General features: G+C 41.7%; 57 protein-coding genes and 3 pseudogenes (1 of these 60 running past the window's edge). 9 read left to right on the plus strand and 51 right to left on the minus strand.

Annotated elements, in window-relative coordinates:
- From I3X05_RS09280 to I3X05_RS09300, 4 genes are all read right to left on the minus strand, one after another.
- A protein-coding gene (locus I3X05_RS09280) for an ASCH domain-containing protein (RefSeq protein ID WP_193158099.1) crosses the window boundary here: on the minus strand, positions 1-16 show its 5' end (the start). It extends 371 nt beyond the left edge of the window; only the first 16 of its 387 coding nucleotides appear in the window; the start codon lies at positions 14-16; the stop codon falls past the left edge of the window.
- Between the two features lie 143 nt (positions 17-159).
- On the minus strand, positions 160-675 hold the full coding sequence (locus tag I3X05_RS09285) for a lipocalin family protein (protein WP_193158239.1): 516 nt from the start codon (positions 673-675) through the stop codon (positions 160-162).
- 1,136 nt (positions 676-1,811) lie between these two features.
- Positions 1,812-2,153: an SH3 domain-containing protein gene (locus I3X05_RS09290; RefSeq protein WP_029190007.1), complete on the minus strand. Its 342-nt coding sequence runs from the start codon at positions 2,151-2,153 to the stop codon at positions 1,812-1,814.
- A 140-nt stretch (positions 2,154-2,293) separates the two neighbouring features.
- A complete protein-coding gene (locus I3X05_RS09300; RefSeq protein ID WP_337970644.1) occupies positions 2,294-2,968 on the minus strand; it encodes a hypothetical protein in 675 nt (224 codons plus the stop codon).
- Between the two features lie 661 nt (positions 2,969-3,629).
- Between I3X05_RS09300 and I3X05_RS09305 the strand changes: the two genes are divergently transcribed.
- The gene (locus I3X05_RS09305; protein WP_061051371.1) at positions 3,630-3,875 is read left to right on the plus strand and encodes a type II toxin-antitoxin system CcdA family antitoxin; all 246 of its coding nucleotides are present in this window, start codon (positions 3,630-3,632) and stop codon (positions 3,873-3,875) included.
- Positions 3,875-4,192, plus strand: a complete 318-nt coding sequence (locus I3X05_RS09310; RefSeq protein ID WP_020838906.1) for a CcdB family protein — start codon at positions 3,875-3,877, stop codon at positions 4,190-4,192. Before I3X05_RS09305 ends, I3X05_RS09310 begins: the two co-directional genes overlap by 1 nt.
- A gap of 158 nt (positions 4,193-4,350) precedes the next feature.
- Here the strand turns inward: I3X05_RS09310 and I3X05_RS09315 are convergent, their stop codons facing one another.
- The 11 genes from I3X05_RS09315 to I3X05_RS09385 form a co-directional block, all read right to left on the minus strand.
- Complete coding sequence (locus tag I3X05_RS09315) at positions 4,351-5,391, minus strand: ISL3 family transposase (RefSeq protein WP_337971171.1); 1,041 nt, start codon at positions 5,389-5,391, stop codon at positions 4,351-4,353.
- 215 nt (positions 5,392-5,606) lie between these two features.
- A complete protein-coding gene (locus tag I3X05_RS09320; RefSeq protein ID WP_337970645.1) occupies positions 5,607-5,879 on the minus strand; it encodes a hypothetical protein in 273 nt (90 codons plus the stop codon).
- 652 nt (positions 5,880-6,531) lie between these two features.
- Positions 6,532-6,822: a hypothetical protein gene (locus I3X05_RS09325; RefSeq protein WP_337970646.1), complete on the minus strand. Its 291-nt coding sequence runs from the start codon at positions 6,820-6,822 to the stop codon at positions 6,532-6,534.
- Between the two features lie 199 nt (positions 6,823-7,021).
- Positions 7,022-7,312 carry a hypothetical protein gene (locus tag I3X05_RS09330; RefSeq protein WP_193188569.1) on the minus strand — a complete coding sequence of 97 codons (291 nt, stop codon included), beginning with the start codon at positions 7,310-7,312 and terminating at the stop codon, positions 7,022-7,024.
- A 146-nt stretch (positions 7,313-7,458) separates the two neighbouring features.
- On the minus strand, positions 7,459-7,818 hold the full coding sequence (locus I3X05_RS09335; protein WP_337970610.1) for a VOC family protein: 360 nt from the start codon (positions 7,816-7,818) through the stop codon (positions 7,459-7,461).
- Between the two features lie 454 nt (positions 7,819-8,272).
- Positions 8,273-8,464 carry a hypothetical protein gene (locus I3X05_RS23785; protein ID WP_425304482.1) on the minus strand — a complete coding sequence of 64 codons (192 nt, stop codon included), beginning with the start codon at positions 8,462-8,464 and terminating at the stop codon, positions 8,273-8,275.
- A 28-nt stretch (positions 8,465-8,492) separates the two neighbouring features.
- The gene (locus I3X05_RS09345; RefSeq protein WP_425304483.1) at positions 8,493-8,966 is read right to left on the minus strand and encodes a hypothetical protein; all 474 of its coding nucleotides are present in this window, start codon (positions 8,964-8,966) and stop codon (positions 8,493-8,495) included.
- A gap of 48 nt (positions 8,967-9,014) precedes the next feature.
- Entirely contained in the window at positions 9,015-9,368 is a 354-nt protein-coding gene (locus tag I3X05_RS09355) for a DUF3592 domain-containing protein (protein WP_425304484.1), read from the minus strand.
- A gap of 1,320 nt (positions 9,369-10,688) precedes the next feature.
- Positions 10,689-11,123, minus strand: coding sequence for a GNAT family N-acetyltransferase (locus I3X05_RS09360; RefSeq protein ID WP_045569241.1), 435 nt, complete (start codon positions 11,121-11,123; stop codon positions 10,689-10,691).
- Between the two features lie 176 nt (positions 11,124-11,299).
- Positions 11,300-11,650 (minus strand): hypothetical protein, encoded by a 351-nt coding sequence (locus I3X05_RS09370; RefSeq protein ID WP_011150389.1) that lies wholly within the window; start codon positions 11,648-11,650, stop codon positions 11,300-11,302.
- A 2,650-nt stretch (positions 11,651-14,300) separates the two neighbouring features.
- Positions 14,301-14,564, minus strand: coding sequence for a hypothetical protein (locus I3X05_RS09385; protein ID WP_176312665.1), 264 nt, complete (start codon positions 14,562-14,564; stop codon positions 14,301-14,303).
- Positions 14,565-15,052: 488 nt separating this feature from the next.
- Here I3X05_RS09385 and I3X05_RS09390 point away from each other — a divergent pair.
- Positions 15,053-16,233, plus strand: a protein-coding gene (locus tag I3X05_RS09390) for an IS3 family transposase (protein ID WP_193158292.1) whose coding sequence is annotated in 2 segments (ribosomal slippage) — positions 15,053-15,320 and positions 15,320-16,233 — 1,182 coding nt in all. Because the reading frame shifts where the segments join, the coding sequence is not laid out codon by codon here.
- Positions 16,234-17,896: 1,663 nt separating this feature from the next.
- Here I3X05_RS09390 and I3X05_RS09400 read toward each other — a convergent pair.
- The 13 genes from I3X05_RS09400 to I3X05_RS09460 form a co-directional block, all read right to left on the minus strand.
- Positions 17,897-18,370: a GrpB family protein gene (locus I3X05_RS09400; protein ID WP_088729540.1), complete on the minus strand. Its 474-nt coding sequence runs from the start codon at positions 18,368-18,370 to the stop codon at positions 17,897-17,899.
- Positions 18,371-19,462: 1,092 nt separating this feature from the next.
- Positions 19,463-20,107, minus strand: coding sequence for a hypothetical protein (locus tag I3X05_RS09405; protein ID WP_337970649.1), 645 nt, complete (start codon positions 20,105-20,107; stop codon positions 19,463-19,465).
- A 120-nt stretch (positions 20,108-20,227) separates the two neighbouring features.
- Positions 20,228-20,731 carry an ISAs1 family transposase gene (locus I3X05_RS09410; RefSeq protein WP_337970650.1) on the minus strand — a complete coding sequence of 168 codons (504 nt, stop codon included), beginning with the start codon at positions 20,729-20,731 and terminating at the stop codon, positions 20,228-20,230.
- A complete protein-coding gene (locus tag I3X05_RS09415; protein WP_337971171.1) occupies positions 20,728-21,768 on the minus strand; it encodes an ISL3 family transposase in 1,041 nt (346 codons plus the stop codon). The genes I3X05_RS09410 and I3X05_RS09415 overlap by 4 nt, the downstream gene beginning before the upstream one ends.
- Before the next feature lie 202 nt (positions 21,769-21,970).
- Entirely contained in the window at positions 21,971-22,645 is a 675-nt protein-coding gene (locus I3X05_RS09420) for an ISAs1 family transposase (RefSeq protein WP_337970651.1), read from the minus strand.
- A 777-nt stretch (positions 22,646-23,422) separates the two neighbouring features.
- The gene (locus I3X05_RS09425; RefSeq protein WP_017045395.1) at positions 23,423-23,839 is read right to left on the minus strand and encodes a VOC family protein; all 417 of its coding nucleotides are present in this window, start codon (positions 23,837-23,839) and stop codon (positions 23,423-23,425) included.
- A 150-nt stretch (positions 23,840-23,989) separates the two neighbouring features.
- A complete protein-coding gene (locus I3X05_RS09430; RefSeq protein WP_193188449.1) occupies positions 23,990-24,460 on the minus strand; it encodes a GNAT family N-acetyltransferase in 471 nt (156 codons plus the stop codon).
- A gap of 147 nt (positions 24,461-24,607) precedes the next feature.
- Positions 24,608-25,075, minus strand: coding sequence for a GNAT family N-acetyltransferase (locus I3X05_RS09435; RefSeq protein WP_017049027.1), 468 nt, complete (start codon positions 25,073-25,075; stop codon positions 24,608-24,610).
- Positions 25,076-25,687: 612 nt separating this feature from the next.
- Positions 25,688-26,167, minus strand: a complete 480-nt coding sequence (locus tag I3X05_RS09440) for a GNAT family N-acetyltransferase (RefSeq protein ID WP_337970652.1) — start codon at positions 26,165-26,167, stop codon at positions 25,688-25,690.
- A gap of 150 nt (positions 26,168-26,317) precedes the next feature.
- Positions 26,318-26,785 (minus strand): NUDIX domain-containing protein, encoded by a 468-nt coding sequence (locus I3X05_RS09445; protein WP_337970653.1) that lies wholly within the window; start codon positions 26,783-26,785, stop codon positions 26,318-26,320.
- A gap of 618 nt (positions 26,786-27,403) precedes the next feature.
- Complete coding sequence (locus I3X05_RS09450) at positions 27,404-27,655, minus strand: TIGR03643 family protein (protein ID WP_001890111.1); 252 nt, start codon at positions 27,653-27,655, stop codon at positions 27,404-27,406.
- Between the two features lie 202 nt (positions 27,656-27,857).
- On the minus strand, positions 27,858-28,325 hold the full coding sequence (locus tag I3X05_RS09455) for a hypothetical protein (protein ID WP_193168295.1): 468 nt from the start codon (positions 28,323-28,325) through the stop codon (positions 27,858-27,860).
- Positions 28,322-28,558 (minus strand): ECs_2282 family putative zinc-binding protein, encoded by a 237-nt coding sequence (locus tag I3X05_RS09460; RefSeq protein ID WP_193168294.1) that lies wholly within the window; start codon positions 28,556-28,558, stop codon positions 28,322-28,324. Before I3X05_RS09460 ends, I3X05_RS09455 begins: the two co-directional genes overlap by 4 nt.
- Positions 28,559-29,276: 718 nt before the next feature.
- Between I3X05_RS09460 and I3X05_RS09465 the strand changes: the two genes are divergently transcribed.
- Complete coding sequence (locus tag I3X05_RS09465) at positions 29,277-29,525, plus strand: type II toxin-antitoxin system Phd/YefM family antitoxin (RefSeq protein WP_000126952.1); 249 nt, start codon at positions 29,277-29,279, stop codon at positions 29,523-29,525.
- On the plus strand, positions 29,515-29,805 hold the full coding sequence (locus tag I3X05_RS09470; RefSeq protein WP_000221349.1) for a type II toxin-antitoxin system RelE family toxin: 291 nt from the start codon (positions 29,515-29,517) through the stop codon (positions 29,803-29,805). The genes I3X05_RS09465 and I3X05_RS09470 overlap by 11 nt, the downstream gene beginning before the upstream one ends.
- Before the next feature lie 167 nt (positions 29,806-29,972).
- Here the strand turns inward: I3X05_RS09470 and I3X05_RS09475 are convergent, their stop codons facing one another.
- The 6 genes and pseudogenes from I3X05_RS09475 to I3X05_RS09500 form a co-directional block, all read right to left on the minus strand.
- Complete coding sequence (locus I3X05_RS09475) at positions 29,973-30,368, minus strand: DUF3465 domain-containing protein (protein ID WP_337970654.1); 396 nt, start codon at positions 30,366-30,368, stop codon at positions 29,973-29,975.
- A 661-nt stretch (positions 30,369-31,029) separates the two neighbouring features.
- Positions 31,030-31,440, minus strand: coding sequence for a GNAT family N-acetyltransferase (locus I3X05_RS09480; RefSeq protein WP_337970655.1), 411 nt, complete (start codon positions 31,438-31,440; stop codon positions 31,030-31,032).
- Positions 31,430-32,554 carry an ISAs1 family transposase gene (locus tag I3X05_RS09485; RefSeq protein WP_045571304.1) on the minus strand — a complete coding sequence of 375 codons (1,125 nt, stop codon included), beginning with the start codon at positions 32,552-32,554 and terminating at the stop codon, positions 31,430-31,432. Before I3X05_RS09485 ends, I3X05_RS09480 begins: the two co-directional genes overlap by 11 nt.
- A gap of 174 nt (positions 32,555-32,728) precedes the next feature.
- Complete coding sequence (locus I3X05_RS09490) at positions 32,729-33,238, minus strand: ISAs1 family transposase (RefSeq protein ID WP_337970656.1); 510 nt, start codon at positions 33,236-33,238, stop codon at positions 32,729-32,731.
- A complete protein-coding gene (locus I3X05_RS09495) occupies positions 33,210-33,851 on the minus strand; it encodes an ISAs1 family transposase (protein ID WP_337970657.1) in 642 nt (213 codons plus the stop codon). Before I3X05_RS09495 ends, I3X05_RS09490 begins: the two co-directional genes overlap by 29 nt.
- A 126-nt stretch (positions 33,852-33,977) precedes the next feature.
- Positions 33,978-34,061 (minus strand): annotated as a pseudogene (locus tag I3X05_RS09500) (GNAT family N-acetyltransferase); the annotation flags it as partial.
- 1,496 nt (positions 34,062-35,557) lie between these two features.
- On the opposite strand from I3X05_RS09500, the gene I3X05_RS09505 reads away from it, so the two are divergent.
- Positions 35,558-36,559 carry an ISL3 family transposase gene (locus tag I3X05_RS09505; RefSeq protein WP_337971166.1) on the plus strand — a complete coding sequence of 334 codons (1,002 nt, stop codon included), beginning with the start codon at positions 35,558-35,560 and terminating at the stop codon, positions 36,557-36,559.
- Here I3X05_RS09505 and I3X05_RS09510 read toward each other — a convergent pair.
- The 17 genes and pseudogenes from I3X05_RS09510 to I3X05_RS09635 form a co-directional block, all read right to left on the minus strand.
- A complete protein-coding gene (locus I3X05_RS09510) occupies positions 36,529-37,122 on the minus strand; it encodes a hypothetical protein (RefSeq protein WP_337970658.1) in 594 nt (197 codons plus the stop codon). The two genes, I3X05_RS09505 and I3X05_RS09510, sit on opposite strands and share 31 nt — an antisense overlap.
- A 1,092-nt stretch (positions 37,123-38,214) precedes the next feature.
- The gene (locus I3X05_RS09525) at positions 38,215-38,679 is read right to left on the minus strand and encodes an ASCH domain-containing protein (RefSeq protein WP_045568625.1); all 465 of its coding nucleotides are present in this window, start codon (positions 38,677-38,679) and stop codon (positions 38,215-38,217) included.
- Between the two features lie 155 nt (positions 38,680-38,834).
- Positions 38,835-39,518 carry a DUF4238 domain-containing protein gene (locus I3X05_RS09530; RefSeq protein ID WP_045572547.1) on the minus strand — a complete coding sequence of 228 codons (684 nt, stop codon included), beginning with the start codon at positions 39,516-39,518 and terminating at the stop codon, positions 38,835-38,837.
- A 1,690-nt stretch (positions 39,519-41,208) separates the two neighbouring features.
- Positions 41,209-41,511: a type II toxin-antitoxin system RelE/ParE family toxin gene (locus I3X05_RS09540; protein ID WP_193158278.1), complete on the minus strand. Its 303-nt coding sequence runs from the start codon at positions 41,509-41,511 to the stop codon at positions 41,209-41,211.
- Entirely contained in the window at positions 41,499-41,756 is a 258-nt protein-coding gene (locus tag I3X05_RS09545) for a type II toxin-antitoxin system Phd/YefM family antitoxin (protein WP_045569027.1), read from the minus strand. The genes I3X05_RS09540 and I3X05_RS09545 overlap by 13 nt, the downstream gene beginning before the upstream one ends.
- A 1,675-nt stretch (positions 41,757-43,431) precedes the next feature.
- Positions 43,432-43,767, minus strand: a complete 336-nt coding sequence (locus I3X05_RS09560) for a hypothetical protein (RefSeq protein ID WP_045568624.1) — start codon at positions 43,765-43,767, stop codon at positions 43,432-43,434.
- Between the two features lie 597 nt (positions 43,768-44,364).
- Positions 44,365-44,799, minus strand: a complete 435-nt coding sequence (locus tag I3X05_RS09570; RefSeq protein WP_045569241.1) for a GNAT family N-acetyltransferase — start codon at positions 44,797-44,799, stop codon at positions 44,365-44,367.
- A gap of 608 nt (positions 44,800-45,407) precedes the next feature.
- Positions 45,408-45,842, minus strand: a complete 435-nt coding sequence (locus I3X05_RS09575; protein WP_045570717.1) for a hypothetical protein — start codon at positions 45,840-45,842, stop codon at positions 45,408-45,410.
- An 86-nt stretch (positions 45,843-45,928) separates the two neighbouring features.
- On the minus strand, positions 45,929-47,053 hold the full coding sequence (locus tag I3X05_RS09580) for an ISAs1 family transposase (protein ID WP_045571304.1): 1,125 nt from the start codon (positions 47,051-47,053) through the stop codon (positions 45,929-45,931).
- Between the two features lie 707 nt (positions 47,054-47,760).
- On the minus strand, positions 47,761-48,285 hold the full coding sequence (locus I3X05_RS09585; protein WP_045570718.1) for a GNAT family N-acetyltransferase: 525 nt from the start codon (positions 48,283-48,285) through the stop codon (positions 47,761-47,763).
- Between the two features lie 1,648 nt (positions 48,286-49,933).
- Positions 49,934-50,254, minus strand: a complete 321-nt coding sequence (locus tag I3X05_RS09595) for a DUF2834 domain-containing protein (RefSeq protein ID WP_029797024.1) — start codon at positions 50,252-50,254, stop codon at positions 49,934-49,936.
- Between the two features lie 152 nt (positions 50,255-50,406).
- Positions 50,407-50,907 carry a hypothetical protein gene (locus I3X05_RS09605; RefSeq protein ID WP_045570719.1) on the minus strand — a complete coding sequence of 167 codons (501 nt, stop codon included), beginning with the start codon at positions 50,905-50,907 and terminating at the stop codon, positions 50,407-50,409.
- Between the two features lie 1,135 nt (positions 50,908-52,042).
- The gene (locus tag I3X05_RS09610; protein WP_193158233.1) at positions 52,043-52,849 is read right to left on the minus strand and encodes a Shedu anti-phage system protein SduA domain-containing protein; all 807 of its coding nucleotides are present in this window, start codon (positions 52,847-52,849) and stop codon (positions 52,043-52,045) included.
- A gap of 286 nt (positions 52,850-53,135) precedes the next feature.
- Positions 53,136-53,320 (minus strand): annotated as a pseudogene (locus I3X05_RS09615) (hypothetical protein).
- 176 nt (positions 53,321-53,496) lie between these two features.
- A complete protein-coding gene (locus tag I3X05_RS09620; protein WP_045571655.1) occupies positions 53,497-53,700 on the minus strand; it encodes a hypothetical protein in 204 nt (67 codons plus the stop codon).
- Positions 53,701-54,402: 702 nt separating this feature from the next.
- The gene (locus I3X05_RS09630; RefSeq protein WP_000071008.1) at positions 54,403-54,717 is read right to left on the minus strand and encodes a helix-turn-helix domain-containing protein; all 315 of its coding nucleotides are present in this window, start codon (positions 54,715-54,717) and stop codon (positions 54,403-54,405) included.
- Positions 54,704-55,036 (minus strand): type II toxin-antitoxin system RelE family toxin, encoded by a 333-nt coding sequence (locus I3X05_RS09635; protein WP_000843587.1) that lies wholly within the window; start codon positions 55,034-55,036, stop codon positions 54,704-54,706. Before I3X05_RS09635 ends, I3X05_RS09630 begins: the two co-directional genes overlap by 14 nt.
- Before the next feature lie 234 nt (positions 55,037-55,270).
- Here I3X05_RS09635 and I3X05_RS09640 point away from each other — a divergent pair, with 234 nt between their 5' ends.
- The 3 genes and pseudogenes from I3X05_RS09640 to I3X05_RS09650 all read left to right on the plus strand — a co-directional run bounded on the left by I3X05_RS09640 (position 55,271) and on the right by I3X05_RS09650 (position 56,878).
- Positions 55,271-55,519: a type II toxin-antitoxin system Phd/YefM family antitoxin gene (locus tag I3X05_RS09640; RefSeq protein WP_000126952.1), complete on the plus strand. Its 249-nt coding sequence runs from the start codon at positions 55,271-55,273 to the stop codon at positions 55,517-55,519.
- A pseudogene (locus tag I3X05_RS09645) lies at positions 55,509-55,616 on the plus strand (type II toxin-antitoxin system RelE family toxin); the annotation flags it as partial. The gene I3X05_RS09640 and the pseudogene I3X05_RS09645, both read left to right, overlap by 11 nt.
- A 260-nt stretch (positions 55,617-55,876) precedes the next feature.
- The gene (locus I3X05_RS09650) at positions 55,877-56,878 is read left to right on the plus strand and encodes an ISL3 family transposase (RefSeq protein ID WP_337971166.1); all 1,002 of its coding nucleotides are present in this window, start codon (positions 55,877-55,879) and stop codon (positions 56,876-56,878) included.
- Positions 56,879-57,671 lie beyond the last annotated feature (793 nt).

A 57,671-nucleotide genomic window follows, 5' to 3' on the forward strand; every position in this document is an offset into this window, starting at 1 on the left:
CAGATAGAGCTTTCACATTTTTCTCCAAAGAACATAACGCCCGCTTAAGGGGCAGACAACGCTACTACTAACTTTCCGCATAACACCGTAATCACAAAAACCAACGCATAGTAAAAATGCCGCGCGTTGGCTGTCCCTCTTGAAGCGTTTGTTAGGTATTTATTGCTGCTGAACGTAAATGAGCTGATTTGTATCAAAACCACGCTCTTTCGACATTTGAACGAACTTCTCCAGAATGTCTGGTTCGACTCTAGGCGTTCTTGAAAGTAACCACAGATATTCTGTATTCGGCCCTGACACGAAGGCATAACTGTAGTTTTCACGCTCTAACTCAAACACCACGTAAGAGCCATAAAACGGACCAAAAAATGAAACCTTCAGATAACCGTCTGTTGGACTATTTACAAAGTAAGCTTTGCCTTCAGCCTCTTTCCACTCACCTTTCTCTTCGGAATAACCACGATTAAGAACCGAAACGCCGCCATCATTTCGAACACGATATTCCGCAGTAACCTGACTTAAACTTCTTTCAAAGGAATGATCAAGTCGAGCCACCTCGTACCATTTACCTAAATAATTGTTCAGTTCAAAATCCGACACAGGCTTTACTGATTCGGGCATACCCAAGCAGCCGTTTAATAAAACAGTACAAATAATCAACAAGATTGATCTCATGATGCCTCCAAATACCTAACGCCAAATTAAGCTGCTACCAACGCACAATGCCACTTTCAGCAATGCACCGTAATCACTAAACCATTTTGGAACTAATTCAGCCACGCGTTGGTAGTCAGGCTTGAATTTTTTGTTAGGTGTTACTGTTTCGCATTCATTAACTTGGCAAAGAACCACTAATTTAACGCATTACGATAAACGAAACCCAAGCCTTTTACTCAATTTGGCAGCCAAATGCGAGTAACTTAAAACAAGTATTCTGCTGATTTGATTGAGAAAACCAAAGCGCCTTTGCGCCAGTGAAACTTTCAACGAACCGATGCAAAAATTGAATGAAGCAACCCACGAACATTGGCATGAGAAAAAGTGAAAGAAACGTGATGATTGGGACAGACCAAGCTGATTTGCTGACATCCGAAAACGAATGGTTGGAGAAATCCCCAACTCTTTTTCCCAAAAATTATGCTTTTCTCTTCGTAAACCTAACGCCGCATTAAGTGGTGAGCGACGCTAAGCACCTATGCCTCGACAAACCACTTAAAACGCAAAAACTGAATTTACACTAAAACCGCCAAGCGTTGCGAATCCGTCTTAAATGCTTTGTTATGCAAATTCAATAAGATAAAACAGAAGTTACACCAAATTTGATTAAGAAAACAATCAAAATATTGGTTAAGTGAATCAAGAATCAACCAAAGCCTGAACCGTGATAAATAAGCCGCCAAAACAAAGTCCACCTTTCAACGACAAACCAAGCTTTTGAATGAGACAAAATCACGGAGCAAGACTTTCAGCAAATGCGAAATGATCGACTAACTTGCCATTTCCACACTTTGCACCCGCTAAACTGACAACGCCCAAACGCTAAAACTGATTGAGGCAAAACAAGAAACTTGCCTGTTTTACGGGTTGAGTTAACCAAGAATTTGAGGGTAAAAATGCTCATTTGCCGACAATACAAAACGAATGGCCGGAGAAATCCCAAAAGATTGAACCCCTAAATTTACCTGAGTTGCATAACGCCCAATTAAGGGGTGAGCAACGCTACCACCCAACCTAAGGCATTGTACCGTAGCCACTAAAGTTGAAGTAGAAGCAAAAATGCCAAGCGTTGGGAATCCCTCTTAAATTGTTTGTTATGTACGTTGTACCGAGCGCACTGGTACCCAACCAATTTCACCCGTTGACCTCGAAACTCGATACCACTCATTGAGTTCGAATAGCACTGACAGTTTTTCACCAATAACAGTATTGAGTTCAGCATTGTCATAATCTTTAAGCAAGATTCCTTCAGAGCCACCTTCAATCTTTTCGATATACTGAACTGGAGCCCAACCCTGCTCCCCTTCACTACTGGTTATAAAGATCCAGTTGGGAAACTCGTCGTCTATTGTGCCTAGAGCTACTTTATCGCCTTGTTTCAAATAAAACGGATTGGGATATTCTGAGACGTGCTTTTCAGTAGTAACTACTTCCATATTTTCTCCAAAGTACATAACGCTGCGTTAAGGGGTGAATGCCGCCTAAACCAAGTTTCCGCAGGCCACTTTCACCACCAAAAGTCACTGCAAACCAAAAATGCCACGCGGCATGAATCCCGCTTAAACGCCTTGTTAGGCTAAAGTTCTATGGGCGCGAACTCTTCTGTAATAGCTTTGCACATTTTGTTTACGACATCATCAGACACATCGTTTGAATCTCGGAGCCTATTGACGTGTTCATCCAAAGAAGCAAGAAACTCTGAGTTGGTCATAAGACAATTAAATTCGTTGATGTACTTTTCAAAACGCTCAAAAACTGATTTTTGAAACAATACTGTATATTCATCAACCATGTCTCCTTTTGCTTCATGGCCAGTGAAAGGATCAATTAACTTTGGTACATAAACAATGTTCCAAGGGGCTGTGAAAGCATATACGTTTTTGGTCCTGCCAAATACGTGCGATATTTGATAGTTTCTTAATGGCTGATATTGTTTACTTGTTGTTTTTGAAAAGCCCGTTAACTGTCTGATTAGTTTGGTCGGTTCGGCATTATTCGTTGAATCTTGCACCACATTATGATTTTGGAGCACTTCCGAATAAAGGTTTTGAAATAAATGCGTACCGCTGGCATTCCGACCGAACCCTCGGATGTATACAGTCTGATTTGTTTCGATGCGCTTTTTAAGATCAGTCCAGCACTGACTTGCTTGACTCTCTCCCGCATAAATTGTTTCGCTAATCCCAAATTCGAAAAAGTCATCCTTTGTCAGCCCCATACGATCTAAAAACGCTACATATGAATCACGCATGATTATCTCCTTTAGCCTAACGCCAAATTAAGCTGCTACCAACGCACAATGTCACTTTAAGCAATGCACCGTAATCACAAAACTATTTTGGAACCAATAAAGCCGCGCGTTGGTAGTCAGGCTTGAATTTTTTGTTAGGTGTTACTATTTCGCATTCATTAACTTGGCAAAGAACGACTAATTTAACGCATTACGATAAACGAAACCTAAACCTTTTACTCAATTTGGCAGCCAAATGCGAGTAACTTAAAACAAGTATTCTGCTGATTTGATTGATAAAACCAAAGCGCCTTTGCGCCAGTGGAACATTCAACCAGCCTACGCCATTTTCCAATGAAGCAACCCACGAACATTGGCATGGGAAAGAGTTAAAGAAACGTGGTGATTTGGGCAAACCAAGCCGATTTGCTGACATCCGTAAACAAATGGCTAGAGAAACCCCCAAATCTTTTCCCCAACAATTATGCTTTTCTCTTCGTAAACCTAACGCCCAATTAAGGTGTGAGCCACGCTACCATTGCACTCAACTTGGACGCCGTAAACACTAAACTAAACCCAAACCAAAAATGCCAAGCGTGGGGAATCACTCTTAAATTGTTTGTTATATGCCTTTCGTGCGCCTATACTTAATGCGCACTAAAAATACGCATAGGTAATTATCATGAGAAACTCATATAGTACGCAAGCACCCAAAAAGGCTGCAAACTTAAGCTTAAACAGCGAACTACTCGCTGAAGCTAAGCGACTAAACATAAACCTCTCTGCAACAATGGAAAAAGCTCTTGAAAAAGAAGTTAAACAACGCCGTAAAACTGAGTGGTTAGAGCAAAATGCAGATGCTATTAGCGCTTGCAATGAACTAACAGAAAATCACGGCCTGTTTTCCGATTCTTACCGAGTATTCTAATGTCACAATTTTCACTATACCAAAATAACGATAAAAGCACTGCTACCGCTTACCCATACTTTGTTGATGTTCAAAGTGAAATGCTTGATACGCTGAATACCCGACTGGTGATTCCCTTAACACCAGTTGAAATGTTAGAGAAGAAAGCCCCTACCCACCTGTGCCCAGTGATCCACATTGATGAAGGCGACTTCGTAATCCTAACTCATCAAATGGCGAGTGTTCCAACTAAAATCCTGCGTGATCCTGTGAATGAGTTGAGCACTTTTAGAAATGAGATTATTGCTGCTATCGACTTTCTGATTACTGGCATATAACGCCCAATTAAGGGGTGAGCAACGCTACCACCCAAACCTAAAGCATTGTGCCATAAACACTAAACTTGCAGTAGAAGCAAAAATACCAAGCGTTGGGAATCCCTCTTAAATTGTTTGTTATGTGCCGCGGTTAGTGTTTTTCACAATCCTTTTTGGGTTCATCCGGAAAATCGATACTTCGCCTCATGACTGGCTTTGATTTTTAACTCAAAAAATTCCCAATCACGATACCCATAGGCGACTTTGTTCAGCGTCTTTATTCGGTTGTTCACACCCTCTACTCGACCACTATTCATCCTTTCATCATAAAATGCCAATATCCCATCCTTATGCTTCCTCAGGGTCTTAGTAAACTTCTCTAGCATCACAATGCCTGAGTGGTTCGCTTCATCTATCCAGCTTTCTAGCCATCTCTCACCCTCTATCTTTGATGGCTGCGACCACAGCATTCTTAACTTCTCTTTTAAATAATAAACCACCGCTAAGGGCTGATTGGCTGCGAGTGCTCGCTCCAATCTCGCTTGGCCTTGCTCATCTAACCTATCGGGATTACTTACCAATAACCAACGAGTATTCTTAAGGTATTGAGCGTCATTTTTGTTACTCATCGAATTTTGTAGTTCACGCCTGAACTCTGTCAGCTTTTCATTAAAACGCTTCACCACGTGGAAACGGTCAATGACCAACTTCGCCTTCGGGGCGTGCTGTTTTACCGAAGAGATGTATGCCTGTCCCATATCGGTGGCGACGGCTTCAATCGGCTTTTTACAACGCAGCTTCCGTTTCCAAAAACCGTCAAGGCTTTCGGCCTTCTTTCCTTTCTCTGTATAAATGACGGCACTTGTCTTCATATCAATCACAACCGTCATGAAGCCACTTTTTGAGCCACAGTAAATCTCATCAATTCCAATGTGAGTGACGTTTTTAAGACAAGGTTGAGAGTATCGCTTTTGCAGGTAATGCTTCTGAATATCTTTCACTGTATCCCAACAGACACCACATAGCTTGGCAATGGCATTGATGGTGACGTTCAATGCTGACAGCGAGAGAACATACTGTTCAAAGCCCTTTGTGTAACGCACTTTGGGACGAGGAACAAAGTTAAGCGGCAAATACCCGAGTGTATTACAAGCTCGGCATTCAATCCGCTGGTTTGCTATCTGGATGTAACAGGGGCTAGTGCCGATTGGCGTAGCGATGAAACGGCGAACCTTACCTCCTTTTTTTTATGACATCACGACTACGACATGATGGACATTTAATATGAGGATTGTGTGCTACGTGAAAGATGGTCGCGTCACCATCAAACTCTGTAGAGCAATAATGGAAAGGGCCGCGTATTCCAAAGCGATGGTAAAGAAGTGAAGTTGACATTAACTGGCTATTTTTGGCGATATGGTATCAGAAAAGCCATTCAGGTATCGATTTTCCGGATGAACCCCTTTTTGTCTTTGAACAGATTAGTTAGTGCCGTTGCTTCTGTTCTTTCTAGGTCTTGATAAGCATCGAAAACGTCACCATTTTTGTACCCAAGAAAGCACAGCCCACCTTGAATAATTAGGGTAAAAAATGATACAACTAGAATCAGAAATGGAATGACACCAAACATATCAAGAGACAGTAAAAGTGAAGACAATGCTATAGCCACCACTGAAATCACCACTTTAACCTTGCTGCTAAAAAACATAACACCCTCTAAAATATGAAATTTTAGCCATTCTATAAGTTAATGGTTGCACATAATGTTTGTCGCTTCACATGAAAGGCACATAACGCCAAATTAAGCTGCTACCAACGCACAATGTCACTTTCAGCAATGCACCGTAATCACAAAACCATTTTGGAACTAATTCAGCCACGCGTTGGTAGTCAGGCTTGAATTTTTTGTTAGGTGTTACTGTTTCGCATTCATTAACTTGGCAGAGAACGACTAATTTAACGTATTGTGATGAACGAAACCCAAACCTTTTACTCAATTTGGCAGCCCAATGCGATCAACTTAAAACAAGTAACTCATTCATGCGATTGAGAAACCCAAAGCGCCTTTGCGCCAGGGAAACATTCAACCAACCTACGCCATTTTCCAATGAAGCAACCCACGAACATTGGCATGAGAATAAGTTGAAGAAACGTGGTGATTTGGGAAAACAAAGCTGATTTGCTGACATCTGTAAACGGATGGCCAGAGAAACCCCCGAATCTTCTTCCCAAAAATTACGCTTTTCTCTTCGTAAACCTAACGCCCTGCTAAGCGGCGAATAACAGTTGGCTAAAATTTGTGAGGTACGAACAAAAGCCAACTGTAATTTGTCCGATTGAGCAGCTTGTTATGTGAGTCATTATTTCTCTGACCTATATTTCAATTCTGCACGCGTGAAATCACCCACCCAGCAATTATGCTCTTGATTAAATCGGATTCGTGCCTCCACTTCTAGACGATCAGGATTACCATTATCATCGACGCCATCTGGATCTATGAGCGTTACGATCTGTCCTTCAGACAAGACAATATTTTCTTTCTCCATTTGTTGAATTGTACCGTAACAAACCAATGGAGCAGATACTTGCCCTTCCTCTTTTCCGTCGAGGAGCTTATTAAAATCATGAAATAATTCGATTCTACTTTTCACTTCGAATCTCCGCTGAATTCACATAACGCCCGGTTAAGGGGCAGACAACGCCACTACTAAGCTTCCGCATAACATCATAACCACAAAAACCAACGCATAATAAAAATGCCACGCGTTGGCTGTCCCTCTTGAACCGTTTGTTATGTTTTATTCCAACCAGCTGATTTTGTTAAGAATAAACTTAGGAATTTCAACTAGTTTAAGACATTATTGCCTTACTTCTAAAAAGTGTTTTTTTGCATGATAAGCAAATATGTTTATAACGAGGATCTGCATGAGCTGTTAATGGTTGGAAAATCACTTTGTCTGAACCACAACTAAAGCATTTAGCACTTTCTGGATCTGCTGTTTTACATTCAGGATGCTTTATCAAATAATTCTCAAGTGTCGGCAATTTGTGCCAATCATCATCCTGTGGCTTCGAATATGATGCAAAATAGTAGAATATTGCAGCCGCGCCAAAAGCTAAAACCAACCAAATGAAATCCATCTCTTTTCCTCAAGTTATCCCGAAAACATAACGCCCGGCTAAGGGGTTGACAACGCATAGCCGAACTCAAAAAACACACCGAAAACACTGAACTTCAATTTTGCACTAAAACCGCCAAGCGTTGGCAATCCCTCTTGAGCCGTTTGTTATACGCGTGCTTCCGACCACACTGCAAATTCGTTACCGCTTGGCTCAATAAAATGGAAACGACAGCCTCCGGGAAAATCAAAAATTGGGCGAATAATTTGGCCACCGCTATTCTGGACTTTGGCTAAAGTTGTTTTTATGTTTGAGCTATAAAAGATAAGAAGTGCACCACCCGATGCTGTCTGACTACAACAGTCAGCTTTAAAAAAACCGCCATCTAAACCCTGATTTGAGAATGCTGTATATTCAGGACCATAATCAGTAAATTCCCAGCCAAAAACTGAAGAGAAAAATGATTTTGTTGCCTCTAAATTTTTTGCTGCAAACTCGACATAATTCAGCTTTTCATTCTGATTCATTTCACGACTCCATTGTTAAATTTCCATATAGCGTATAACGCCCGGCTAAGGGGTTGACAACGCACCGTCGAACTCAAAAAAACTACTGTAAACACTGAACTTCAATTTTGCACTAAAGTCGCCAAGCGTTGGCAATCCCTCTTGAGCCGTTTGTTATGCAAATTCAATAAGATAAACTTAACTTACACGACCAAAAGCCACAATTGCAATAGTTGAGTGATTCAAGAATCAACCCAAGCAAGAGCCGTGATAAATGAGCTACCAAAACAAAGTCCACCTTTCAGCAACAAACCAAGCTTTTATGTTAGGAAAACTCAACGAGCGAAAACTTCAGCAAGTACAAAATGCTCGATAACATTGTCCTTTCCACACTTTTCGCCCGCTGAATTGGCAGCAAGCCAACGCTAAAAATGATTGAGGCAAACCAAGAATCTTGTCTGTTTTACGGTTTGAGTTAACCACGAATCTGAGGGTGAAAAAGTTCATTTGCCGACAACACAAAACGAATAGCCGGAGAAATCCCAAAAGATTGAGCCCCTAAATTAACCTGAGTTGCATAACGCCGCGTTAAGGGGTGAATGCCGCATAAACCAAACTTCCGCAGACCACTTTCACCACCGAAACCACCGCATACCAAAAATGCCACGCGGCATGAATCCCTCTTAAACGCTTTGTTATGTGCGTAGTTCAAACTCATACTCGGTAAGACACCATTGCTTTGGGTTTCTCCAACTGATTTCTTTAAATGAAGTTGTTAAATCACCACTTAATAAAAGCTGCTTCATATAGTAGCTAGGTGAAATATAAGCTTTATAGTCGTAAGCAAATACAAAACCCTGTCTATTAAGCTCAAGCATTGCCTTCTTGGTTTCTTCGGATTCAATTCCATTACAAGCCATAACTGCATCAGTATAGCCACTGTCAAGGATATCTTGGCTGTTTCCACTCAACCGTATTGAGGTATTGTCTATAGAAGTAACGTGCATAGGTGGAACCTCTCCTAGCTGGCCAAACTCAACTTTGTAAGGGGGCTGTTTTATCAATTTTCCTCCTAGCACATAACGCTGCGTTAAGGGGTGAATGCCGCATAAACCAACCTTCCGCAGACCACTTTCACCACAAAACTCACTGCAAACCAAAAATGCCACGCGGCATGAATCCCACTTGAACGCCTTGTTAGCGCAAAAGTTCACTACCTAATTATTTATTGTTCTTTTTTGTCGGGAAAATACAAATGCAGCTATAAACATACTGATGATGGAAAGTATGAGAACGCCTCCATATGTATACACTTTGAAATGGTAACTATCGCACATACGCTCTACAACAGACTCACTAGGCTTTGCAGGATTGACAAAGATTTTTATTTCTTTTCCTATATCCTTGGTATACACAAGCCTTTTGGCTTCATCGTGCAACTCACCGTTATCATATGATTTTACCCATGAATAACGATTACCTACATACACCTTACTGCCATAGTTATATTCATATGAAACCTTAGGAGCGTATGCAATTTTCCTACGGCGATTCGTATCTTCAAATGTCATAGAATCAACTTCTGCGTGAATTATCTTCGCTGGAATTACATCCCAGCTCTGAGAGATATAACACCCATATCCAATCTTCATCGGCGTTGCAACAGCGACATACACGAGAAGCAAAAACATTGGCGAAAATAGTAGTATCAATAGAATACGTAGGTACTTTTTTAACATCCGCTCATTTAACGTTTAGAAATTTGACTTTTATATTAACCGAAAGCCAAATTTCATAATCACCTGATTGCTCCGCTATCGTCGCAAAATTTTGTGCTAACGCCCTGCTAAGGGGTGAGCAATGCACTACGAAAGCTACCGCACACCGCCTAATCACAAAACTCACCGCATGCTGAAAATGCCACGCATTGCGAATCCCGCTTAAGCAGTTTGTTAGCTTAAATTTCAGCACCTTAGATTTACCAAAACTGAGATTAAACCGATTTGGAAAACCAACAAACCACTTGAGTTTTGAAACCCGAATTAGGTCAAACTTTGTGACCTTTCGTGCGATTTGAAAACCCGAAATTTTTGATAAATCATTTTCGGAAAACTCAAAGCGAAAGCAAAACTACTAAAGCGACTTTGCGCCAAGCTGGCTAACCTCGCGCAATCTCAAAGCTCAATTGAGGCAACTGCTTAAAACTCCAATTGGCAAACAATGTTGATTTGCCGAGAAACCTGAATTAATTGCCAAGGGAAGAAAAAACCGGCTGCAATCAATTGATTTTCATTGTTTTAAGCTAACGCCGCGTTAAGGGGTGCAGGCACGCAATACACAAGTTACCGCACAATGCCGTAACCACCAAACCCAACGCAAATTGAAAATGCCACGCGTGCCAAGTCCCTCTTGAACGCTTTGTTATGTTTAAGCTTCAAGGGCTTACGTTTTACCAAAACCAAGATTAACTCAGCGTTGACTCACAAACAAAAACCAAGACCTAAAAAACTGAAATGACTCATAGATTTGAAAAACAGACTTCGAATCTTAGCAATTCAAGCCCAAAAACTTGTGGTCAAAATACCGATTAAGCCAGCCGCACCTACCTCGCGCTTACTCGAAAATAGACTGAGGCAACACTCTGAATTTCCAGCGCCAAAGAATAAATGTCCGGAAAGCAGCGCCAAGTGAAGCCACTTTGCCGACGAGCACAAAATCAACAAGCCGAGGGAGCAAAGAAAAGATACAACCCACTGATTTGACGTGATTAAACATAACGCCCGCTTAAGTGGTGAGCAACGCAATACCGATGTTTCCGCACACCACCCTAATCACTTAAATCAACGCATGGTAAAAACGCCACGCGTTGCGAATCCGTCTTAAAGCGTTTGTTATGTGTTTGAACTTAAAGGGATTTCCATTTCCACTAACCCTTTAACTTCAGATGTTCTAACAAAGCCTCTAGACTCATACAGATTGATCGCTGGGTTTTCACTAAACACACGTAGAACTAGCTTAGTGGATTTACGACTGAGTGCATGCCCCACAACTAGATCAAGGCACTTAGCCCCAATTCCTCTACCTTGAAACTCCGGTAAAAGTTGAAAGTCTCTCAGAAAGGTCGTTTCGCCACTATAGCTAAAACGAAGAACACCTACACGGGTTTGGTCTAGGTGAATCTCGTAGTTTTCTAGTTCTTCCCAACTGTTTAGAAACTGATTGTGATCCCAGATAATCCCACGAGTTAGATAATAACTTGCCATATTTATCTTGGTTAAAGACTCTGCGAATAATGGGTCACTACCGATTTTAAGCTGTACTTCCATGCCTTTCCCTCTTGCTACACATAACGCCGCGTTAAGGGGTGAATGCCGCTTAAATCAACTTTCAGCACACCACTTTCACCCCCCCAAAATCACCGCATACCAAAAATGCCACGCGGCATGAATCCCTCTTGAACGCCTTGTTATACCAATTTTGGGCCAATCATAAGCAACCTAACTTATAAGCCAAACCCAACTTTAGGGAGTTTACGAACTGAGCGAACACCCCATTGTGATAAATCTGGCTTAGGTTGGCCCGTGAAGTCACCAAGGCAGATATACCCTCTAGACAGATAACGATAAAGGAAATCACCACCCTCTAAAGAGCCTCTTCTATCATCACCAAATGGTAATTTTATGCGATCTACTCGTAAATCTGACGCGGCTTTGAAAGCTGGATAAACGCTGGAATTCACCGAATATGAGCTTAGATCGTTTAGAAGTGCTTTATCAGACATTTGTGATGTTGTACGACTAAAGATCATGATTAGACGTTTCTGCTGTTCTGATGAAACGATGATCATTTCCATTTTGGTTTTCCTTTGAAATAAGGAAGTATATAGAAACCAAGCTTCTCTCGATAGTCTCTTGAGTTGGAGCTGATTACGATGAATTGGTATAACGCCGCGTTAAGGGGTGAGTGCCGCATAAACCAACTTTCCGCAGACCACTTTCACCACCAAAATCACCGCATACCAAAAATGCCACGCGGCACGAATCCCTCTTTAACGCTTTGTTATGTTTAAGCTTCAAGGGCTTACGTTTTACCAAAACCAAGATTAACTCAGCGTTGACTCACAAACAAAAGCCAAAACCAAAAAAACTGAAATGACTCATAGATTTGAAAAACAGACTTCAAATTTCGACTGTTCAAGCCCAAAACCTAAGATCAAATTTCTGATTGAGCCAACCGCCCTACCTCGTGCTTACCCGAGAATTGACTGAGGCAACTCTCTGAATTTCCAGAGCCAAAGAACAAGTGTCCGGAAAACAGCGCCAAACGAAACCAACTTGCCGACAAGCACAAAATCAACAAGCCGAGGGAGCAAAGAAAAGATACAACCAACTGATTTGACGTGATTAAACATAACGCCCAATTAAGTGGTGAACAACGCACTGACCAAGCCGCTGCATAACACCGTAAACACTTTACCTGACGCATAGTAAAACTGCCACGCGTTGAGAATCCACTTGAATTGTTTGTTATGTGAATTTCACTATGCATTCAAAGTAAACCACCGTAGAAACGAAGGAATTTGAATAAGTTACGTGCAAAAACGATGCTTACCACAACCTAAATTTCACAGCGATCTGAGCCAAAGAGAGCCACTTACGAATCAACAACAAAGAAAGCGCCCTTTCAGCCACAATAAAACCTTTTGCTTCATCAGACTTTCAGAGCTGAACTTCAGCAAGAGAGTCAGTCAAAAAGACATTTCAATTAAAACGATTTGAAACCACCGAAACTCAACACAAACCAGAGCCAAAACTAAATTGAGGCAACCCAAGAACCTTCAAAACGATAAATCTCAGGTTGTTCAAGAATCCATTTCGACCAAGCCAACTTGCCGAAAACACGGAACAAATTCTCAATGAAATCGTAGTTTTGACCTTAAAAACTCATCAAACACATAACGCCGCGTTAAGGGGCGCAGGCACGCAATACAAAAGTGACCGCATGACAACTTAACCACTAAACCCAACGCAAATTGAAAATGCCACGCGTGCTAAGTCCCTCTTGAACGCTTTGTTATGCTTAAGCTTCAATGACTTACGTTTACCAAAACCAAGATTAACTCAGCTTTAACTCACAAACAAAAGCCGAAAACCAAAAAACTGAGATGACTCATAATTTTGAAAATCAGACTTTGAACTTTGGCAGATAAAACCGAAAAACCTAAGATCAAATTTCTGATTGAGACAACCGCCCTAACCTCGCACTTGACCGAATATTGATTGAGGCAATTCTCTGAATTTCCAGCGCCAAAGAAAAAGTGTCCGGAAAATAGCGCCCACTGAAGCCAACTTGCCGACAAACTCAAAACTGAAAAGCCAAAGGAACAAAGAAGAACCATAACCCACTGATTTTTGGTGATTAAGCATAACGCCCGGTTAAGGGGCAGCCAACGCCATGACCAAGCTTCCGCATAACACCGTAACCACAAAAACCAACGCATGATAAAAATGCCGCGCGTTGGCTGTCCCTCTTGAACCGTTTGTTATGTTTAAGCTTCAATGACTTACGTTTTACCAGAACCAAGATTAACTCAGCTTTGACTCACAAACAAAAGCCAAGACCTAAAAAACTGAAACGACTCATAGATTTGAAAAACAGACTTTGAATTTCGGCAATTCAATCACAAAAACCTGTGATCAAAATACTGATTGAGCCAGCTAAACCAACATCGCGCTTGCCCAAAAATTGATTGAGGCAATTTTCTGAATTTCCAGCGCCAAAGAATAATTGTCCGGAAAACCGCGCCCACTGAAACTAACTTGCCGACAAACACAAAACAAATCAGCCGAGGGAACAAAGAAAAACCATAATCCACTGATTTTTGGTGATTAAACATAACGCCCGGTTAAGGGGCAGCCAACGCAATTACCAAGCTTCCGCATAACACCGTAACCACAAAAACCAACGCATGATTAAAATGCCGCGCGTTGGCTGCCCCTCTTGAACCGTTTGTTATGTTTAAGCTTCAATGACTTACGTTTTACCAAAACCAAGATTAACTCAGCTTTGACTCACAAACAAAAGCCAAGACCTAAAAAACTGAAACGACTCATAGATTTGAAAAACAGACTTTGAATTTCGGCAATTCACGCCCCAAAACCTGTGTTCAAAATACTGATTTCGCCAACCGCCCTAAACTAGCGCTTACTCGAAAATTGAATGAGGCAATTCTCTGAATTTCCAGCGCCAAAGAATAATTGTCCGGAAAACAGCGCCCGCTGAAGCCAACTTGCCGACAAACACAAAACCAATCAGCCGAGGGAACAAAGAAAAACCATAATCCACTGATTTTTGGTGATTAAACATAACGCCGCGTTAAGGGGTGAGTGCCGCATAAACCAAGCTTCCCCAGACCACTTTCACCACCAAAACCAACCGCATACCAAAAATGCCACGCGGCATGAATCCCTCTTAAACGCCTTGTTATGTGTTTGAATTAACAGTTAAAGATTACCTGTTTTGACCACAAAGCGCGATAATTTATGCCCCACCGCGAAACTTACTACCGCTACAGTAACTATTATTGAGAAAAAATAACCAACTGTTGCCGAGACACCAAAACCCCAAACGAAAGAAAATACCAAACCTTGGAAAGCTTCGTAAGGCCAAACGAGAAGCGGAAAGTGAGACCAGTCCATGATGACGAAAACTAGGGTACTCAAAGATAAAACCGATGATAAGAACCCAATGATATTGTGACGATTCATACTAGTAATCCACTAGAAACATTTTCCGCAATTCTAATTTTTACTTTTTGATTTAGAAAGATAAATTCCGGAAAGACACATAACGCCCGGTTAAGGGGCAGCCAACGCCATTACTAAGCTTCCGCATAACACCTTAACCACTAAACCCAACGCATAGTGAAAATGCCACGCGTTGGCTGTCCCTCTTGAACCGTTTGTTATGTTTAAGCTTCAATGACTTACGTTTTACCAAAACCAAGATTAACTCAGCTTTGATTCACAAACAAAAGCCAAGACCTAAAAAACTGAAACGATTCATAGATTTGAAAAACAGACTGTGAATTTCAGCAATTCAAGCCCAAAACCTGTGTTCAAAATACTGATTGAGCCAAACCGCCCTAACCTCGCGCTTACCCGAAAATTGATTGAGGCAATTTGTAGTGGTACAGTAAATTTGGCCACCTAAATAGAGGTGTTAAAATACATCTCAGAGACAAATAGGTGACTTTATGAAAAATCGCACAAGACGAACTTTTAGTGCAGAGTTCAAGCTTGAAGCAGCACAATTAGTAACAGAGCACGGCCATTCGGTGACCGAAGCCGCTAAAGCAATGAATGTCAGTAAATCAGCAATGGATCGCTGGGTACGACAGCTTAAGCAAGAGCAACGAGGTATATCGCCGAAAGCCTCTCCGCTTACTCCAGAACAAATAGAAATTCGTGAACTCAAGAAGAGAATCGCTAACCTTGAGGAGCACAATGAAATTTTAAAAAAGGCTACTGCTCTCTTGATGTCGGACTCACTGAACAATTCTCGATGATCGAGAAACTCAGGAAGAGCTTTAGTGTAAAAACCTTATGCCATGTGTTCAGTGTTCATCGTAGTAGCTACAAGTATTGGCGTAACAGAGACAAACAACTCTCGCCAGAGCAGGTGAAATTGCACTCTATTGTGAGTGACATGCATGAAGCTAGCCACGGCTCAGCAGGTGCACGTACGATTGCTGATATGGTAACCAATATTGAGGGCATACCGCTTAGCCGTTATCGAGCAAGTAAGCTAATGAAATTACTAGGCTTAGTGAGCTGCCAGTCACCTAAACATAAATACAGAAAGGCCGAACAAGAGCATCTTGAGATCCCCAATCTTTTAGGGCGGCAATTTGCTGTGACTCAACCGAATCAGGTTTGGGTTGGTGATGTCACCTATGTATGGGTTGGCCATCGTTGGATGTATTTGGCTGTTGTCATGGATCTGTTTGCACGAAAACCTATTGGTTGGGCAATGTCACTATCGCCAGACAGCAAGCTCACTGGAAAAGCATTGATGATGGCCTTTGAATCTAGGGGCAGGCCCAAAGGGGTCATGTTCCACAGTGATCAGGGTAGCCATTATACGAGTCGCTATTATCGTCAGTTACTATGGCGTTGTCAGATTACACAAAGCCTATCAAGACTAGGCAATTGTTGGGATAATGCGCCGATGGAGCGCTTCTTTAGAAGCCTGAAAAGCGAATGGGTTCCCAGGGCGGGTTATCGTAGTTTTGCAGAGGCGCAACAAGAGATCATTCGATACATTATTGGATATTACAGCCAACTTAGGCCACATCAGTATAACGGTGGGTTAACGCCCAATGAATCGGAACGCTTGTATTGGGAAAACTCTAAAACCGTGGCCAATTTTAGTTGACCACTACAATTCTCTGAATTTCCAGCGCCAAAGAACAAGTGTCCGGAAAACAGCGCCCGCTGAAGCCAACTTGCCGACAAACACAAAACCAATCAGCCGAGGGAACAAAGAAAAACAATAATCCACTGATTTTTGGTGATTAAACATAACGCCCGGTTAAGGGGCTGCCAACGCCATTACCAAGCTTCCGCATAACACCGTAACCACAAAAACCAACGCATAATAAAAATGCCACGCGTTGGCTGTCCCTCTTGAACCGTTTGTTATGCTTAAGCTTCAATGACTTACGTTTTACCAAAACCAAGATTAACTCAGCTTTGATTCACAAACAAAACCCAAAAACCAAAAAAACTGAAATGACTCATAGATTTGAAAATCAGACTTTGAAACTTTGGCTACTAATGCTCAAAAACCTAAGATCAAATTTCTGATTGAGCTAACCGCCCTAACCTCGCGCTTGCCCAAAAATTGATTGAGGCAATTCTCTGAATTTCCAGCGCCAAAGAATAGTTGTCAGGGAAACAGCGCCCACTGAAGCCAACTTGCCGACAAACACAAAACCAACACGCCGAGGGAGCAAAGAAAAGATGCAACCAACTGATTTTTGCTGATTAAGCATAACGCCCGCTTAAGGGGCAGACAACGCTACTACTAACTTTCCGCATAACACCGTAATCACAAAAACCAACGCATAGTAAAAATGCCGCGCGTTGGCTGTCCCTCTTGAAGCGTTTGTTAGGCCAACCAATTGACACCGAGACTTTCAAAAACAAAGAACAGGCTTTTTTGTAAACTTAAAACTAACTAACCGATTCATTTATAAACTAAAATTTCAAATCAACAAAGAAACAAAAAACTCAAATTGAGCGATTTGGAAGAAAAGTGACGAGCGTAGCATTCTCGGCGGACGTTTGGATGCTGAAGGTTATTTTGCTGCTGAATTCACAACGTTAAACAACCCAACGCGATCAAGAAACAATAAATATGTGATGATTATTTATTGCTTAAGTTCAGCCGGCGAAGATGGGATTTACCGTTCAATTCCAACTCGATTTAGCTGATAAAAACTCACTTTGCCTAACGCCCTGCTAAGGGGTGAGCAATGCACTGCGAAAGCTACCGCACAACGCTTTAATCACAAAACTCACCGCATGCTAAAAATGCCACGCATTGCGAATCCCGCTTAAGCAGTTTGTTAGCTTAAATTTCAGCACCTTAAGATTGACCAAAATTGAGATTAACCCGATTTGGGAAACCAACAAACCACTTGAGTTTTAAAACCCGAATTGACTCAAACTTTGTGGTCGTTCATTTGCTTTGAAACCAGTAAATTTTGCGAATTCATTTCCTTAGAACTCAAAGCGAAAGTAAAACTGCCAAAGCGAGTTTGCGCCAAACTGACTGACCTCGCGCAACCCCAAAACTCAATTGAGGCAACTGCTCAAGACTTGCGCTGGCAAATAATGCTGATTTGCCGAGAAAACTGAACGAATGGCCAAGGGAAGAAAGAAAAGACCACAACCAATTGATTTTATTTGTTTTAAGCTAACGCCCTGTTAAGGTGTGAGCAACGCAATACTGAAGCTGCCGCATACCACCTTAAACACTAAACGCAACGCATAGTAAAAATGCCACGCGTTGCGAATCACTCTTAAACAGTTTGTTATGCCTGTCCTAACACGCGCTCAATAAAAGCTGATTTTTTCCGACGATACTCTTCGTGAGACCAACCTGTACAAGACATTTTCAGCTCATTGTATCGTTGAACTAACTCAGGACTTTTACGGAGTTTGTCTCTAAACCCTACAAAAAAGTCAAATCCCGAACCATTGGCTACAACTTGAAAAGCGACATCCTCACCTGAGCTATTTTCCAGCATGCAAAGCTCCGGAGTTCTTAACGTGTCGGATTTTTCGTTGAAACCTAGAGTAGAAAGTAACTTTACTGCATTCTCTAGTTCCTTGCCGTTAACACCAACAAGTATGTCTAGGTCACCTTTAGATACAGCATTGGGGATAGAGGAAGCTCCAATATGCTCAATAGATGCATCTGGAAGTAAAGCAGCTATCTCAAGTTCGTACTTACGATACAGGTTTTCGCAAGATGCCTGATATTCATTTGCTTTGTAAAACTGCATATTTTCTCCCAAAAGGCATAACGCCGCGTTAAGGGGTGCAGGCACGCACTACAAAAGCTACCGCACAGTGCCGTAACCACTGAACCCAACGCAAACTAAAAATGCCACGCGTGCCAAATCCCACTTAAACGCTTTGTTATGCTTAAGCTTCAATGACTTACGTTTTACAAAAACCAAGAATAACTCAGCGTTGACTCACAGACAAAAGCCAAAAATCAAAAAACTGGAATGACTCATAATTTTGAAAATCAGACTTTGAACTTTGGCATATAAAACCTAAAATCAAATTTCTGATTGAGCCAACCGCCCTAACCTCGCGCTTACCCGAATATTGATTGAGGCAATTCTCTGAATTTCCAGCGCCAAAGAACAAGTGTCCGGAAAATAGCGCCCACTGAAGCCAACTTGCCGACAAACTCAAAACTGAAAAGCCAAAGGAACAAAGACGAACCATAACCCACTGATTTTGCGTGATTAAGCATAACGCCGCGTTAAGGGGCGCAGGCACGCACTACACAAGTGACCGCATGACAACTTAACCACTAAACCCAACGCAAATTGAAAATGCCACGCGTGCCAAGTCCCTCTTGAACGCTTTGTTATGTTTAAGCTTCAAGGGCTTACGTTTTACCAAAACCAAGATTAACTCAGCTTTGGCTCACAAACAAAAGCCAAGACCAAAAAAACCGAAACGACTCATAATTTGAAAATCAAGTTTTGAACTTTGGCCGCCAATACTCAAAAACCTACAGTTCAAATTTCTGATTGAGCCAGCCGCACCAACCTCGAGCTTACTCGAAAATTGACTGAGGCAACTCTTTGAGTTTCCAGCGCTAAAGAATAATTGTCCGGAAAACAGCGCCAAACGAAGCCAGATTGCCGACAAACACAAAACCAACAAGCCGATGGAGCAAAGAAAAGATGCAACCAACTGATTTTGCGTGATTAAACATAACGCCGCGTTAAGGGGCGCAGGCACGCAATACAAAAGTGACCGCATGACACCTTAACCGCTAAACAAACTGCAAACCAAAAATGCCACGCGTGCCAAGTCCCTCTTTAACGCTTTGTTATGAGACTTTTACGCCCCAATTAGGTTAACATTTCGTTAAAAATGGCACCAAGTAAAGCGGAAATCACAGCGACACCCCATTTATTTGAAAAATCCAATGCACTATTTAATAATTGCCCGCGATTTTTTATATCCACAACTAACAGGTATTTTATAAATAGATAGTCATATAGCGTTGTGGTGTAAGATCCGTAAACACTTGATGCTCTTGTATAAATGATGAAACGACGCATACACTTTTTAATAAAGCCATCTGTAATATCGTCAGGAGATATACCGTGTGCAATTATTATACTTGTTTCCACTCTACGAACCCATTCCGACTTGTAGGGGCGAATAGTAACTACCACGTCCCCTTTAGGGGACAATGAAAAACATAGCCCTGCTCCTTTTTCAAAATCTAGTTTGGAGCCACCATTCGCTAACTTTTGAGTTATACCCGTATAATTGGATTCAGCAGTGATCTGAATCGAATCCAAATTTTCAAATTCATTATTATCTTGGCAAAATAATATAAACGGATACCCGGTATTTTTTGCAGAAAGTATAAGCTCATTAAAATGAAACTTAATTTTATTCTTAACTTCAAGCTTCCAATTAAGTCGCTTTCTCTCTAGCTCAAAATGACTTCTTGCCAATTTCTTCGATTCTATTTTTAAGTTCATAAAGTCCATACTTTCTGACTGGTCTCATAACGCCCTGCTAAGGGGTGAGCAATGCACTACGAAAGCTACCGCACACCGCCTTAATCACAAAACACGGCTTGCGCATGAGTTAAATAATTGTTAAGTCCCAAATAACACGTGCTCTCGAAACTCTGTATTTAACGCACATTTTAATTGCCGCCTTTTCAAAGTGCCTTTCATTTCTACTAACTTTATCAAGTTCATGCACATTTGACGTATGCGCGAAAGATTCTCTGCCGCATGCTGATAAGTAATGCGGCTATCATCTTCTCCCATCACACAATCCAGCCACCAATGCATACTCTCTACACCCCAGTGACCACGACACAATTCGCCAAAACTAACCGGCGTCAGTTCCTTCGATGAGATGAAATACCGAATACCAAGACTTCCCGATGATTCACTATTCGACTTCTGGTAAGTTACTGCTATACATAATGTTTTTAAACCTTTCCAATCAACAGCAAAATCACCAAATTCTTGGGTAAATGGGACCGTGATGTAGGTCCTTATCACCTTGCGACCACGTTTACCTGCCTCTTCTTGCTCTACTGCGTGAGACGAATATTCTGCCAATTTCTCAAAAGAAAAATGAGGGTTCATCCGGAAAATCGATACTTCGCCTCATGACTGGCTTTGATTTTTAACTCAAAAAATTCCCAATCACGATACCCATAGGCGACTTTGTTCAGCGTCTTTATTCGGTTGTTCACACCCTCTACTCGACCACTATTCATCCTTTCATCATAAAATGCCAATATCCCATCCTTATGCTTCCTCAGGGTCTTAGTAAACTTCTCTAGCATCACAATGCCTGAGTGGTTCGCTTCATCTATCCAGCTTTCTAGCCATCTCTCACCCTCTATCTTTGATGGCTGCGACCACAGCATTCTTAACTTCTCTTTTAAATAATAAACCACCGCTAAGGGCTGATTGGCTGCGAGTGCTCGCTCCAATCTCGCTTGGCCTTGCTCATCTAACCTATCGGGATTACTTACCAATAACCAACGAGTATTCTTAAGGTATTGAGCGTCATTTTTGTTACTCATCGAATTTTGTAGTTCACGCCTGAACTCTGTCAGCTTTTCATTAAAACGCTTCACCACGTGGAAACGGTCAATGACCAACTTCGCCTTCGGGGCGTGCTGTTTTACCGAAGAGATGTATGCCTGTCCCATATCGGTGGCGACGGCTTCAATCGGCTTTTTACAACGCAGCTTCCGTTTCCAAAAACCGTCAAGGCTTTCGGCCTTCTTTCCTTTCTCTGTATAAATGACGGCACTTGTCTTCATATCAATCACAACCGTCATGAAGCCACTTTTTGAGCCACAGTAAATCTCATCAATTCCAATGTGAGTGACGTTTTTAAGACAAGGTTGAGAGTATCGCTTTTGCAGGTAATGCTTCTGAATATCTTTCACTGTATCCCAACAGACACCACATAGCTTGGCAATGGCATTGATGGTGACGTTCAATGCTGACAGCGAGAGAACATACTGTTCAAAGCCCTTTGTGTAACGCACTTTGGGACGAGGAACAAAGTTAAGCGGCAAATACCCGAGTGTATTACAAGCTCGGCATTCAATCCGCTGGTTTGCTATCTGGATGTAACAGGGGCTAGTGCCGATTGGCGTAGCGATGAAACGGCGAACCTTACCTCCTTTTTTTTATGACATCACGACTACGACATGATGGACATTTAATATGAGGATTGTGTGCTACGTGAAAGATGGTCGCGTCACCATCAAACTCTGTAGAGCAATAATGGAAAGGGCCGCGTATTCCAAAGCGATGGTAAAGAAGTGAAGTTGACATTAACTGGCTATTTTTGGCGATATGGTATCAGAAAAGCCATTCAGGTATCGATTTTCCGGATGAACCAAAATGAGATTGAAAAAGAGCATGTAAACGAGGTTGGTTATCCTTAACGGACATTAAATAGTCACCGCCTCTAAGAACAATATCTTCCGCTATGGCTCTTTGACATCCCATGGCATCTAGGCTGATAACTCGGTCTTCAACTTGGATTAATTTCAATATCTGGGGAATTAACGTGATCTCATTCGATTTTTCATCCGTTTTCAACTGCCCTAGCACAAGGCCAGTATCTACAGAATACGCGTTCACCATATGAGTTAAGCATTTGTTTTTACTATAATCATACGTACCTTTTAATGACTTGCCATCTATGGCAACATGATGGGTCACTAAGGATTTTTCTCGCCGAATATCATTACACCATCGAACGAAACACAATGAAAACTCATCTGGATCAATCAAACCCACTATTCGCGCCAAGGTATCGTGACTAGGCACACCAGAAGAGTAGTCACTAAACTTACGAAACCAGGTTAAATTTTCCTCACCAAAGCCTTCGATTTCATCCCAAGTCTTCATTCCGCACAGCATCGCTGTCACCACCTGGAACATCACTTCGAAGAAATTATAGGTCGATTTTCTTGCCTGACGAGTATCACTCAATATGCTAAAATGCTCTTTAAATTCGCTGTAATCCATATTCGTCTTATCCTGCTTTATTTTTAACAGTATAAGATCACGTCAAGATCGCTAATTCAATCTATTTCTAAAAATTTTATCCCGAAATTCGATAAAAAGGTGCGTCAATAACATGCGCGAACCCTGAATCACAAAACTCACCGCATGCCAAAAATGCCACGCATTGCGAATCCCGCTTAAGCAGTTTGTTAGGTAGCAGTGTCTAAGTTTTAGTGTGATTCTCACCGCACTACTATCCGATTTTCGTGATTCTCAGTCGTTTGCTCGACCAAAATCACAGTTGCATAATAGCCATAAATCAATAACTTATGCACCATTAATCACACGACAAGCCTCACATATTGAGGTGAAGTTATAAGGATATAGAGAAGTATGATTATTGGTGTATAAACTATGACAGAATTAGAACGTAATAAGACCTGTGCAACGTCCATTTGACCGAGAAAAATATACAGACACAGTATCAGAGCAAAGGCTTGCCAATTTAGCCGCCTATTTGGGCTCAGAAACAAGCCCAAGGCGATATGCCATAACTAACAAGCCTAAAATTAATAAAACCGCTTAGAATTGATTACAGAGCGATTAATGAGAATCATTCTCAAAGGAACAAGGGTATCAGGTGTTAGGTGTTGTTCCTTTAAATTCTCAAGCAACCTAACGCCCGCTTAAGGGGCAGCCAACGCTACAACTGACTTTCCGCATAACACCATAAACACAAAAACCAACGCACGATAAAAATGCCGCGCGTTGGCTGTCCCTCTTGAAGCGTTTGTTATGCTACCTTTTTGCCATTGGATGGCTTGGATTCAATTGAAGAAGATCCCACAAGTTTCCATACAAGTCTTCAAACACTGCTACCGTTCCATAGTCTTCTTCTGTTGGCTCGCGGACGAAATTAATACCAATCGATTTCATACGCTTAAAGTCACGCCAGAAATCATCAGTATTTAGGAACAGAAATACTCGACCGCCTGCTTGATTCCCAATGAAATCATGCTGCTCTGGCTTCGAGGCTCTGGCAAGTAATAACGTAACACCATGAGAATTTGGTGGAGCCACAACCACCCAACGTTTGTCTTGTTCAGGTTGATGAGTATCTTCAATAAGTTCAAATTTGAGTTTGTTTACATAAAAATCAATGGCTTCATCATAATCTTTTACAACTAAAGCAATATGGACAATGTTCTGTTTCATAGTATTCCTTATTGAAGATTTCGACTGGTAGCATAACGCCCGCTTAAGGGGCAGCCAACGCCACTACTAACTTTCCGCATAACACCGTAATCACAAAAACCAACGCATAGTAAAAATGCCACGCGTTGGCTGTCCCTCTTGAAGCGTTTGTTATGCGATTTTTCCACGCATGATGTGTTGTGGGCCAGCTGGACCACCTAAATACTGTTCACCATTATCTTCAAAGCCGCCTTTAAGATAACAAGTTCTTGCAGCTTGATTCTGACAGTTAACTGTCAGATAGACACTCTTAAAGCTTGGGTAGCTCTTTTTCAGATAATCAAACAATGCTTTTACCGCTTTCGTCCCAAGGCCTTTGCCTTGTTGCGACTTGTCTATAACGAAAAATCTTAAACCGAGCCCGTCAGATGGACAAAATGGATAACTTTCGGAGTAAGCAATGTCCAACTTGAAGAAGCCAACAATTGAACCATCATGCTTGATGACATGGAGATGAGCTGTATCGCTGCCGTCTTGCAGAAATTCCTCTGCTGTACCAGCAAATCTTAACTGTTCATCTTCAACGCTCACTTTTTGAATAGCATTGATATGTGATTCATTAAGTCTTTCAATTTCCAACATTAGCCGATGAATCCCTTTAATTAATCGCATAACGCCCGCTTAAGGGGCAGACAACGCTACTACCAAGCTTCCGCATAACATGCGTAACCACAAAAACCAACGCATAGTGAAAATGCCACGCGTTGGCTGTCCCTCTTGAAGCGTTTGTTAGTTTACAGTTTTCCACATTGTTTTTGACTGCTCTTCAAAGCCTAGTTTCGCATAAAAGTTTTGTGCACACTTATTGAAAGCCATGACCTCTAGCCTAATTTGCTCCGCACCTTGCAATTTAGCCCAGTCATTGCACTGAGCCATTAGTTGGGTTCCTATACCTGAAACTCTGACACTTTCATCAACTACAATTGTGCCAACACGACAAATCGGTGTTTTAACTAAAAACGGGATAGCTTCATTTTGAGTTACTTTCGCTGTCACAAAGCCAACAACATCACCAGCAAATTCAGCAACAAGAAAGAGCCTTGATTGATCATTTAGAGCTTGAAGAAGGAACTCTTTTTCTTCAGATGACGGTTCAACAAATGCTTCTGGTGCATTTTCAAAGTGCATGATTCCAATCTGATAATTTAGACGCAAGAGTGAGTCTAAATCTGACGCTTCAGCCGATCTAATTTTCATTTTCGTCCTCTGAATTTGATATGTAAACTAACGCCCTGCTAAGGGGTGAGCAATGCACTACGAAAGCTACCGCACACCGCCTAATCACAAAACTCACCGCATGCTGAAAATGCCACGCATTGCGAATCCCGCTTAAGCAGTTTGTTAGCTTAAATTTCAGCACCTTAGATTTACCAAAACTGAGATTAAACCGATTTGGAAAACCAACAAACCACTTGAGTTTTGAAACCCGAATTAGGTCAAACTTTGTGACCTTTCGTGCGATTTGAAAACCCGAAATTTTTGATAAATCATTTTCGGAAAACTCAAAGCGAAAGCAAAACTACTAAAGCGACTTTGCGCCAAGCTGGCTAACCTCGCGCAATCTCAAAGCTCAATTGAGGCAACTGCTTAAAACTCCAATTGGCAAACAATGTTGATTTGCCGAGAAACCTGAATTAATTGCCAAGGGAAGAAAAAACAGGCTGCAATCAATTGATTTTCATTGTTTTAAGCTAACGCCCTGCTAAGGGGTGAGCAATGCACTACAAGAGCTACCGCACACCGCCTTAATCACAAAACTCACCGCATGCTGAAAATGCCACGCATTGCGAATCCCTCTTAAGCAGTTTGTTAGGCGCGCAGTTGTAATTGGTAAAAATCAGTTTCATCGTGCTTTGGATTAGGGCAGCAATATACCCAACCATTACGCTTATAGAATCTTAACGCCCTTGTGTTCGTTCTACTCACGGAAAGCACAGCACGATTACAACCAGCTCGTGTCAATTCTGTTTCGATGTAGAGCTGAACTTGCTGGCTCAAACCGGAACCTCGAATTTCAGGCAACAAGTAAATCAAATGGACATAACCGGTATCTGGCTCGGGCGAAAAAGAACGAAACTCTAACTGCCCTACCAATTGCCCATCCAACCAGATATGGATGTAAAACCAACCTGCTTCAGATTGCCTTTCTTGGATTCGTTCTCGATAACCTGCTATGAAATCATCAAAACCCGAATAGGTTTTGAAACTGCAATAGTAAGCGTCCTTTCGAGCAGCTACGCAAAAATCATAATCTTGCGCCAAATTGATCACTTTAAATTCTACGTTCATCCCTAATCCTAAAGTGAATAGCGCCTAACGCCCTGTTAAGGTGTGAGCAACGCAATACCGAAGCCACCGCATAACACCTTAAACACTAAAACCAACGCATGGTAAAAATGCCACGCGTTGTGAATCACTCTTGAACAGTTTGTTAGCTTTCTAGCCAACGAAGTACGCTAAATCATTGTCTGCAAACAAACAATCCAACGGGTAAGGCAGCTCAAGCCTTGGCATATTTCCTTTTGAAAACCATTTAAGGCATACCGTTTCATCATCAAGTGCGGATTGAGAACAACTTTCTACTACACATTTGAACATGATAACTGTGTATTCAACTTGATCACCATTTGGGTATGTAAAACCAAAACCCTCACCGCCGAATACACCAAGTAGGCGATCTACTTTTACAGCCAAACCTGTTTCCTCGCGAACTTCCCTGACCAATGCTTGCACTGGCGACTCTCGAGGTTCAATCATTCCGGCAGGAAGGCTCCATGTGCCATCTGATTTTTGCTGAAGTAGTAGCTCTTTGTTTTCATTTAAAATGACACCCGCAACGCCGGGGATAAGAAGTGGCATTGTTCCAATCTTAGAACGAACCTCTTTGATATAGTCACTTGAGCTCAATTTTCCTCCTTGAAAGCTAACGCCGCGTTAAGGGGCGCAGGCACACAATACAGAAGTGACCGCATGACAACTTAACCACTAAACCCAACGCAAATTGAAAATGCCACGCGTGCCAAGTCCCTCTTGAACGCTTTGTTATGTTTAAGCTTCAAGGGCTTACGCTTACCAAATCCAAGATTAACTCAGCATTGACTCACAAACAAAAGCCAAGACCTAAAAACTGAAATGACTCATAGATTTGAAAAACAGACTTCGAATTTTGGCAACTCAAGCCCAAAAACTTGTGGTCAAAATACTGATTGAGCCAGCCGCACCTACCTCGCGCTTACTCGAAAATTGACTGAGGCAACTCTCTGAATTTCCAGCGCCAAAGAATAAATGTCCGGAAAACAGCGCCAAACGAAGCCAACTTGCCGACAAGCACAAAACCAACAAGCCGAGGGAGCAAAGAAAAGATGCAACCAACTGATTTGACGTGATTAAACATAACGCCCTGCTAAGGGGTGAGCAATGCACTGCAAAAGCTACCGCACACCACCTTAATCACGAAACTCACCGCACGCTAAAAATGCCACGCATTGCGAATCCCTCTTAAGCAGTTTGTTAGGTGTGTGCCAATTAACGATGCTTGTATTGGGTTGGGCAGTAGCCTCTACTAATTTCTGAGCTGCGCAGCTTCGCATGTTTTGTGTTACGACCCGAAACACGACCACGCCATAATTTAAAACTACTAGGTTTGAGTCGACTACGCATAAACTTAATCACTTCAGCTTCGTTCAGACCAAATTGATGCTTGATTGCTTCGAATGGGGTGCGGTCTTCCCATGCCATTTCTATAATTCTTGACTCGATTGCCGTGTTCAGTTCCATCTAAAATAACCGAAGTTTCAAAATTTGGTTTTACGTTCAGGCTCAGTATTTGGTTCATATAGCTGATGAACACCTAACGCCCAATTAAGGTGTGAAGCACGTTACCACAGTACTCAATTTGAACACCGTAAACACTAAATTAGACCCAAACCAAAAATGCCAAGCGTGCTGAATCACTCTTAAATTGCTTGTTATACGATTGCTACCTCGTAAGCCAAAAATTTTCACTTACAGGGTTACCTTCAGCATCTTCCCATGTCAGTTTAGCTTCGTACTTTAAGGGGCTTTGCGTGTGAAATGAGGCATTAAGTTTTACACGTGAATTTGGCTTCATTTCTGGGTGAGGTAATTTATGCTCGACATCGTACAAGGGATTTTCTGAGCAGTTTACTAACTCTAGATTCAGGTTATACGCAGTACCTTGACCAGTATTTGTGATATAGAAAAAACTGTTTTTTCCTAATCTTTGTATTGTCACATTAAACTTAGGAAGATTTTTAGCTTTGTTTTCTTCTTCTAAATTTTTGAGCTGAACTTTTGATAGTTCGGCTGTGACCCGTTCAAGCTCCAACTGTTCTTGGGCTATTTTTCGAGTACGAACTAAAGAGACTAGCGACACAACAATAGCCAATAGCGAAGTCACTAAAGTAAGTAATTCGTATTGGCTCATTTGAAACGACCTTTAAATGTTTTTTTAAGCATCTTATCTAATTCAGCTTTGATTTCAGGAATAACAACTTCTTTTGCTTGTTCAATTCCAATTTCTTTCAGATCACCAAACATGATCTCGAAATGACAATTAGCACATTTCACGAAATCATCATCTTTGACATCTTCAGACTGTTCAAACTCAGTATGTCCACATTCAGGACATTTGATACTAATATGATCTGTTTTCAACATACTTGCCTCCTAAATCGTATAACGCCCGGCTAAGGGGTTGGCAACGTACCGCCGAACTTAAAAAATACACTGTAAACACTGAACCGCAATTTTGCACTAAAGTCGCCACGCGTTGGCAATCCCTCTTGAGCCGTTTGTTATGCAAATTCAATGAGATAAACCGAATTTACACGACCAAAAGCCACAATTGCAATGGTTGAGTGATTCAAGAATCAACCCAAGCAAGAACTGTGATAAATGAGCCGCCAAAACAAAGTCCACCTTTCAGCACCAAACCAAGCTTTTGTGTCAGGAAAACTCAACGAGCGAAAACTTCAGCAAGTACAAAATGCTCGATAACCTTGTCCTTTCCACACTTTGCGCCCGCTGAATTGGCAGCAAGCAAACGCTAAAAATGATTGAGGCAAACCAAGAATCTTGTCTGTTTTACGGTTTAAGTTAACCACGAATTTGAGGATAAAAAAGCTCATTTGCCGACAACACAAAATGAATAGCCGGAGAAATCCCAAAAGTTTGAGCCCCTAAATTTACCTGAGTTGCATAACGCCGCGTTAAGGGGCAGCCAACGCTACTACTAAGCTTCCGCACAACACTGTAATCACAAAAACCAACGCATAATAAAAATGCCACGCGTTGGCTGTCCCTCTTGAACGCCTTGTTATACCGTTCTTATAGCGCTAGAATGACCTTTATAAAGACCACTTAAAGGACTCAATAAATGACCGCTAGAATCTTAGCCGATGTGGCTGCAAGTATTACTGAATTAAAAGCTAATCCTATGAAAGTTGCAACAAGTGCATATGGTGAACCTGTCGCTGTACTTAACCGAAACGAACCTGCTTTTTACTGTGTTCCAGCAAAAGCATACGAAATGATGATGGATCGACTCGATGATCTCGAACTATTAGCTATTGCAAGAGAACGAGAGTCTGAAGAAAGCATTTCGGTAAACATCGATGACCTATAAACTTGATTTCAAAAAGAGCGCCTTAAAAGAATGGAAAAAACTTGGCTCTACACTACAACAGCAATTTAAAAAGAAACTCATTGAACGCTTAGAAAACCCACATGTACCAGCATCAAAACTCTCTGGCGCTGATAACATGTATAAAATAAAGCTACGTCAGTCTGGCTACCGTCTTGTTTACCAAGTAAAAGATGACGTTATCGTGGTAACGGTCTTAGCAGTTGGAAAACGAGAGCGAAGTGATGTTTACCGTAGTGCAATGAAACGCTTAGATGACTGATTAATACACCAATCAATGCCTATTTTTTCGGCAAGGTATAACGCCCGGCTAAGGGGTTGACAACGCACTGCCGAACTCAAAAAACACACCGTAAACACTGAACTTCAATTTTGTACTAAAGCCGCCACGCGTTGGCAATCCCTCTTGAGCCGTTTGTTATGTGAATTTTACTCGTACGCCTTACCGTTGTGCTTTAACCAACCGTGCGGGTGTTTATTGCTTGGATCCTTGTGCGTCCAGTGCATGACACCACCTTTTTTGTTCCATTCATATTCACCGTAAAACTGGACTCGATCGCCAACTTTTAGATTTGGAACCCTAGGAGCTAAATCAATATTGTGAGCAACAAGTAAAGTTTGTTTACTGTCCAGTTTCAATATGAATTTTTGATGCCTACTCCCTTCGTTGTCATCAGGTAACAAGCGAATGACTGTACCTGAGCCTTGAACTTGAATATCACTTTGATGATTTTCATACGCATTTTTTAACTGATGATCATTAGCTTGAGCACCAATCGAAGCTAGACAAAAGACGGCTATAAATATAGCGATTAACTTCTTCATATACTCAATTTCTCCAATTCACATAACGCCCGGTTAAGGGGCTGACAACGCAAACCACTGAACTCAAAATAACAACCGTAATCACAAATGCCAATTTGAACAAAAACCGCCACGCGTTGGCAGTCCCTCTTTAACCGTTTGTTATGCAAATTCAATGAGATAAACTGACTTTACTCGATCAAAAGCCACAATTGCAATGGTTGAGTGATTCAAGAATCAACCCAAGCAAGAACTGTGATAAATGAGCCGCCAAAACAAAGTCCACCTTTCAGCAACAAACCAAGCTTTTGTGTCAGACAAACTCAACGAGCGAAAACTTCAGCAAAAGCAAAACGCTCGATTAACTTGCCCTTTCCACATTTTGCGCCTTCCAAACTGACAACGTGCCAGCGCTAAAACTGATTGAGGCAAGCAAAGAAACTTGCCTGTTTTACGGTTTGAGTTAACCACGAATTTGAGGGTAAACATGCTCATTTGCCGACAACACAAAACGAATGGCCGGAGAAATCCAAAAGATTGAAACCCTAAATTTACCTGAGTTGCATAACGCCCGCTTAAGGGGCAGACAACGCTACTACTAACCTTCCGCATAACATCGTAATCACAAAAACCAACGCATAGTAAAAATGCCGCGCGTTGGCTGTCCCTCTTGAAGCGTTTGTTATGCCGTTACTTTTTGTTTTAACTGAACTTCTACCGCTTTTGAACCGTCGGAAAGTATGAAAAAGTCCGAATCAAAACGTTGAACCACATTAAAGCCTAGTGCCTTAAAAACAGCGACATTACCTGTTTGCTCAACACACCAAACCGAGACTGAGTTAATAGACTTAAACTGTGTAACAACGAAATCTACGAGCTTTCTAGCTACACCTTTTTGGCGAAAACTTGATGCGACTGCTAACGAGCTAAGCTGTAATTCTGAGCCAACCTGTTTAGCTTCAACTACTCCAACTAAAACCTCATCAACATGGAAACCAAAGCAACTCCACTCACTTTTAGCACTGTTTTTATTGCTAACTGCGAGCTCAGTTGGCACGGCTTGCGCATGAGTTAAATAATTGTTAAGTCCCAAATAACACGTGCTCTCGAAACTCTGTATTTAACGCACATTTTAATTGCCGCCTTTTCAAAGTGCCTTTCATTTCTACTAACTTTATCAAGTTCATGCACATTTGACGTATGCGCGAAAGATTCTCTGCCGCATGCTGATAAGTAATGCGGCTATCATCTTCTCCCATCACACAATCCAGCCACCAATGCATACTCTCTACACCCCAGTGACCACGACACAATTCGCCAAAACTAACCGGCGTCAGTTCCTTCGATGAGATGAAATACCGAATACCAAGACTTCCCGATGATTCACTATTCGACTTCTGGTAAGTTACTGCTATACATAATGTTTTTAAACCTTTCCAATCAACAGCAAAATCACCAAATTCTTGGGTAAATGGGACCGTGATGTAGGTCCTTATCACCTTGCGACCACGTTTACCTGCCTCTTCTTGCTCTACTGCGTGAGACGAATATTCTGCCAATTTCTCAAAAGAAAAATGAGATTGAAAAAGAGCATGTAAACGAGGTTGGTTATCCTTAACGGACATTAAATAGTCACCGCCTCTAAGAACAATATCTTCCGCTATGGCTCTTTGACATCCCATGGCATCTAGGCTGATAACTCGGTCTTCAACTTGGATTAATTTCAATATCTGGGGAATTAACGTGATCTCATTCGATTTTTCATCCGTTTTCAACTGCCCTAGCACAAGGCCAGTATCTACAGAATACGCGTTCACCATATGAGTTAAGCATTTGTTTTTACTATAATCATACGTACCTTTTAATGACTTGCCATCTATGGCAACATGATGGGTCACTAAGGATTTTTCTCGCCGAATATCATTACACCATCGAACGAAACACAATGAAAACTCATCTGGATCAATCAAACCCACTATTCGCGCCAAGGTATCGTGACTAGGCACACCAGAAGAGTAGTCACTAAACTTACGAAACCAGGTTAAATTTTCCTCACCAAAGCCTTCGATTTCATCCCAAGTCTTCATTCCGCACAGCATCGCTGTCACCACCTGGAACATCACTTCGAAGAAATTATAGGTCGATTTTCTTGCCTGACGAGTATCACTCAATATGCTAAAATGCTCTTTAAATTCGCTGTAATCCATATTCGTCTTATCCTGCTTTATTTTTAACAGTATAAGATCACGTCAAGATCGCTAATTCAATCTATTTCTAAAAATTTTATCCCGAAATTCGATAAAAAGGTGCGTCAATAACATGCGCGAACCCTGGCTCAGTTGGCCTGTAAACTCACGGCTTGCGCATGAGTTAAATAATTGTTAAGTCCCAAATAACACGTGCTCTCGAAACTCTGTATTTAACGCACATTTTAATTGCCGCCTTTTCAAAGTGCCTTTCATTTCTACTAACTTTATCAAGTTCATGCACATTTGACGTATGCGCGAAAGATTCTCTGCCGCATGCTGATAAGTAATGCGGCTATCATCTTCTCCCATCACACAATCCAGCCACCAATGCATACTCTCTACACCCCAGTGACCACGACACAATTCGCCAAAACTAACCGGCGTCAGTTCCTTCGATGAGATGAAATACCGAATACCAAGACTTCCCGATGATTCACTATTCGACTTCTGGTAAGTTACTGCTATACATAATGTTTTTAAACCTTTCCAATCAACAGCAAAATCACCAAATTCTTGGGTAAATGGGACCGTGATGTAGGTCCTTATCACCTTGCGACCACGTTTACCTGCCTCTTCTTGCTCTACTGCGTGAGACGAATATTCTGCCAATTTCTCAAAAAAAATGAGATTGAAAAAGAGCATGTAAACGAGGTTGGTTATCCTTAACGGACATTAAATAGTCACCGCCTCTAAGAACAATATCTTCCGCTATGGCTCTTTGACATCCCATGGCATCTAGGCTGATAACTCGGTCTTCAACTTGGATTAATTTCAATATCTGGGGAATTAACGTGATCTCATTCGATTTTTCATCCGTTTTCAACTGCCCTAGCACAAGGCCAGTATCTACAGAATACGCGTTCACCATATGAGTTAAGCATTTGTTTTTACTATAATCATACGTACCTTTTAATGACTTGCCATCTATGGCAACATGATGGGTCACTAAGGATTTTTCTCGCCGAATATCATTACACCATCGAACGAAACACAATGAAAACTCATCTGGATCAATCAAACCCACTATTCGCGCCAAGGTATCGTGACTAGGCACACCAGAAGAGTAGTCACTAAACTTACGAAACCAGGTTAAATTTTCCTCACCAAAGCCTTCGATTTCATCCCAAGTCTTCATTCCGCACAGCATCGCTGTCACCACCTGGAACATCACTTCGAAGAAATTATAGGTCGATTTTCTTGCCTGACGAGTATCACTCAATATGCTAAAATGCTCTTTAAATTCGCTGTAATCCATATTCGTCTTATCCTGCTTTATTTTTAACAGTATAAGATCACGTCAAGATCGCTAATTCAATCTATTTCTAAAAATTTTATCCCGAAATTCGATAAAAAGGTGCGTCAATAACATGCGCGAACCCTGCCTGTAAACTTGACGAAGTTCGTCGAAGCAACGCTCTGACAGTTCAACCACTGATTTTTCATTTGCATCAAGCTGCTTTATCATCAATTTCACCTTAGGCATAACGCCCGGCTAAGGGGTTGACAACGCACCGCCGAACTTAATAAACACACCGTAAACACTGAATTTCAATTTTGCACTAAAGTCGCCAAGCGTTGGCAATCCCTCTTGAGCCGTTTGTTATGCAAATTAAATAAGATAAACTGACTTTACTCGACCAAAAGCCACAATTGCAATGGTTGAGTGATTCAAGAACCAACCCAAGCCAGAGCCATGATAAATAAGCCGCCAAAACAAAGCCCACCTTTCAACAACAAACCAAGCTTTTGAATCAGGAAAACTCAACGAGCGAAAACTTCAGCAAGTGTACAATGCTCGATAAACTTGCCCTTTCGACACTTTGCGCCCGCTAAACTGACAACGCGCCAACACTAAAACCAATTGAGGCAAACAAAGAAATTTGCCTGTTTTACGGTTTGAGTTAACTACGAATTTGAGGGTAAAAATGCTCATTTGCCGACAACACAAAACGAATAGCCGGAGAAATCCCAAAAGATTGAACCCCTAAATTTACCTGAGTTGCATAACGCCCAATTAAGTAGTGAGCAACGCAATACAAAAGCTAACGCATTGCACCATAAACACAAAACTCACTGCAAACCAAAACTGCCACGCGTTGCGAATCTGCTTGAATTGTTTGTTATGCGATTTTTTCGCAAGAGCCAAATTGACCAACGAAAACATTACCTTAAACACGAAAAACTACAAACGTGCAGATGACTTTTTGTTATTCAAGAACCAACGAACTCAACATTTCCAGAAAAGTCCGCCACAAGCGCGAAACGCGGCTTGAAAGCGAAGAATTAGCTTTTGCTTGCGAGAAACTTAACGAGCCAAGGTTTCAGCGAATACGGACTTTCCTTAAGCTTGTCCTTTCCACACTTTGCGCCCGACAAACTTTCTACGGCCAAATGCGATTTTCAATGAGGCAATTTCACGAACCTTGGCATGCATTGCGGTTTCAGTGATTCAAGAATTTGAGCCGAAAATGCTGATTTGCCGACACCGAAAAACGAATGGCCAAAGACAACGGAAGTGAAGAAACCTAAAAACTTTGCCCTGTCGCATAACGCCCGCTTAAGTGGTGAGCAACGCAATACTTTGTTTCCGCATACCACCTAAATCACGAAACTTAATGCATGGTAAAAATGCCACGCGTTGCGAATCCGTCTTAAAGCGTTTGTTATGTGAATGCTTTTTTGGTTCATCCGGAAAATCGATACCTGAATGGCTTTTCTGATACCATATCGCCAAAAATAGCCAGTTAATGTCAACTTCACTTCTTTACCATCGCTTTGGAATACGCGGCCCTTTCCATTATTGCTCTACAGAGTTTGATGGTGACGCGACCATCTTTCACGTAGCACACAATCCTCATATTAAATGTCCATCATGTCGTAGTCGTGATGTCATAAAAAAAAGGAGGTAAGGTTCGCCGTTTCATCGCTACGCCAATCGGCACTAGCCCCTGTTACATCCAGATAGCAAACCAGCGGATTGAATGCCGAGCTTGTAATACACTCGGGTATTTGCCGCTTAACTTTGTTCCTCGTCCCAAAGTGCGTTACACAAAGGGCTTTGAACAGTATGTTCTCTCGCTGTCAGCATTGAACGTCACCATCAATGCCATTGCCAAGCTATGTGGTGTCTGTTGGGATACAGTGAAAGATATTCAGAAGCATTACCTGCAAAAGCGATACTCTCAACCTTGTCTTAAAAACGTCACTCACATTGGAATTGATGAGATTTACTGTGGCTCAAAAAGTGGCTTCATGACGGTTGTGATTGATATGAAGACAAGTGCCGTCATTTATACAGAGAAAGGAAAGAAGGCCGAAAGCCTTGACGGTTTTTGGAAACGGAAGCTGCGTTGTAAAAAGCCGATTGAAGCCGTCGCCACCGATATGGGACAGGCATACATCTCTTCGGTAAAACAGCACGCCCCGAAGGCGAAGTTGGTCATTGACCGTTTCCACGTGGTGAAGCGTTTTAATGAAAAGCTGACAGAGTTCAGGCGTGAACTACAAAATTCGATGAGTAACAAAAATGACGCTCAATACCTTAAGAATACTCGTTGGTTATTGGTAAGTAATCCCGATAGGTTAGATGAGCAAGGCCAAGCGAGATTGGAGCGAGCACTCGCAGCCAATCAGCCCTTAGCGGTGGTTTATTATTTAAAAGAGAAGTTAAGAATGCTGTGGTCGCAGCCATCAAAGATAGAGGGTGAGAGATGGCTAGAAAGCTGGATAGATGAAGCGAACCACTCAGGCATTGTGATGCTAGAGAAGTTTACTAAGACCCTGAGGAAGCATAAGGATGGGATATTGGCATTTTATGATGAAAGGATGAATAGTGGTCGAGTAGAGGGTGTGAACAACCGAATAAAGACGCTGAACAAAGTCGCCTATGGGTATCGTGATTGGGAATTTTTTGAGTTAAAAATCAAAGCCAGTCATGAGGCGAAGTATCGATTTTCCGGATGAACCGCTTTTTTGCGCTGTTCTTCAATTAGCTTGAACTTATTGACAAATAAATCAGCGTCAAACCACTTATGTTCTTCTGAAATTTTAATACCTGATTCTTTGCATAGTTCAGAGATGATTTCATTAGCCTTTATTGCCAATCTTGAGTACTGGTAATATCGTTCTTCAAAAATTTCCGGGTGCTCAGGGTGATTTGGATTGTAGTCCCAGATACTCTGTATTTTACTATCCGCCATATATACCTCATTTGGGAGGTATAAGATTTTATGCATTAAATTAGCGTCAATTGATAGCCAATCAACATCTAGTAATAAGGGCTCGAAAGTAGGAGTTTTAACCTGCGGATAATAGTAGCCATCTTTGTCTGGTTGGCCACATACGGTGCCATCATCACTCAGGACTAAAGCACAATTATCAACAAAAATCTCTAGCATACTAACTACTCGTGTAGCTAAATATTTCTTCCGAGCCTTTTTAGAAAGATACGACGTAATCCAATCTTTCAAGCCAGTCACTAACGCACCAACAATGACACCAACTAAACCAATTACCGCTTCTATCACTGAACTTCCTCATTCACATAACGCCGCGTTAAGGGGTGAGTGCCGCTTAAACCAACTTCCCGCAGATCACTTTCATCACCAAAACTCACCGCAAACCAAAAATGCCACGCGGCATGAATCCCTCTTGAACGCCTTGTTATGCTTAAGCTTCAATGGTTTACGTTTTACTAGAACCAAGATTAACTCGGCTTTGATTTACACACAAAATCCAAAACGTAGAAAACCGAAATGAATCATAGTTTTGATAATCAGGCTCGGAATTTTGGCAAATCTGGTTTGAAGTTTGAAAACCTAAAAATGGATTTCTGATTGAGCCAGCCGCCCTAACCTCGCGCTTGCCCGAAAATTGAATGAGGCAATTCTCTGAATTTCCAGCGCCAAAGAATAAGTGTCCGAAAAACAGCGCTCAAAAAAGCCAACTTGCCGACAAACACAAAACCAACACACCGAGGGAGCAAAGAAAAGATGCAACCAACTGATTTTTGGTGATTAAGCATAACGCCGCGTTAAGGGGTGAGTGCAGCACAAACCAACTTTCCGCAGACCACTTTCACCACAAAAATTACCGCATACCAAAAATGCCACGCGGCACGAATCCCTCTTTAACGCTTTGTTATGTTTAAGCTTCAAGGGCTTACGTTTTACCAAAACCAAGATTAACTCAGCGTTGACTCACAAACAAAAGCCAAGACCTAAAAAACTGAAATCACTCATAGATTTGAAAAACAGACTTCGAGTTTTGGCAATTCAAGCCCAAACACTTGTGGTCAAAATACCGATTAAGCCAGTCGCACCTACTTCACGCTTACTCGAAAATTGACTGAGGCAACACTCAGAGTTTTCAGCACCAAAAAATAAATGTCCGGAAAACAGCGCCAAACGAAGCCAACTTGCCGACGAGCACAAAACCAACAAGCCGAGGGAGCAAAGAAAAGATGCAATCAACTGATTTGACGTGATTAAACATAACGCCGCGTTAAGGGGCGCAGGCACGCAATAAAAAAGCTACCGCACAGTACCGTAACCACAAAACTCAACGCAAACTGAAAATGCCACGCGTGCCAAGTCCCACTTGAACGCATTGTTATATTTTTATTTGTGCACCACTTTGAACTGTTCTAGAACTAGCAGCATATCTTCCGACGGTGATATTCCTAGCTCTACGCACTCTCTCGAGAAGAAGTTCCAATGCGCCTCCCGCCACCAAGCTAAAGTCTTGTCACCCTCACCTTCTAAAGCCGCGAACTCAGGTGTTACTTCGCTGTATTTTTGCTTGGTTACAGACGTCATTTCTATAATACAAATAGGCATACCATCCCAATTTGTCACCACTTGAAGGTGCCCAACAACTGGCATTGGCTCGCATTTTTCGCTGTACCAATAGTCTAAGCTGCATGATGCACGCTTTTCACCACGAAGGATTAACTCGGCACAGAGATTTGCATTGCGTTCATCTGCACAGAAATAGTCTGAGCTGAACGAAGTGTATTTGGAAGCGACTTCATCAGGTAAAGAGTTCAGATATTGTTCCAGATAAACTCTACCTCTTTCATCCATGATTTTGACTCGAAAATTGATTAAAAATATAACGCCCGCTTAAGGGGCAGCCAACGCTACTACCAACTTACCGCATAACACCGTAACCACAAAAACCAACGCATAATAAAAATGCCGCGCGTTGGCTGTCCCTCTTGAAGCGTTTGTTAGGAATATTAGCCCACAAACCTTTGAGTTGTTAATGAACCTTTTAGCCTGAATTTCGTAGCATTAAGTTCGTAACTTTCCAGAGGCAAAACTCTCCTATTGCTAAACACATACTTATACCTATTAGCATATAGTGACGAGTTAACCATTTCTGGAAAACTAATGTCTGTTTTCAAAAGTTCGGGAATCGGTGACATCAACACCAAACAATCTGGTGACAAAGAAAAGATCCGTACCAAAAAACCATTAACAGAAAGATCCATTACTGGGTTATCTGATGTTATAAAATACTCTTCACCAGAACACCTATAAACAGATAAATAGCAAAAGTATCTACGAAACTTAGATTCAATTTCGGTCAGATAATGATAATTTTTAGAATAGTCCATTTCGTCATATGACCTAAACTTTTGATTCCTCAATAAATGAAGTTCAGACCACATAAATAGCTTTTCGGCCTTATCGTTGTCTATCGGTTCACCTTTTTGTAGAGCACGTATAACTTCAATTGCTGGCTTCTCAATATTTCGATTTTGAAAGTGCTCGGTATCGTGATTCTGAAAATCAACCTCCATAGTGCATTTTTTTGCTGGTATATGACGTGGAGGTTTTGTCGCCATTTCATGAGCCCAGATGCGGCCATTATCTTCAAAGGATTTTAAGTATGCTTCTTGTACACTATGTTGCTTCATTTCAATATTCCTAACGCCGCATTAAGTGGTGAGCGACGCTAAACACTAATGCCTCGGCAAACCACTTAAAACACAAAAACTGAATTTACACTAAAAACACCAAGCGTTGCGAATCCGTCTTAAATGCTTTGTTATGCAAATTCAATAAGATAAACATAAAGTTACACTACATTTGATTAAGAAAACAATCAAAATATTGGTTAAGTGAGCCAAGAATCAACCCAAGCCCGAACCGTAATAAATAAGCCGCCAAAACAAAGCACACCTTTCAGCAACAAACCAAACTTTTGAATCTGAAAAACTCAACGAGCAAAATATTCAGCGAACTCGAAATTCTCGATTAACTTGCCCTTTCCACACTTTGCGCCAGCAAAATTAACAACGCGCCAACGCTAAAACCGAGTGAGGCAACAAAGAATCTTGGCTGTTTTACGGGTTGAATTGACCACGAAATTGGAGCCGAAAATGTTCATTTGCCGACGACACAAAGCGAATGGCCAGAGAAATCCCAAAAGATTAAACCCCTAAATTTACCTGAGTTGCATAACGCCGCGTTAAGGGGTGAGTGCCGCATAGATCAACTTCCCGCAGACCACTTTCACCACCAAAACTCACCGCATACCAAAAATGCCACGCGGCACGAATCCCTCTTTAACGCTTTGTTATGTTTAAGCTTCAAGGGCTTACGTTTTACCAAAACCAAGATTAACTCAGCGTTGACTCACAAACAAAAGCCAAGACCTAAAAAACTGAAATGACTCATAGATTTGAAAAACAGACTTCGAATTTTGGCAGTTAAAGCCCAAAAAACTTGTGGTCAAAACACTGATTGAGCTAGCCGAACCAACCTCGCGCTTACTCGAAAATTGATTGAGGCAATTCTCTGAATTTCCAGCGCCAAAGAATAAATGTCCGGAAAACAGCGCCAAACGAAGCCAACTTGCCGACGTGCACAAAACCAACAAGCCGACGGAGCAAAGAAAAGATACAACCAACTGATTTGACGTGATTAAACATAACGCCGCATTAAGTGGTGAGCGACGCTAAACACCAATGCCTCGACAAACCACTTAAAACGCAAAAACTGAATTTACACTAAAACCGCCAAGCGTTGCGAATCCGTCTTAAATGCTTTGTTATGCAAATTCAATAAGATAAACCAGAAGTTACACCAAATTTGATTAAGAAAACAATCAAAATATTGGTTAAGTGAACCAAGAATCAGCCAAAGCCTGAACCGTGATAAATAAGCCACCAAAACAAAGTCCACCTTTCAGCGACAAACCAAGCTTTTGAATGAGACAAACTCAACAAGCAAGACTTTCAGCAAATGCGAAATGATCGATTAACTTGCCCTTTCCACACTTTTCACCCGCAAAACTGACAACGCGCCAACGCTAAAACCAATTGAGGCAAACAAAGAAAATTGCCTGTTTTACGGTTTGAGTTAACCAAGAATTTGAGGGTAAAAATGCTCATTTGCCGACAGCACAAAACGAATAGCCGGAGAAATTCCAAAAGATTGAACCCCTAAATTTACCTGAGTTGCATAACGCCCAATTAAGGGGTGAGCAACGCTACCACCCAACCTAAAGCATTGTACCGTAAACACTAAAATTGAAGTAGAAGCAAAAATGCCAAGCGTTGGGAATCCCTCTTAAATTGTTTGTTAGCCGATCATTCCCAAAGGTTATTGCTTACTCAACAAGAACTTACGCAAATCTCTCTCTGCACGCATAACAAACAGAATAAACACTTTGTCACCGTCTTGTTTATAGAAAACACGACATGGATTAACGACAACTTCACGATAACTTAAATGTTCTAGTTCGGGTGGAATACGACCTGACTCTGGGAAAGTTTGTAGGCGTTCAACTTTGGAAAAGATCGTTTGTACTAACTGCTTTGCAGCAACAATATTTTCAAGTGCGATGTATTCAGCAATATCGTTGAGGTTAGATAACGCTGGCTCAGTCCAGATTAGTTTAGCCATTTTGACATTTTGTCCTTGGCTTCATCATGACTTATAGCTTTACCGTCAGCTAGTGCGCGTTCACCTCGCGCAATACCCTCAAGAATAGCCAAACGATTTTGCATAAACTCGTAATCATCAACATCAACTAGATACGCGGATGGCTTACCATGCTCGGTAATTAACACTGGTTCTTTGGTGTCGTGGAGATCGGCGAGGATCTTAGTTGCTTGACGTTTAAGTGATGTAACTAGTTCTACTTTCATGAGAGCGGCTCCAAAGGAATACTAAAGTGATACTATTCTATCACTTTGAGTATAGCAAGCTCCATGACGGCTAACGCCCTGCTAAGGGGTGAGCAATGCACTACGAAAGCTACCGCACACCGCCTAAATCACAAAACTCACCGCATGCTAAAAATGCCACGCATTGCGAATCCCGCTTAAGCAGTTTGTTAGCTTAAATTTCAGCACCTTAAGATTTATCAAAGCTGAGATTAACCCGATTTGGGAAACCGACAAACTGCCTGAACTTTGAAACCCGAATTGGCTCAAACTTTGTGGCCTTTCATGCTATTTGGAAACCCGAAAATTTTGATAAATCATTTTCGGAAAACTCAAAGCGAAAGCCAAACTTTCAAAGCGACTTTGCGCCAAGCTGGCTAACCTCGAGCAATCCAAAAATTTAATTGAGGCAACTGCTCGAAACTCACGTTGACAAACAATGCTGATTTTGCCGAGAAACCTGGAAAAATTGTCGATGGAATAAAGAAGAAACCACAAACAACTGATTTTTAATGTTTTAAGCTAACGCCGCGTTAAGGGGTGAGTGCCGCATAAACCAACTTTCCGCAGACCACTTTCACCACCAAAATGACCGCATACCAAAAATGCCACGCGGCACGAATCCCTCTTTAACGCTTTGTTATGTTTAAGCTTCAAGGGCTTACGTTTTACCAAAAACCAAGATTAACCCAGCGTTGACTCATAAACAAAAAGCAAAACCTAAAAAACTGAAATGACTCATAGATTTGAAAAACAGACTTCGAATTTTGGCAATTCAAGCCCGAAAACTTGTGGTCAAAATACCGATTAAGCCAACCGCACCTACCTCGTGCTTACTCGAGAATTGACTGAGGCAACACTCTGAATTTCCAGCACCAAAGAATAAATGTCCAGAAAACAGCGCCAAATGGAGCCAACTTGCCGACAAGCTCAAAACAAACAAGCCGACGGAGCAAAGAAAAGGTGCAACCCACTGATTTTGCCTGATTAAACATAACGCCGCATTAAGTGGTGAGCGACGCTAAACACCGGTGCTTCGACAAACCACTTAAAATACAAAAACTGAATTTACACTAAAACCGCCAAGCGTTGCGAATCCGTCTTAAATGCTTTGTTATGCAAATTCAATAAGATAAACCAGAAGTTACACCAAATTTGATTAAGAAAACAATCAAAATATTGGTTAAGTGAACCAAGAATCAGCCAAAGCCTGAACCGTGATAAATAAGCCACCAAAACAAAGTCCACCTTTCAGCGACAAACCAAGCTTTTGAATGAGAAAAACTCACCGAGCAAGACTTTCAGCAAATGCGAAATGATCGATTAACTTGCCCTTTCCACACTTTGCACCCGCAAAACTGCCAACGCGCCAACGCTAAAACCAATTGAGGCAAACAAAGAAATTTGCCTGTTTTACGGTTTGAGTTAACCAAGAATTTGAGGGTAAAAATGCTCATTTGCCGACAAAACAAATCGAATAGCCGGAGAAATCCCAAAAGATTGAACCCCTAAATTTACCTGAGTTGCATAACGCCGCGTTAAGGGGTGAGTGCAGCATAAACCAACCTTCCGCAGACCATTTTCACCACAAAACTCACTGCAAACCAAAAATGCCACGCGGCATGAATCCCACTTAAACGCTTTGTTATGTTTGTAATCAAAGCGTACACCTTACACTTTTAGAGTAAGAATAAGCAGTCTTGACTTCGTTCGTTTTTATATAGTACTCCATGCGCCTTTTTCGCCATGTACCATCTGGGCCTTTATCTTTTGTTGATTCCGAAACTAAATAACCATACGGGCAAAGCTCTTTAACTTTTTCCTCGAAAACACTATCGATTTCACCGTTAGAACTTGTTAGCTCTTTTTCACTAATAGCTATCAAGGTGTAATCGTTATCATCAACTTCATAACTGAGAACTTCTATTGGTGCTGCCTGACTAGCAGCACACCCAGTCAAAAATACTAAACTCATAAAAACTGAATGTTTCATTTTTATCCTTAAAACATAACGCCGCGTTAAGGGGTGAATGCCGCATAAACCAGCTTTCCGCAGACCACTTTCACCACCAAAACCAACCGCATACCAAAAATGCCACGCGGCATGAATCCCTCTTAAACGCCTTGTTATGTTTAAGACTCGAACGGTTAAGTTTTACGATACCAAGAGCTTAACTCGACTTAACAGTGAAAACCAAAATCAGAAGCTAAAAAACTGAATTAACTCATAAATTTGATTGTACCGATATTGAGTTTTAGCGTGATAAACCGAAAACCGGAGCTCAAACTTTGAAACTAAGATCGCTTCATTCGACTCAAAAACGCACTGAACTTAAATGAGGCAACTCTTTGAATTTTTAGCGTCCACGAATTGGAGTCCAGAAAACAGCGCCCAATGAAGTCAACTTGCCGACAAAACCGAAACTAGAAAGCCAAGAAAAGATGCAAGTAACTGATTTTACGTGATTAAACATAACGCCCGCTTAAGTGGTGAGCAACGCAATACCGATGTTTCCGCACACCACCCTAATCACTTAAATCAACGCATGGTAAAAACGCCACGCGTTGCGAATCCGTCTTAAAGCGTTTGTTATGTGTTTGAACTTAAAGGGATTTCCATTTCCACTAACCCTTTAACTTCAGATGTTCTAACAAAGCCTCTAGACTCATACAGATTGATCGCTGGGTTTTCACTAAACACACGTAGAACTAGCTTAGTGGATTTACGACTGAGTGCATGCCCCACAACTAGATCAAGGCACTTAGCCCCAATTCCTCTACCTTGAAACTCCGGTAAAAGTTGAAAGTCTCTCAGAAAGGTCGTTTCGCCACTATAGCTAAAACGAAGAACACCTACACGGGTTTGGTCTAGGTGAATCTCGTAGTTTTCTAGTTCTTCCCAACTGTTTAGAAACTGATTGTGATCCCAGATAATCCCACGAGTTAGATAATAACTTGCCATATTTATCTTGGTTAAAGACTCTGCGAATAATGGGTCACTACCGATTTTAAGCTGTACTTCCATGCCTTTCCCTCTTGCTACACATAACGCCGCGTTAAGGGGTGAATGCCGCATAAACCAACTTTCTGCAAACCACTTTCACCACCAAAATTCACTGCATACCAAAAATGCCACGCGGCATGAATCCCTCTTGAACGCTTTGTTATGCTTAAGCTTCAATGACTTATGTTTTACCAAACTGAGATTAACTCAGCTTTAACTCACAAACAAAAGCCGAAAACCAAAAAACTGAGATGACTCATAATTTTGAAAATCAGACTTTGAAATTTGGCAGATAAAACCGAAAAACCTAAGATCAAACTTCTGATTGAGCCAACCGCCCTAAACTCGCGCTTGCCCGAAAATTGACTGAGGCAACGCTCTGAATTTCCAGCGCTAAAGAACAAGTGTCCGGAAAACAGCGCCCAATGGAGCCAACTTGCCGACAAACACAAAACTGAAAAGCCAAAGGAACAAAGAAGAACCATAACTCACTGATTTTGCGTGATTAAGCATAACGCCCTGCTAAGGGGTGAGCAATGCACTACGAAAGCTACCGCACACCGCTTTAATCACAAAACCCACCGAATGCTGAAAATGCCACGCATTGCGAATCCCTCTTAAGCAGTTTGTTAGCTGCTTACTGCAGTTTTTGACGCACTAAATTTCTGACTCACCTCTCCCGTAAACATCATTGCCAACAACATACCTTCTAAGATTAGTGCGATATCTCTAAACATGGCTTCCCAGCCATTCATCACTACTGGTCCAAATACTGGATAAAATGGAATAAACGCGACCGTAATTACTACATATAGTGTTCTTGCCCAAGATTTAAATTTCCATAGTCCAAAAGTTGAAATTGGCAATAGCAACAAAACTACCAGCATTGCTAACAGCATGAATATTGCCTTACCTCTAGACATATCTTTATTTTCTACCTGCGCCAAATAGTCTTGTAAAATTGTTGGCAAGGTATCTGACAAGCTGATACCCGCAACCACCCCGATGATTACGAAGATTAGGCCAGCAATTAATACAAATCTAAATAGTGATGTGGAAGACATATTTACTCCTAGGTTATGATTGTTTGTACAGCTAACGCCCGGTTAAGGGGCAGCCAACCACGGCTTGCGCATGAGTTAAATAATTGTTAAGTCCCAAATAACACGTGCTCTCGAAACTCTGTATTTAACGCACATTTTAATTGCCGCCTTTTCAAAGTGCCTTTCATTTCTACTAACTTTATCAAGTTCATGCACATTTGACGTATGCGCGAAAGATTCTCTGCCGCATGCTGATAAGTAATGCGGCTATCATCTTCTCCCATCACACAATCCAGCCACCAATGCATACTCTCTACACCCCAGTGACCACGACACAATTCGCCAAAACTAACCGGCGTCAGTTCCTTCGATGAGATGAAATACCGAATACCAAGACTTCCCGATGATTCACTATTCGACTTCTGGTAAGTTACTGCTATACATAATGTTTTTAAACCTTTCCAATCAACAGCAAAATCACCAAATTCTTGGGTAAATGGGACCGTGATGTAGGTCCTTATCACCTTGCGACCACGTTTACCTGCCTCTTCTTGCTCTACTGCGTGAGACGAATATTCTGCCAATTTCTCAAAAGAAAAATGAGATTGAAAAAGAGCATGTAAACGAGGTTGGTTATCCTTAACGGACATTAAATAGTCACCGCCTCTAAGAACAATATCTTCCGCTATGGCTCTTTGACATCCCATGGCATCTAGGCTGATAACTCGGTCTTCAACTTGGATTAATTTCAATATCTGGGGAATTAACGTGATCTCATTCGATTTTTCATCCGTTTTCAACTGCCCTAGCACAAGGCCAGTATCTACAGAATACGCGTTCACCATATGAGTTAAGCATTTGTTTTTACTATAATCATACGTACCTTTTAATGACTTGCCATCTATGGCAACATGATGGGTCACTAAGGATTTTTCTCGCCGAATATCATTACACCATCGAACGAAACACAATGAAAACTCATCTGGATCAATCAAACCCACTATTCGCGCCAAGGTATCGTGACTAGGCACACCAGAAGAGTAGTCACTAAACTTACGAAACCAGGTTAAATTTTCCTCACCAAAGCCTTCGATTTCATCCCAAGTCTTCATTCCGCACAGCATCGCTGTCACCACCTGGAACATCACTTCGAAGAAATTATAGGTCGATTTTCTTGCCTGACGAGTATCACTCAATATGCTAAAATGCTCTTTAAATTCGCTGTAATCCATATTCGTCTTATCCTGCTTTATTTTTAACAGTATAAGATCACGTCAAGATCGCTAATTCAATCTATTTCTAAAAATTTTATCCCGAAATTCGATAAAAAGGTGCGTCAATAACATGCGCGAACCCTGGGCAGCCAACGCCATTGCCAAGCTTCCGCATAACACCGTAACCACAAAAACCAACGCATGGTAAAAATGCCACGCGTTGGCTGTCCCTCTTGAACCGTTTGTTATGTTTAAGCTTCAATGACTTACGTTTTACCAAAACCAAGATTAACTCAGCTTTGATTCACAAACAAAAGCCAAGACCTAAAAACTGAAACGACTCATAGAATTAAAAAACAACTTCGATTTTCGACTGTTCAAGCCCAAAAACCTGTGTTCAAAATACTGATTGAGCCAACCGTCCTAACCTCGCGCTTGCCCAAAAATTGATTGAGGCAACTCTCTGAATTTCCAGCGCCAAAGAATAATTGTCCGGAAAACTGCGCCCGCTGAAGCCAACTTGCCGATAAACGCGAAACCAAGCCGCCGAGGGAGCAAAGAGAAACCATAAACCACTGACTTTGCGTGATTAAACATAACGCCCTGCTAAGGGGTGAGCAATGCACTGCAAAAGCGACCGCACACCAACTTAATCACAAAACTCACCGCATGCTAAAAGTGCCACGCATTGCGAATCCCTCTTAAGCAGTTTGTTAGGCGAATTTTCAAAGAGTTATGCGCATATCTGCACAATTGAAAAGCCCATCGCCCAAAGTCGGAAACCGTGCATGATTTTTGAGCGTGCCATAATTTGAGAAACCCGACTTTTCTAAAACTCGTATGCTTGCGAGATGCTCAATAAACGGATTGGTTCTTACCTCTTTTACACCCAAACTTTTCATGTATTGCAGACCATACCGGCACAACTCACTTGCAATACCTTGATTACTAAACTGCTTTGATATACCAAAGTGAATTTCAGCATATTGCTCATTAAATATGAAGACAACCAAACCGAACACAAGGTCATCTGGACTCGCAGCAACGCCATAAACACAAACTTTAGGCGCATATTCTGAGTAGGACTTTCGCCATTGCTTAATTTTCGAAAGCGTGGTTTCAACTGTATCGTGAGGCAATGTCGATATGTACTTTGCTGAACTGCTTGAGCCTGAGTACATACTAAACAACGAATGAGCATCAGCCTCTCGAAGCTCTCTGACTCTAAAAATTGTACTTTCGTAGTTCATTACACCTCCATTCGCCTAACGCCGCGTTAAGGGGTGCAGGCACGCAATACAAAAGCTACCGCACAGTGCCGTAACCACCGAACTCAACGCAAACTGAAAATGCCACGCGTGCCAAATCCCACTTAAACGCTTTGTTATGCTTAAGCTTAAACGCCCACATTTTTACCAAAACCAAGATTAACTCGGATAGGATTAGCTAACAAAAGGCAAAACATAGAAAACCGAAATGACTCATAGTTTTGAAAATCGAACCTTGATATTTGGCTGCTAAAACTCAAAAAAACTAAGATCAAATTGTTGATTGAGACAGCCCCCCTAACCTCGCGCTTACTTGAAAATTGACTGAGGCAACTCTCTGAATTTTCAGCGCCCAAGAATAAGTGTCCGAAAAGCAGCACCTACTGAAGCCAACTTGCCGACAAACTCGAAACTAACCAGCCGAGGGAGCAAAGAGAAATATAAACCACTGATTTTAGCTGATTAAGCATAACGCCCGGCTAAGGGGTTGACAACGCACCGCCGAACTCAAAAAACACACAGTAAACACTGAACTTAAATTTTGCACTAAAGCCGCCACGCGTTGGCAATCCCTCTTGAGCCGTTTGTTATGCAAATTCAATGAGATAAACTGAATTTACACGACCCAAAGCCACAATTACAATGGTTGAGTGATTCAAGAACTAACCCAAGCCAGAGCCATGATAAATAAGCCGCCAAAACAAAGTCCACCTTTCAACAACCAACCAAGCTTTTGAATGAGACAAACTCAACAAGCAAGACTTTCAGCAAATGCAAAATGCTCGATTAACTTGCCCTTTCCACACTTTGCGCCCATTGAATTTACAACGCACCAACGCTAAAACTGATTGAGGCAAACAAAGAACCTTGCCTGTTTTACGGTTTGAGTGAACCACGAATCTGAGGGTAAAAGTGCTCATTTGCCGACAACACAAAACGAATGGCCAGAGAAATCTAAAAAGATTGAACCCCTAAATTTCCCTGAGTTGCATAACGCCCGGTTAAGGGGCTGACAACGCAAAACACTGAACTCAAAATAACAACCGTAATCACAAAGGCCGATTTGAACAAAAACCGCCACGCGTTGGCAGTCCCTCTTTAACCGTTTGTTATGCAAATTCAATGAGATAAACTGACTTTACACAACCAAAAGCCACAATTGCAATGGTTGAGTGATTCAAGAATCAACCCAAGCCAGAGCCATGACAAATAAGCTGCCAAAACAAAGCACACCTTTCAACAACAAACCAAGCTTTTGAATGAGACAAACTCAACAAGCAAGGCTTTCAGCAAATGCGAAATACTCGATAAACTTGCCCTTTCCACACTTTGCGCCCGCTAAATTGACAACAAACCAGCACCAAAACTCATTGAGGCAAACAAAGAACCTTGCCTGTTTTACGGTTTAAGTTAACCACGAATTTGAGGGTAAAAAAGCTCATTTGCCGACAACACAAAACAAATGGCCGGAGAAATCCCAAAAGATTGAGTCCTAAATTTACCTGAGTTGCATAACGCTGCGTTAAGGGGTGAATGCCGCACAAACCAACTTCCCGTAGACCACTTTCACCACTAAAACTCACTGCATACCAAAAATGCCACGCGGCATGAATCCCTCTTTAACGCTTTGTTAGGGCTGTGGTTGGAGCGACTGCTTTTCTTTCAAGTAAAGATACAGTGGCAACCCAAACGATACTCCAACTGACAAAGTTCCCAACACAGCAAAATAGCGATACTTCACTTTATGTCTTTGGCCGTCCACCACGATAAAACCTAATAAAGCAATCGCCGCTACCAAAACATCAAGCCAAGCAAAAATACTAATGGGGCTTGCCACCGCTTCACGGAACAAAAGACCAATGTCTAAGCCATTGCTAACTAGCCAAGGAACAAACGCCCCGTATGGGAGCAATATACCCAACAAAGTAAGAACCAGATAAAACCTTACCATTTCGCCATCCTTGCACATTTTTCGTAGTAAACCCTAACGCCGCGTTAAGGGGTGAATGCCGCATAAACCAACTTTCTGCAAACCACTTTCACCACCAAAACTCACCGCATACCGAAAATGCCACGCGGCATGAATCCCTCTTAAACGCCTTGTTATGTGTTTGTTGTGTCGAGTTCATTTCTACACTTAGTTTGCTCGCGAGACACTACTATTAACAATGATTTTGTAAGTTCAAACGCAAGCTCAGACTCTGTTTCACCAAACGCTACGTAGGGGTTGTAGCCATAACTGACTTGGTTTCTAGTGCTAACTTTGTAATCCCGAGACATTGCATCTGAATGGGCGATTGCTATATTACGGCTACTTATTAAGCTCTTATGAAACTCGAGTGATTCACTTGATAACTTGCGCCTCCAGCAATTTAATAAAGCCCCAAACTTGTTACTTACCATATCTTTGTATTCTGGATCCTTTGTATTGGAAGAACCAAACACCCTCCCATAGGCAATTATAAAAGATGATGTTAAAGCCAACTGAATGATAGGCTCTTCGCCGGTTTCATACGATAAGAGCTTTTCTAGGAAATCATGGCAATACAATAAATCATCAAATGCCATAGTAACCCTGTTGAGATAGTGCTCAGATTGTTCCATTTCACCTCACTTACACATAACGCCCGGCTAAGGGGTTGACAACGCATAGCCGAATTCAAAAAACACACTGTAAACACTGAACTTCAATTTTGCACTAAAGTCACCAAGCGTTGGCAATCCCTCTTGAGCCGTTTGTTATGCAAATTCAATAAGATAAACTGACTTTACTCGATCAAAAGCCACGATTGCAATGGTTGAGTGATTCAAGAACCAACCCAAGCAAGAGCCGTGATAAATGAGCCGCCAAAACAACGTCCACCTTTCAGCAACAAACCAAGCTTTTGAGTCAGATAAGTTCAACGAGCTAAAAATTCAGCAAGTGAGAAATGCTCGATTAACTTGCCCTTTCCACACTTTGCGCCCGCTAAATTCACAACAAACCAGCACCAAAACTCATTGAGGCAAACAAAGAACCTTGCCTGTTTTACGGCTTGAGTAAACCACGAATTTTAGGGTAAAAATGCTCATCTGCCGACAACACAAAACGAATGGCCGGAGAAACCTCAAAAGATTGAACCCTTAAATTTACCTGAGTTGCATAACGCCCTGCTAAGGGGTGAGCAATGCACTGCAAAAGCTACCGCACACCAACTTAGTCACAAAACTCACCGCATACTAAAAATGCCACGCATTGCGAATCCCTCTTAAGCAGTTTGTTAGCTTAAATTTCAGCGCCTTAGATTTACCAAGCCTGAGATTAAACCGATTTGGAAAACCAAAAAATCACTTGAGCTTTGAAACCCGAATTGGCTCAAACTTTGTGACCTTTCATGCGATTTGAAAAACCAAAAATTTGATAAATCACTTTCGGAAAACTCAAAGCGAAAGCAAAACTGCCAAAGCGACTTTGCGCCAAACTTACTCACCTCGCTCAACCATAAAACTCAATTGAGGCAACAGCTCAAAAATCGCGTTGGCAAACAATGCTGATTTGCCGACAAACGAAAACGAATGGCCAATGGAAGAAAGAAAAGACCACAACCAATTGATTTTCATTGTTTTAAGCTAACGCCCTGTTAAGGTGTGAGCAACGCAATGCCAAAGCCGCCGCAGACCACCTTAAACACCAAACGCAACGCATAGTAAAAATGCCACGCGTTGCGAATCACTCTTAAACAGTTTGTTAGCCCTGAGGTCAATACGTGCAACTGTCACTAAGTAACTCAACAGCATCGATAAGATTGTCATAGTGAATAAGATGTATTTGATTATTCCTAATACTTTGCCGCTGAATTCTATACGTTTTATCATTAAAATCATCACGCCTGCCAGCGATTACCACATAGTTAATCCTAGACCTGTCGAAATGGCAAAATTCTTCAGGAAGAGGATCGTCCAACTTTTTATGCTTTTTGAAAAACTCTTGAAGAACACTGTAGTTTCGTTCAAGCCAAAATTCCCAGTCTTCGATTTGTGCTTTACCCTTTCGAAAAACTGTTCCCAAGTCGCCATTTAAGGTGGTAACGCTACCATTTGGAGACTCTAACTCAACAAATACGAAGTGCCATCCATCTGAATTTTTGCCCACAAGTAAATAGTCTGCTTTGTATGATGTTCCTAACGGAAATTCACGAAATAAATGAGCAGCATGATGACCAAAGTTATAATATTTTTTAAGTAAAGAACCTATAATGAAGAATGCTGGTTCACTGTTAATATAATTTAAAATATCTCGTTCTCGAACGTCAGACTTATTTAGTAAATCTATAAATCCTTTTAACAGCAATTGAATGTTGTCGGTGTCTTTCAGGTCCATCGTATCAAGATACTGATTCGGAAATAGACTCTGAAAATGCCTAGCCGCTCGCGGGTATTTTGAAAACAGATTTTTCCTAATCTTTACCCTGCTACCAGGGTTAACGATCTCTTCTTGTTTTACTTTTTCCCACTCATCCGTTTCTTCAGGAGTTAAGAATCGGTAGTCTCGATTGTTACTAGTCACATAAATTTCCTAATTTTCGAATAAGGGCTAACGCCGCGTTAAGGGGTGCAGGCACGCACTACAAAAGCTACCGCACAGTGCCGTAACCACTGAACCCAACGCAAACTAAAAATGCCACGCGTGCCAAATCCCACTTAAACGCTTTGTTATGCTTAAGCTTCAATGACTTACGTTTTACAAAAACCAAGAATAACTCAGCGTTGACTCACAGACAAAAGCCAAAAATCAAAAAACTGGAATGACTCATAATTTTGAAAATCAGACATTGAACTTTGGCCGCTAATACTCAAAAACCTAAGATCATATTGCTGATTGAGCCAACCGCCATAACCTCGCGCTTGCCCGAAAATTGACTGAGGCAACGCTCAGAATTTTCGCGCCCAAGAATGGATGTCCAGAAAACAGCGCCCGCTGAAGCCAACTTGCCGACAAACTCAAAACTGAAAAGCCAAAGGAACAAAGAAGAACCATAACCCACTGATTTTACGTGATGAAGCATAACGCCCTGCTAAGGGGTGAGCAATGCACTACAAAAGTTACCGCACACCAACTTAATCACAAAACTCACCGCATGCTGAAAATGCCACGCATTGCGAATCCCTCTTAAGCAGTTTGTTAGGCTTGTGCTGACTGTTAGCAATGAACCCTTAGCTTTGCTGCTTCTTTCTTAGGTACTTGCCACTTTTTTCATAGACCAATGTTAACGCAGCATAAATAGACACAAACAACACTAAGTCTAATGCAGCCAGTTTTACGTTAAATGGATCTGAGAAAATGTTGTATGTGAAACCAAGTTGCGCTTCTACAAATTTCACCAAAACTATCGTTGCAATAAAAACTAATATACCCATCAACTTACCTATCGAAAGTGGCAACAACATTCGTCGAAAATATGATAGCCCCGAACAAAGAAAGAACAAAAATTACGTCATTAATGCGAGTCAGTTAGTGATGTTACCGACTAGCCTAACGCTGCGTTAAGGGGTGAGTGCCGCATAAACCAACCTTCCGCAGACCACCTTCACCACAAAACTCACTGCAAACCCAAAATGCCACGCGGCACGAATCCCACTTGAACGCCTTGTTATGCTTAAGCTTCAATGGGTTACGTTTTTCTGGAAACAAGATTAACTCCGCTTTGATTCACAAACAAAAACCAAAACGTAGAAAACCGAAATGACTCATAGTTTTGAAAATCAGACTTTGAAATTTGGCTGCTAAAGCTCAAAAACCTAAGATCAAATTGCTGATTGAGCCAGCCGCCCTAACCTCGCGCTTACCCGAAAATTGACTGAGGCAACGCTCTGAATTTTCAGCGCCAAAGAATAAGTGTCCGGAAAACAGCGCCCACTGAAGCCAAGTTGCCGATAAGCACAAAAACAATCAGCCTAGGGAACAAAGAAAAACCATAAACCACTGATTTTACGTTATTAAGCATAACGCCCGCTTAAGGGGCAGCCAACGCTACTACTGACTCTCCGCATAACACAGTAACCACGAAAACCAACGCATAGTAAAATGCCATGCGTTGGCTGTCCCTCTTGAAGCGTTTGTTATAGCTCGGCTATGTGTGACAACGTTTCTGGATGACGCTGTACTAACTTTAAAAGAGTGACCGCTTGACCATTTGGCACGCTACGACCTTGTTCCCAGTTTTCTAATGTGCGCGAAGACGTATGAAGTAACCGCGCGAAAACTCCGCGGGACATATTAAACTGCTCGCGAATACTCACGATTTCATCCGGTGAGATGTTCAACTCTCCCACGTCATTCACATGATGTGTTTTCAGCGTAAGCTTACCTTCTGAATGCTGTTTAGCCTCAACAAGAGCTGAGCTTAACTCTGCAAATAAATCACGATTGCTCATTGCGCCACGCCTCCATAAAAGCCATTAGTTGTTTCCTTTGATTTGCATTCAAATCGGACATTTCATTTTTGCCGTAAATGGTTAGCAAATAGAAACGCCTCTTTTCATCGAGAAAGTAATAGATAATCCGTGAACCACCACGCTTTCCCTTACCTTTACTCGCAACTCGAATTTTTCGCAAACCGCCAGTACCTTGAATCACATCACCCAGCTTGGGGTTTAGCATTAGCTCTGCTTGAAAGAGCCTATACTCCTCATCACTGAGATACTCATCTCGGTACTTTTCAAAAATTGTTGATTCGACAAATACACTTTTCATACAGAAAGTGTACGCAACAAGCGTACAGATAGCAAGAACTAGTTCAGATAAGAGCTATAACGCCGCGTTAAGGGGCAGCCAACGCTACTACTAAGCTTCCGCACAACACTGTAATCACAAAAACCAACGCATAATAAAAATGCCACGCGTTGGCTGTCCCTCTTGAACGCCTTGTTATACCGTTCTTATAGCGCTAGAATGACCTTTATAAAGACCACTTAAAGGACTCAATAAATGACCGCTAGAATCTTAGCCGATGTGGCTGCAAGTATTACTGAATTAAAAGCTAATCCTATGAAAGTTGCAACAAGTGCATATGGTGAACCTGTCGCTGTACTTAACCGAAACGAACCTGCTTTTTACTGTGTTCCAGCAAAAGCATACGAAATGATGATGGATCGACTCGATGATCTCGAACTATTAGCTATTGCAAGAGAACGAGAGTCTGAAGAAAGCATTTCGGTAAACATCGATGACCTATAAACTTGATTTCAAAAAGAGCGCCTTAAAAGAATGGAAAAAACTTGGCTCTACACTACAACAGCAATTTAAAAAGAAACGGTTCATCCGGAAAATCGATACCTGAATGGCTTTTCTGATACCATATCGCCAAAAATAGCCAGTTAATGTCAACTTCACTTCTTTACCATCGCTTTGGAATACGCGGCCCTTTCCATTATTGCTCTACAGAGTTTGATGGTGACGCGACCATCTTTCACGTAGCACACAATCCTCATATTAAATGTCCATCATGTCGTAGTCGTGATGTCATAAAAAAAAGGAGGTAAGGTTCGCCGTTTCATCGCTACGCCAATCGGCACTAGCCCCTGTTACATCCAGATAGCAAACCAGCGGATTGAATGCCGAGCTTGTAATACACTCGGGTATTTGCCGCTTAACTTTGTTCCTCGTCCCAAAGTGCGTTACACAAAGGGCTTTGAACAGTATGTTCTCTCGCTGTCAGCATTGAACGTCACCATCAATGCCATTGCCAAGCTATGTGGTGTCTGTTGGGATACAGTGAAAGATATTCAGAAGCATTACCTGCAAAAGCGATACTCTCAACCTTGTCTTAAAAACGTCACTCACATTGGAATTGATGAGATTTACTGTGGCTCAAAAAGTGGCTTCATGACGGTTGTGATTGATATGAAGACAAGTGCCGTCATTTATACAGAGAAAGGAAAGAAGGCCGAAAGCCTTGACGGTTTTTGGAAACGGAAGCTGCGTTGTAAAAAGCCGATTGAAGCCGTCGCCACCGATATGGGACAGGCATACATCTCTTCGGTAAAACAGCACGCCCCGAAGGCGAAGTTGGTCATTGACCGTTTCCACGTGGTGAAGCGTTTTAATGAAAAGCTGACAGAGTTCAGGCGTGAACTACAAAATTCGATGAGTAACAAAAATGACGCTCAATACCTTAAGAATACTCGTTGGTTATTGGTAAGTAATCCCGATAGGTTAGATGAGCAAGGCCAAGCGAGATTGGAGCGAGCACTCGCAGCCAATCAGCCCTTAGCGGTGGTTTATTATTTAAAAGAGAAGTTAAGAATGCTGTGGTCGCAGCCATCAAAGATAGAGGGTGAGAGATGGCTAGAAAGCTGGATAGATGAAGCGAACCACTCAGGCATTGTGATGCTAGAGAAGTTTACTAAGACCCTGAGGAAGCATAAGGATGGGATATTGGCATTTTATGATGAAAGGATGAATAGTGGTCGAGTAGAGGGTGTGAACAACCGAATAAAGACGCTGAACAAAGTCGCCTATGGGTATCGTGATTGGGAATTTTTTGAGTTAAAAATCAAAGCCAGTCATGAGGCGAAGTATCGATTTTCCGGATGAACCGAACTTTGACCGCTAATTCTAAACAAACCTTAGATCAGATTGCTTATTGAGCCAACCGCCTCAACCTCGCGCTTGCCCGAAAATTGATTGAGGCAATTCGCTGAATTTCCAGCGCCAAAGAATAATTGTCCAGAAAACCGCGCCCACTGAAGCCAACTTGCCGAGAAACACCAAACTAAAGAGCCAAGGGAACAAAGAACAATCATAAACCACTGACTTTTGGTGATTAAGCATAACGCCGCGTTAAGGGGTGAATGCCGCATAAACCAAGCTTCCGCAGACCATTTTCACCACAAAAATCACCGCATACCAAGAATGCCACGCGGCATGAATCCCTCTTGAACGCCTTGTTATGCTTAAGCTTCAATGGGTTACGTTTTTATGGAAACAAGATTAACTCGACTTTGAATCAGAAACAAAAGCCAAAACGTAGAAAACCGAAACGACTCGTAGTTTTGAAAATTGCACGTTGAAATTTGGCTGCTAAAACTCAAAAACCTAAGATCAAACTTCTGATTGAGCCAACCGCCCTAAACTCGCGCTTGCCCGAAAATTGACTGAGGCAACGCTCTGAATTTCCAGCGCCAAAGAACAAGTGTCCGGAAAACAGCGCCCAATGGAGCCAACTTGCCGACAAACACAAAACTGAAAAGCCAAAGGAACAAAGAAGAACCATAACTCACTGATTTTGCGTGATTAAGCATAACGCCCAATTAAGGGGTGAACAACGCCTACACCCAACCTAAACATTGTGCCATAAACACTAAAATTGAAGTAGAAGCAAAAATAC

It is taken from the genome of Vibrio navarrensis, from assembly GCF_015767675.1.
Lineage (GTDB): Bacteria > Pseudomonadota > Gammaproteobacteria > Enterobacterales > Vibrionaceae > Vibrio.

What these genes read in the sequence shown, in the direction of transcription:
- I3X05_RS09285 (WP_193158239.1), bottom strand. Translation starts at nt 675, where the DNA reads ATGAGATCAATCTTGTTGATTATTTGTACTGTTTTATTAAACGGCTGC.
- I3X05_RS09290 (WP_029190007.1), bottom strand. Translation starts at nt 2,153, where the DNA reads ATGGAAGTAGTTACTACTGAAAAGCACGTCTCAGAATATCCCAATCCG.
- I3X05_RS09300 (WP_337970644.1), bottom strand. Translation starts at nt 2,968, where the DNA reads ATGCGTGATTCATATGTAGCGTTTTTAGATCGTATGGGGCTGACAAAG.
- I3X05_RS09305 (WP_061051371.1), top strand. Translation starts at nt 3,630, where the DNA reads ATGAGAAACTCATATAGTACGCAAGCACCCAAAAAGGCTGCAAACTTA.
- I3X05_RS09310 (WP_020838906.1), top strand. Translation starts at nt 3,875, where the DNA reads ATGTCACAATTTTCACTATACCAAAATAACGATAAAAGCACTGCTACC.
- I3X05_RS09320 (WP_337970645.1), bottom strand. Translation starts at nt 5,879, where the DNA reads ATGTTTTTTAGCAGCAAGGTTAAAGTGGTGATTTCAGTGGTGGCTATA.
- I3X05_RS09330 (WP_193188569.1), bottom strand. Translation starts at nt 7,312, where the DNA reads ATGGATTTCATTTGGTTGGTTTTAGCTTTTGGCGCGGCTGCAATATTC.
- I3X05_RS09335 (WP_337970610.1), bottom strand. Translation starts at nt 7,818, where the DNA reads ATGAATCAGAATGAAAAGCTGAATTATGTCGAGTTTGCAGCAAAAAAT.
- I3X05_RS09355 (WP_425304484.1), bottom strand. Translation starts at nt 9,368, where the DNA reads ATGACATTTGAAGATACGAATCGCCGTAGGAAAATTGCATACGCTCCT.
- I3X05_RS09360 (WP_045569241.1), bottom strand. Translation starts at nt 11,123, where the DNA reads ATGGAAGTACAGCTTAAAATCGGTAGTGACCCATTATTCGCAGAGTCT.
- I3X05_RS09370 (WP_011150389.1), bottom strand. Translation starts at nt 11,650, where the DNA reads ATGGAAATGATCATCGTTTCATCAGAACAGCAGAAACGTCTAATCATG.
- I3X05_RS09385 (WP_176312665.1), bottom strand. Translation starts at nt 14,564, where the DNA reads ATGAATCGTCACAATATCATTGGGTTCTTATCATCGGTTTTATCTTTG.
- I3X05_RS09400 (WP_088729540.1), bottom strand. Translation starts at nt 18,370, where the DNA reads ATGCAGTTTTACAAAGCAAATGAATATCAGGCATCTTGCGAAAACCTG.
- I3X05_RS09405 (WP_337970649.1), bottom strand. Translation starts at nt 20,107, where the DNA reads ATGAACTTAAAAATAGAATCGAAGAAATTGGCAAGAAGTCATTTTGAG.
- I3X05_RS09410 (WP_337970650.1), bottom strand. Translation starts at nt 20,731, where the DNA reads ATGAACCCTCATTTTTCTTTTGAGAAATTGGCAGAATATTCGTCTCAC.
- I3X05_RS09420 (WP_337970651.1), bottom strand. Translation starts at nt 22,645, where the DNA reads ATGGATTACAGCGAATTTAAAGAGCATTTTAGCATATTGAGTGATACT.
- I3X05_RS09425 (WP_017045395.1), bottom strand. Translation starts at nt 23,839, where the DNA reads ATGAAACAGAACATTGTCCATATTGCTTTAGTTGTAAAAGATTATGAT.
- I3X05_RS09430 (WP_193188449.1), bottom strand. Translation starts at nt 24,460, where the DNA reads ATGTTGGAAATTGAAAGACTTAATGAATCACATATCAATGCTATTCAA.
- I3X05_RS09435 (WP_017049027.1), bottom strand. Translation starts at nt 25,075, where the DNA reads ATGAAAATTAGATCGGCTGAAGCGTCAGATTTAGACTCACTCTTGCGT.
- I3X05_RS09440 (WP_337970652.1), bottom strand. Translation starts at nt 26,167, where the DNA reads ATGAACGTAGAATTTAAAGTGATCAATTTGGCGCAAGATTATGATTTT.
- I3X05_RS09450 (WP_001890111.1), bottom strand. Translation starts at nt 27,655, where the DNA reads ATGGAACTGAACACGGCAATCGAGTCAAGAATTATAGAAATGGCATGG.
- I3X05_RS09455 (WP_193168295.1), bottom strand. Translation starts at nt 28,325, where the DNA reads ATGAGCCAATACGAATTACTTACTTTAGTGACTTCGCTATTGGCTATT.
- I3X05_RS09460 (WP_193168294.1), bottom strand. Translation starts at nt 28,558, where the DNA reads ATGTTGAAAACAGATCATATTAGTATCAAATGTCCTGAATGTGGACAT.
- I3X05_RS09465 (WP_000126952.1), top strand. Translation starts at nt 29,277, where the DNA reads ATGACCGCTAGAATCTTAGCCGATGTGGCTGCAAGTATTACTGAATTA.
- I3X05_RS09470 (WP_000221349.1), top strand. Translation starts at nt 29,515, where the DNA reads ATGACCTATAAACTTGATTTCAAAAAGAGCGCCTTAAAAGAATGGAAA.
- I3X05_RS09475 (WP_337970654.1), bottom strand. Translation starts at nt 30,368, where the DNA reads ATGAAGAAGTTAATCGCTATATTTATAGCCGTCTTTTGTCTAGCTTCG.
- I3X05_RS09485 (WP_045571304.1), bottom strand. Translation starts at nt 32,554, where the DNA reads ATGGATTACAGCGAATTTAAAGAGCATTTTAGCATATTGAGTGATACT.
- I3X05_RS09490 (WP_337970656.1), bottom strand. Translation starts at nt 33,238, where the DNA reads ATGCTCTTTTTCAATCTCATTTTTTTTGAGAAATTGGCAGAATATTCG.
- I3X05_RS09495 (WP_337970657.1), bottom strand. Translation starts at nt 33,851, where the DNA reads ATGGATTACAGCGAATTTAAAGAGCATTTTAGCATATTGAGTGATACT.
- I3X05_RS09525 (WP_045568625.1), bottom strand. Translation starts at nt 38,679, where the DNA reads ATGGATGAAAGAGGTAGAGTTTATCTGGAACAATATCTGAACTCTTTA.
- I3X05_RS09530 (WP_045572547.1), bottom strand. Translation starts at nt 39,518, where the DNA reads ATGAAGCAACATAGTGTACAAGAAGCATACTTAAAATCCTTTGAAGAT.
- I3X05_RS09540 (WP_193158278.1), bottom strand. Translation starts at nt 41,511, where the DNA reads ATGGCTAAACTAATCTGGACTGAGCCAGCGTTATCTAACCTCAACGAT.
- I3X05_RS09545 (WP_045569027.1), bottom strand. Translation starts at nt 41,756, where the DNA reads ATGAAAGTAGAACTAGTTACATCACTTAAACGTCAAGCAACTAAGATC.
- I3X05_RS09560 (WP_045568624.1), bottom strand. Translation starts at nt 43,767, where the DNA reads ATGAAACATTCAGTTTTTATGAGTTTAGTATTTTTGACTGGGTGTGCT.
- I3X05_RS09570 (WP_045569241.1), bottom strand. Translation starts at nt 44,799, where the DNA reads ATGGAAGTACAGCTTAAAATCGGTAGTGACCCATTATTCGCAGAGTCT.
- I3X05_RS09575 (WP_045570717.1), bottom strand. Translation starts at nt 45,842, where the DNA reads ATGTCTTCCACATCACTATTTAGATTTGTATTAATTGCTGGCCTAATC.
- I3X05_RS09580 (WP_045571304.1), bottom strand. Translation starts at nt 47,053, where the DNA reads ATGGATTACAGCGAATTTAAAGAGCATTTTAGCATATTGAGTGATACT.
- I3X05_RS09585 (WP_045570718.1), bottom strand. Translation starts at nt 48,285, where the DNA reads ATGAACTACGAAAGTACAATTTTTAGAGTCAGAGAGCTTCGAGAGGCT.
- I3X05_RS09595 (WP_029797024.1), bottom strand. Translation starts at nt 50,254, where the DNA reads ATGGTAAGGTTTTATCTGGTTCTTACTTTGTTGGGTATATTGCTCCCA.
- I3X05_RS09605 (WP_045570719.1), bottom strand. Translation starts at nt 50,907, where the DNA reads ATGGAACAATCTGAGCACTATCTCAACAGGGTTACTATGGCATTTGAT.
- I3X05_RS09620 (WP_045571655.1), bottom strand. Translation starts at nt 53,700, where the DNA reads ATGGGTATATTAGTTTTTATTGCAACGATAGTTTTGGTGAAATTTGTA.
- I3X05_RS09630 (WP_000071008.1), bottom strand. Translation starts at nt 54,717, where the DNA reads ATGAGCAATCGTGATTTATTTGCAGAGTTAAGCTCAGCTCTTGTTGAG.
- I3X05_RS09635 (WP_000843587.1), bottom strand. Translation starts at nt 55,036, where the DNA reads ATGAAAAGTGTATTTGTCGAATCAACAATTTTTGAAAAGTACCGAGAT.
- I3X05_RS09640 (WP_000126952.1), top strand. Translation starts at nt 55,271, where the DNA reads ATGACCGCTAGAATCTTAGCCGATGTGGCTGCAAGTATTACTGAATTA.